The organism is Parasphingopyxis sp. (assembly GCF_052168275.1).
Classification (GTDB): domain Bacteria; phylum Pseudomonadota; class Alphaproteobacteria; order Sphingomonadales; family Sphingomonadaceae; genus Parasphingopyxis.
Map to the genome: position 1 here is coordinate 1 of NZ_JBQLZM010000139.1, position 55,236 is coordinate 55,236.

Genomic DNA, 55,236 nt, shown 5'->3' on the forward strand with positions numbered 1-55,236 from the left:
TCGAGGTGATCGACGAGGCGCCGTGGGCGGAGAGCGTCGCGGCGGCGGGATGAGGAAGGTTGCTGCCATCTCCGCCGTCATTCCCGCTTTCGCGGGAATGACGGGATGGGACGAAACCCCGGACGACAGAATATCCTGTCCTACAGCCCTGGGGTTATGGCCATCATGACGAATGCGCCATGCCGATCAGCCGAGGTCGATCGCTGTCCGCGCACTGTCTTTTTGCGGTCGGGAACGATCCGGGGTTACCCCCGGCGTGTGTCAACCAGTGTCAACCGATGCCGCGTCGAACCAGCGCATCACGCTGAAGCTGAACGGCGTCCAGGCGCCGACGCGCACGCCCGCTTCGCGGAGGATGGACCCGGTCCATTCGTTGCAGGTCCGGAACGCGGTGTAGCGGCCATGGGCCTCGTAGAAGATGTCGGCGGGGCCGTAGCCGGGCACCGGCTGGGACGCGCCGGCGTCGTCGAGCGCGAACTGGGCGCGGATGGCCGACGCGATCCGGTCGTACTGCGCCGGCGTGACCCGGACGGGGCGCAGATCGTCGGCCGCCTCGGGCGCGGCGACATGGTCGACATGGACGAGGCTCGCCTCGCTGCCGAACAGGGCGGCGACGGCGGTCGACGGGCGCAGGTCGCCCCAGGTCGGCGTTTCGAGATAGAAGGTCCGGTCGCCCCAGCCGAACAGCAGATGGTCGCTCGCATAGCGCGGGTCGGTCAGATGGTCGGGGCGGACGAGGTCGCTCCAGTCGGCGAGCGCGTTGCGGCGCGGCAGCACGATGCCGGTATGGACGCCATTGTCGTGGATATAGATCGTGATGCCGGTATCGGGTTCGCGCCAGTCGGCATTGGCCGGGACCAGCGATCCACCGATGCCGGCCAGAATATAGCCGATAACGAGGAGGAGGATGCCGGCAAGGACGTAACGGACGCCGCGGAACAGCGTTTTCATCGATTGTCCCCGATAAGTTTGACCTCGATCATTCGTTCTTTACGCCCTTTCCTGCTATATCACGCCACATGACTGAAGATACGCATGTTCTGGACCGCCCGCCGGAGGGCGCGGCGGCGGATTGGACGATACCGCAGGACTGGGACCGCTATTCGGCCGAGGACCATGAAACCTGGGATATCCTGTTCAGGCGCCAGCTCGAACAGCTGCCGGGCCGGGCGAGCCAGGCCTTTCTCGACGGGATCGACGTGCTCAAGCTCTCCAAGCCGGGCATTCCCGATTTCGAGGAGCTGTCCGAAAACCTGATGAAGGAGACCGGCTGGCAGGTCGTCGCCGTGCCCGGACTCGTGCCCGACGACGTGTTTTTCGACCATCTCGCCAATCGCCGGTTCGTCGCGGGCAATTTCATCCGGCGGCGCGAGCAGCTCGATTATCTGCAGGAGCCCGATGTGTTTCACGACGTGTTCGGCCATGTGCCGATGCTCGCGAACCCGGTCTTCGCCGACTATATGGAGGCCTATGGCCGGGGCGGGCTCAGGGCGCTCGAATATGACAGCCTCGATCATCTTGCGCGGCTCTACTGGTACACGGTCGAGTTCGGGCTGATCGACGAACCGGAAGGACTGCGCATCTACGGGTCGGGGATCGTCTCGAGCCATGGCGAAAGCGTGTTCGCGCTCGACGATCCGAGCCCGAACCGGATCGCCTTCGACATGAAACGGGTGATGCGGACCAACTACCGGATCGACGATTTCCAGCAGGTCTATTTCGTGATTCCGAGCTTCGAGGAATTGCTCCGCCAGACCGTGGAAACCGATTTCGCGCCGTTATACGCGGAGCTCGAAAATACGAGCGACTATGCGCCCGAAGATATCGCCGAGGGGGATCGGGTGATCACGCGCGGGACGCAGGCCTATGCCCGCGAACGCGCCGCCGCTTCTCCATCCTGAGGATCGCCCATTCGCCGCGGTTCCGCCGCTCGGCGAGGCGGAAGCGCTGGCGGCGATAGGCCGCGATGACGGCCTCCGCCTGCCGGTCGAGCAGGCCCGCGAGGATGAGCGTTCCGTCGGGTGTCACGGCGTTTTCGAAGGGGCGCGCGAGATCGATCAACGGCCCGGCGAGGATGTTCGCGATCAGCAGGTCGTAGGGCGCGCGGGCGCGCAGGCGGCGATGGACGAGGCCGGTCGCGACGGTCGTTTCGAGCTGGCCCGGTCCGGTGCCGGTCCGGATGGCGTTGATCGCCGCATTCCGCTCGGCCACCTCGATCGCCAGCGGATCGTTGTCCGACGCAATTCCCCGGGCGTTCGGCCAGAGTGCGAGCGCGGCAAAGGCGAGGAGCCCGGTGCCGGTCCCGATATCGGCGACGTTCCGGTAGCGCCGGCCTTGCGACTTGAGCCCGTCGAGCACCGCGAGGCAGCCCGCCGTGGTTTCGTGATGGCCGGTTCCGAATGCCTGGCCGGCGTCGATCTCGAAGGTCAGCGCGCCGTCCGGAACCGCATCGCGATGGATCGGCGTATGGACGAAGAACCGGCCCTCATGGATCGGTTCGAGGCCCTCCTGGCTCACCGCCACCCAGTCCCGGTCCTCCACCTTGGCGACCACCGGCTCGGCGCCCGCCGCGCTCGGCACGAGGTGCATCGCCATCGCGATCGTCTGCGGTTCGGGTGCGGATTCGAAATAGATATCGAGCCGCCATTCGTCGGGCCGCGCCGCATCGATCTCGCTCGTCATCAGCACGGGCACGGGGTCCATGAGCGCGAACGGCGCGATGTCCTCCTTGAGGATTTCCGCCTCGGCGCGCGTGCAGGGCAGGGTCAGTTTCCAGCTATCGGACAAAACTGGCGCCGTTGATGTCGAGCACCGCGCCGGTCATCGATGGCGGCGCGTCCAGCGCGCAGAAACGGATGGTCTCCGCGACTTCCTCCGGCGTCGCGACGCGCCCGAGCGGGATGTCGCGCAGCAATTGCGCGCCGCCGCGGCTTTCCAGATAGTCCTCGGCCATGCCGGTCATCGTGAAGCCCGGGCAGATGGCGAAGGCGAGGATCTTCTCCGCCGCATAGCCGCGGGCGATGGTCTTCGTCATCGCGACCATCCCGCCCTTGGACGCCGCATAATGCCAGTGATCGGGGCTGTCGCCGCGATAGGCGGCGCGGCTGGCGATGTTGACGATCCGTCCGCCCCCCCGTTCGCGGAAATGGCGGACGGCGAGCCGGCACAGTTCGGCCGTCGCCGTCAGGTTGATGCGCAGCGTCCGTTCGAAATCGGCGCGCCAGTCCTCGTCGGACCGGTCGATCGGCGAGGCTTCGAAAACACCGGCATTGTTGACGAGGACATCGATCCGGCCGTCGAGCAGGTCCAGCGCCTGGCGCCACGTGTCCTTGGCGGCGCCCGGCTTGTCGAAGTCACGGGCGATCGCGATCCCGTCGTCCTCCTGGGTGGCATGGCAGGCGAGCCGGGCGCCGGATTCGCGCAATCGCGTCGCCGCCGCCTTGCCGATGCCGCGCCGCGCGCCGGTGATCAGGATATGTGTCGGTGTCGTATCGGTCATCCGCCTTCGATAGGCGGGCCGGATGCCGAGCGAAAGCTCTTAACCCTCCGCCATGCGGCGCACGAATTCGCCGGTCGCGCCGGTCAATTTCTGGAGATGGCCGTCGACTTCGCGGAATCCGTCGGACACGCGGCTGATGTCGGAGGAGACGCTTTCGCTGTCCTCGCGGATCGCGGCGATCGTTCCCGACATCGAGTCCGCGGCCAGCGCCGTCTCGTCGACCGCGGCGGTAATCGTCGTGACGGTCTGCGCCTGTTGTTCCATCGCCTGGCGAATTCGCGTTGCCGACGCCTGGACGTCGTTAACGGTGGCGCGGATCGACTCGTTCGTCTCGACCGTCTGGGCGGTCGCCGACTGGATGGCGGCGATCTTGTTGGCGATATCGTCCGTCGCCTGCGCCGTCTGGTTGGCGAGTGTCTTCACTTCCTGGGCGACGACGGCGAAGCCACGGCCGGCATCGCCGGCGCGCGCCGCCTCGATCGTCGCGTTGAGCGCCAGCAGGTTCGTCTGGCCGGCGACGTCGCGGATCAGGCCGAGGATGGATTCGATGGAATCGGTGTGTTCGGACAGCGCCTCGCTGACGCGGACGGCCTCCTGCGCCTGTTCGGACGCGCGCGTCGCGACCTCCGCCGAAGTCTCGACCTCGCTACGGGCCTCCTCGATTGCGCGGATCAGGCCCGCCGCCGTCTGGGCGGCTTCGCGCATCGCTATGGCCGACTGTTCGGCCGCGGCCGCGACTTCGGACGCCTTGCCGAGCATGCCCTGCACGGATTGCGAGGCATCGTTGGTATTCTCGATCACGGACAGGCTGTCCTCCGTGGCGTCCTTGACCGTCTGTTCGATCATCTCGCGGAACAGCTGCGTGCTTTCCTGGCGCTTCTCGTCTTCCTGCTTGAAGAGAAATTCGTTGATGAAGGACGCCTTGACCTCGACTTCGAGCGATCCGAACACGACGAGCGCCTTGGTCAACTCGAGCAACCGGTCGGGATCGTCCTCGGTCGCTTCGCGGACCAGCGTCAATATCGACTGGTTGGAATAGGCGAGCGTCGCGAACAGCTGCATCGGCGATATGCCCGATTCCAGGATGCGGGCCGCATTCTTGCGGGCGATTTCGACCCAGCGTTCCTGGTCCGGATTGTGAAGCTTCTCGGTCGTGTACTCGGTGGCGAAATCGACCGCTTTTTCAAGCTGTTCGGCGGTGAGCGCCTTGAGCGACGGGTTGAGTTCTATGAAGCGCTGCCAGAATTTTTCGGCGAGCAGGCGTTCCTGCCCCTGCAGGATCGCCCCGATTTCCTTGATCTTGGATATCAGCGTTCCGTCATGATCGAATACGGCAATGTGATCCCTGATGCTCATTCCTGTGTCTCGCCCGCTGTAAATTCGCGGTTCGCACCCTTAAATGCGATTGGTTAAGAGCCCGTTAGTCTAGCGGGCCATGCCCGAAAGGGCCGGTTGCATGGAAGTGCGGTTCGTCTAAGAGGAACGCGCAACAGGGAAAGCCATAGAGACCACCATGTCACGCAATCAATCTCGGCCGTTGTCGCCTCATCTCATGCACTGGAAATGGGGACCGCATATGCTGGTCTCGATCCTGCACCGGATCACGGGAGTCGGGTTGGCGATCGTCGGCGGCTTGCTGTTTGCCGGATGGCTTCTGGCCGCGGCGAGCGGCGAGGCGAGCTATGCCGGGTTCATGGATTTGCTGACCGTCGAGAGCGGCGCGATCAACATCGTCGGCGCGATATTCGGTATCGGCCTGACATGGGCCTTCTTCACGCATCTGTTCAACGGCCTGCGGCACTTCGTGCTGGATACCGGTGCCGGCTACGAGCTGCGGACCAACCGCCGCTGGTCGATAACGGTGGTTGCCGGCGCGATCGTCGCGACGCTTCTCCTCTGGGGATGGCTGCTCTGGCCCGCATTGGTCATGCTGTCCGCGGGAGAAGGCTGATGGGTTCCGGTACAGGTCTCGGCCGGGTCCGCGGGCTCGGCTCCGCCAAGCAAGGCGCCCATCACTGGTGGATGCAGCGGCTGACGGCGGCAGGCAACGTCCTGCTCGTCAGCTGGTTCGTCATTTCGCTCGTCCGGCTCCCCGATCTCAGCCATGCCGTGGTCACCGACTGGCTGTCCGCGCCGCTCGTGGCCGTCGCGATGATCCTGTTGGCGGCCAATGTGTTCTGGCATCTGCGTCTCGGGCTGCAGGTCGTGGTCGAGGATTATGTCCACACCGAATCGTCCAAGCTCGGGCTGATCGTGCTGATCAATTTCTTCGCGGTGGGCGCCGGCGCCATCGCCATATTCTCCATCGCCAAAATCGCTTTCGGGGGCGCCGCATAATGGCCGACGCGTACAAGATCATCGATCACATCTACGACACGGTCGTCGTCGGCGCCGGCGGGTCCGGCCTCCGGGCGACGATGGGATCGGCCGAGAAGGGCCTGCGCACCGCCTGCATCACCAAGGTGTTCCCGACCCGCTCGCACACGGTCGCCGCGCAGGGCGGAATCGCCGCCAGTCTCGGCAACAACACGCCCGATCACTGGACCTGGCACATGTACGATACCGTCAAGGGATCGGACTGGCTCGGCGATCAGGACGCGATCGAATATCTGGCGCGCGAGGCGCCGGCCGCGGTCTACGAGCTCGAACATGCCGGCGTGCCGTTCAGCCGCAACGACGACGGGACGATCTACCAGCGTCCCTTCGGCGGCCATATGCAGAATATGGGTGAAGGCCCGCCGGTCCAGCGCACCTGCGCCGCCGCCGACCGCACCGGCCATGCGATGCTCCATGCGCTCTACCAGCAGAGCCTGAAATATGACGCGGATTTCTTCATCGAATATTTCGCGCTCGACCTGATCATGGAAAACGGCGAATGCCGCGGCGTCATCGCCATGTGCATGGAAGACGGCTCGATCCACCGCTTCAGTTCGCAGGCAGTCGTTCTGGCGACGGGCGGCTATGGCCGCACGTTCTTCTCCGCGACATCCGCGCATACATGCACGGGCGACGGCAACGCCATGGTGCTGCGGGCCGGGCTGCCGCTGCAGGACATGGAGTTCATCCAGTTCCACCCGACCGGCATCTACGGCGCCGGCGTGCTGATCACCGAAGGCGCACGCGGCGAGGGCGGTTATCTGACGAACAGCGAGGGCGAGCGGTTCATGGAGCGCTATGCGCCGTCGGCCAAGGATCTCGCCTCGCGCGACGTGGTGTCACGCTCGATGGCGATGGAAATCCGCGAAGGCCGGGGCGTCGGCAAGGAAAACGACCATATCTGGCTCCATCTCGATCATATCGACCCGAAAATCCTCGCCGAGCGCCTGCCCGGAATCACCGAGACCGGCAAGATTTTCGCCGGCGTCGATCTCACGCGCCAGCCGCTGCCGGTCGTCCCGACCGTTCATTACAATATGGGCGGCATCCCGACCAACTATCATGGCGAGGTCGTGACCCTGAAGGACGGCGATCCGGATGCGGTCGTGCCCGGCCTCTTCGCGGTCGGCGAGGCGGCATGCGTCTCGGTGCACGGCGCCAACCGGCTCGGCTCGAACAGCCTGATCGACCTCGTTGTGTTCGGTCGGGCCGCGGGCCACCGTCTGGCCGAGGTCGTGGAACCGAACGGCAAGGGGCGGCCCTTGCCGGGGGGCAGCGAAGAGATGGCGCTCGCGCGGCTCGATCATTTCCGCCACGCGGACGGCGGCTCGCCGACCGCGCAAATCCGTCTCGACATGCAAAAGGCGATGCAGGCGCATTGCGCGGTGTTCCGCACCGAGGAACTGATGGCCGAAGGCATCGAGAAGATCGACGCGATCTACAGGAATTTGGAAGATGTCGCGGTCGCCGATCGCTCGCTGATCTGGAACACCGACCTGATCGAAACGCTCGAGCTCGACAATCTGATCACCCAGGCCGAGGTGTCGATCCGCTCCGCGCACAACCGCAAGGAAAGCCGCGGCGCGCACATGCACGAAGACCATCCGGATCGCGACGACGCGAACTGGATGAAGCATACGATCGCCTGGTTCGAGGGCTGGGGCGGCAAGGACGGTACCGTCACGATCGACTATCGCCCGGTCCATGATTTCACGCTGACGGACGACGTCAAATATATCGAACCCAAGGCTCGGGTGTACTGAGATGGCCTGGCCGGCCTGGATCATTTCCGCGCTGGCCCATCCGCAAGTCCGGCGCGCGGGTATCGAAGCGGCGACCAAGGCGGGCACCCTGCTCGCCGACCGGCTGGCCAAGCGCAAGGGCGAGGACGGTACAGAAATCCTTCCGCCCGAGGGGCAGCCATCGGATGCGGACCTGCTCCGCGAGGCGATGCAGAGCCTGCCGACCAAACAGGAGCTGGCCGAGGCGATCGCCGCGCTCGACGCGCAGAGCGAGGCCCGGATCAACCGTTTGCGCGGTACGATCATCCTGATCGCGATCGCGCAGTTCGCCGCACTCGCTATTTTGCTGGCCGTCCTGATCTGAGCGCCGGCCGCATGTTTTCCACGGAGAAGATCATGAAAAGTTTCGCGTTTTCGGTTGTCGCGGCGGCCTGTCTGTCGATGCTGTCGGTTCCGGTTCACGCCCAGCTCTCCCAGGCCGAACAGCAGATGACCGAAACCGTCGAAGCCGAATATGAGCGGTCGGTATCGCTGCTCGAGCGGCTGACCAACCAGAACAGCGGAACGCGCAACATGGCGGGCAATCGGGCGGTGATGGACATGCTGCGGCCGGAATTCGAGGCGCTGGGCTTTGCCGTCGACTATATCGCGCAGGACGCGGTGGAGCGCGGCGGCCATCTCTTCGCCCGGCACGAGGGCGATCCGGACCGCATGCGCATTCTGCTGATCGCCCACACCGATACGGTGTTCGAGGCCGATTCCGACTTCCAGACCTTCGTCCGCGACGGCGATCGGGCGACGGGCCCGGGCGTCTATGACGACAAGGGCGGGATCGTCATCATCCTGGCCGCGCTGCGCGCGATGCATGCCGCCGGGACGCTGGACGGCGCCAATATCACGGTCGCGCTGACCGGCGACGAGGAGGATTTCGGCGAACCGGTCGAGCTGTCGCGCCGCGACCTGATCGCCGCCGGGCAATGGGCCGATGTCGCGCTCGGCTTCGAAAGCCTGTCGATCCAGGACGGCCGCGACATGGGCGTGATCGCGCGCCGGTCGTCCAATGCCTGGACGCTGGTGACGCGCGGCAATGAAGGGCACAGCTCAGGCATTTTCAGCGAACAGATGGGCGACGGCGCGATCTTCGAGATGGCGCGCATCCTGGCCCGCTTCCGCAGCGAACTTCCCGAACCCAGCCTCACCTTCAATGTCGGCCTGCTGACCGGCGGCACGACGGCGGAACTGAGCGCCGACCAGCTGCGGGCCGAAGCCGCGGGCAAGACGAATATCGTCCCCCCGATCGCGATGGCGCGCGGCGATTTCCGCACCCTGACCCAGGAGCAGACCGACCGCGTGCGCGCCCGGATGGAGTCCATCGTCGCCGATCATGCACCCGGCACATCGGCGAGCATCACGTTCGACCAGGGCTATCCGCCGATGGCGCCGACCGAGGGCAACCGGGCGCTGCTCGACCGGCTCAACGCCGTCAATCGCGATCTGGGCCTTGCCGAGCAGCCGGTCCTCGATCCGCAGCGGCGCGGCGCGGCCGACATCTCCTTCGTCGCGCCCTATGCGGATGCCCTGGCCGGCATGGGCCCGTCGGGCGAGCGCGCCCATGCCCCGGGCGAAACGATCCATCTCGACAGCATCCGACGCCAGGCCCAGCGCGCGGCGATCCTGATGTCGCGGCTGGCGGTCGAAGAAAGGTAAGGGCCGGGCCGGGCCCGGTCCGTGCCAAGAGTTCCGCACCGCACCGCGCCACGCCAAGCTGATTGCGTTTCGATATTCTGCTAAAGGATAGCGCATGCCGATCATCCGCCTGAGCCAGCAGCCCGATCAGCGCAGCGCCTGGGCGTACTGGATCCGCGGATTGCGCCGGAACATCTATTCGCAGGGCGGTGAGGATCAGATCATCGCCGAACTGTTCGAGATCATGGGAATCGAGAACAGATGGTGCGTGGAATTCGGGGCATGGGACGGCTCTATCTCAGCAACACCTGCCGCCTGATACGCGAGGAGGGCTGGCGGGCCGTGCTTATCGAGGGCCACGAGGACCGCTGCCGCGAAATTCGCGAGAACCATCCCGATCCCGATCAAGTAATTGCCGCGCATCGCTGGGTCGGATTCGAAGCTGGGGTGAACACGATCGACGACATCCTCCGCGATACGCCGATTCCGCGCGATTTCGATCTGATCCGCATCGATGTCGACGGTATCGACTGGTATGTCTGGGAATCGATTGTCGAATACCGGCCGCGAATGGTGGTGATCGAGCATAATGCGATGGTGCCGAACAATATCGTGTTCGTGCAGGATCGCGATCCGGCGATCAATGAGGGCTGCTCGCTCGCCGCGCTGATCGAACTCGGCAGGGAGAAGGGGTATGAGCTCGTGGCCGCCCGGGGCGCCAACGCCTTTTTCGTGGTCGCCGAAGAATTCGGGAAATTCCATCTCGACGACAACTCGATCGACGCGATGAAGGTCGATAGCGGCAATTATCTCTGGTGCTGCTATAATGGGAAAATCTACAACACGATGTCGCGGATGGCGTGGTGGGGCCGGAACGCGAAGATCGATTCCGAAAGCCTCCAGCTGCTCAGCGAATTCCGCTTTCACGGTACGGTGCAGGGGCGCGCCGACGACTGGCTGACGAAAACGGCGACCGGCGAGGAGGACCTGACGACGGCCGATGGTATCGTTCGCGAAATGCAGTATCTGCGGGAAAATCGAGCGGCGATGGACCCGGACAGATGGGCGGTGCGCAATCGGAACCTCTGGGTGGCGGTAAAGGCCTGGTCTGGTAGAAACCGGAACTGGGTCGACGGCTCGAGCGAGCCCGAAAAAGCCCCCTGACCCCGCGCTATCCGATACAAGCGCAGATCGGGCGGGATCCGGGCGATCACATCCCGGGCCCGGTTTCCGGTCATTTTCGGGGAACGATCGCGGCGTTCGGTTCGGATCGGCCGCTTGACTCTTCCCGGGCCCGGAAACACAATTTTACCCAATCGATTACCGGAGCGCGCCACTGCAGGTCTTGTTTCGCCAGATTGTCACGACATCCTTCGCCATGCTGTTGGCGTTCGCTTTCGCTGGTGCAGTGGCGCCGGCTTTCGCGCAATCGGGTACGGACGGCGTTGTCAGCCATACGCGCCCGCTGCCGTCCTTCCTGTCACGGGTCCAGCCGCATGAGGCGGTGCTCGGCGCCAATGCGGGAACCGAGATCGAATATGATATCGGCGCGCGTGCCGCGCTGGACGATCATCTTCGCCTGTCCCGCGCGCTGGATGGTATCGCCGCGAACCGCCCCGGCACCGTCGACGCCTATGTCCTTTCGATCGCGCTCGACAGCGATCCGGTGTTCGGGCGCGAGGCGCGCGAGGCGGCGCGCGTCCTTGCGCGGCGCTATGATGCCGAAGGCCGGACGATCGTCCTGGGCGCGCCTGACGGCAATGGCGATGACAGCCTGCCGCGCGGGTCCTTCACATCGCTGTCGGTCGCGCTTGCGCGGATCGCAGAGGTCATGGACCCGGCGGAGGACGTGCTGATCCTCTACGCGACGAGCCACGGCCTCCCGGCCGGCATCGTCTATTATTATGGCGATCAGGGCTATGGCACGATGTCGGGTCTGCGCCTGTCGACCTTGCTGGGCGAACTGAGGATCGCCAACCGGCTGGTAATCGTGAATGCCTGTTTCTCGGGCACGTTCGTCCCGGCGCTGTCTTCGCCGACCAGTGTGGTTGTCGCGGCCGCCGCTCCGGATCGCACGTCCTTTGGCTGCGCCGCGACCAACGACTGGACCTATTTCGGCGACGCTTTCGTCAACCGGGCGCTGCGGCGGCCGCAACCGCTCGCCGATGCTTTCCAACAAGCGCAGGTCAAGATTGCGCAATGGGAGGGCGAGATCGGCATGACGTCGTCCGAGCCGCAAATTTGGGTCGGCACGCAGGCCGGAATGTGGCTCGACGCGCTCGAGAACAGGATGCCGCAGATCGCGACCCGCCCCGTCGGACGGCCGGCGAATGGCGACGTTCCGGCACGCCCCAGACGCTGAAGCCTCTGCGTTTCTTTTTCCACCGGCCTTATTCCAGGAGTTCCCATTCAATGCCGAACGAAGACCAACGCGAATACTGGAATGAACAGGCCGGCCCGAAATGGGTGGCGCATCAGGCGCGCCTTGACGCGATGCTGGCTCCGGCCGATCCGATCCTGATCGATGCCGTCGCACCGCGTTCGGGAGAGAGGATATTGGATATCGGCTGCGGAACGGGCGCGGTGTCCGAACTGCTTGCTCTGGAAGGCGCGGCGGTGACGGGCATCGACCTTTCGGAGACGATGATCGCAGGCGCACAGTTTCGCGCGCGCGAGAATCTATCCTTCCAGGTTGCCGACGCGGCCCAGTTTCTCGGCGATGCGCCTTTTGCAGCCGTGGCGTCCCGGTTCGGCGTCATGTTTTTCGACGACCCCCATGCGGCGTTCGCCAATATTCGCGCGAATCTGGTGCCGGACGGCCGACTCGTTTTCCTGTGCTGGCAGGCGCCGGATCGCAATCCATGGGCGATGGTTCCGGCAAAAGCGGTCGTGCCCTTGCTTGCCGAACCGATGCCCACCGATCCCGACGCGCCCGGCCCGTTCGCTTTGGCCGATAGCGATCGGATCATGACCATTCTGGACGCTGCGGGATTTCGGGATGCCGTGATCGAGGGCCATGATGTTCCGATTGTGCTGAGCCGCGATGGTCTCGACGATGCGACGGATTTTGCGTGCCAGATCGGTCCGGGTTCGCGAGCCTTGACCGAGCTCGATGAAACCGGTCGGGCCAAGGCGCGTATCGCCATCCGGGAAGCGCTGTCAGGCCATGTCGGCCCGACTGGGTCGCTGACAATGGCAGGCGCTGTCTGGCTGGTGACGGCGCGGGCCTAGTCCGGCGCCGAAGCCGCCTAGCGCCAGCGCAGATTGTCGCGGTCGAGCTGGGCGACCGAGGTCACGCCCATCAGCTTCATGTCGCGCTCGATTTCCGCGCGCAGGTTGCCGAGCGCCCGCTCCACGCCGGCCTGTCCGGCCGCCGCCAGCGCATAGAGATAGAAGCGTCCGCCCGAACAGGCCTTGGCGCCGACGCTCAGCGCTTTCAGCACATGGCTGCCCCGCCGGATACCGCCGTCGCAGATCACGTCGAGCCGGTCGCCGACCGCGTCGACGATTTCGGCGAGCTGGTCGAACGGTGCGCGGCTGCCGTCCAGCTGCCGCCCGCCATGGTTGGACACCATGATTGCCGTCGCACCGATATCGGCGGCGCGCCGGGCATCCTCGACCGACATGATCCCCTTGAGGCAGAACTCTCCGCCCCAATCGGCGCGGATCTGCTCGGCCGTCGCCCAGTCGAGCGACTGATCGAGCATCGTCGAGAAATAGTCGCCGATCGACAGCGCGATATTGCTGCCCTCGCCGATATGGTCCTTGAGATTCGGGAGTTCGAACCTCTCCCGCAGCAGATAGTTGAGTCCCCAGGCGGGTTTGGCCGCGTAGCTGAGGAAGGAGCGCGGCGTGATGCGGGGCGGCGACGTGAAGCCGGTGCGCAGGCAGCGTTCGCGATTGCCGCCGACGATCGTGTCGACGGTCAGGGTCAACGCGTCGAACTGCGCGGTCCTGCACGCCTCGACCATCGCCCGGTTCAGACCCTTGTCCTTGTGGATGTAGAGCTGGAACATCTTGGGGCAGTCATAGTCCGCGCCGATTTCCGCTATCCCGACCGTCGCAAGCGACGAGATGCCGAAATAGGTGCCGAACTTCTCGGCGGCCCGCGCCACCGCGCGTTCGCCCTGCCAGTGGAACAGCCGCTGGAGCGCGGTCGGCGAGAGGAAGAGCGGCATCGAAATCGTGCGCCCCATGACGGTCGTCGTCATGTCCACATCCTGCACCCCGGCGAGCACGCTGGGCACCAGGTCGCACTCCTCGAATGCAGCCGTGTTGCGGCGAAGCGTCGCCTCGTCGTCCGCGCCGCCATCGATATAGTGGAAGACCGGGCCGGGCAGCCGCTGTCTCGCCAGTCGCCGGAAATCTTCGCTGTTATGGCAGTCCGTCAAACGCATCGCCCGCCCCTCTAAACCAGCCACCGGGCCTTGCACAGCAGCTATTGGCGAACCACCCTTATCGCGGCTAAAAGCCCGCCTGAGGGCCGCAATTTTCCAGGATCACGCCGTGTACGAAACGATAGAAGCGCTCGCAATTCCGCAAGAGGCGAAAGAGCGGCTGCGGATCATGTTCATCGCCAAGCACGCGCTGTGGGACGGCGGGCTGCATCCCGAGGACGGCAATCACGCGCTCTATCATCACGAAACGCGCATGATCCTCGAGGAGATCGGTCTCAATCTGACGCTCGCCAACAGTTTCGACGCCTTGCTGACGCGTCCGGACGTCGATTTCGTGTTTCCGCTGCTGAACCGCGCCGGCTTCGTCAATTCGGAGATGCTGGCACCTCTGCTCTGCAACATGCACCGCGTCCCCTATCTCGGTGCGAGCCCGATCATCCGCGGCCTTTCCGACGACAAGCATTTGTCCAAGCTCGTCGCCGTGCGGGCCGGCGTGCCGACGTCGCCCTGGGCCATCTATCGCCGCGGCGCGCCGGTGGATGAGGCCGATTGCCCCAAGGGCGACCGGCTGGTGATCAAGCCCAACGCGTCCTCGGCGTCGTGGGGCGTGCAGGACGCGACCGACTGGAGCGGGGTCGCCCATGCGATCGCCGACATCCACAACCAGGGCCATGACGCGATCGTCGAGCCGTTCCTCAACGGCAGCGATGTCGAGGTGCCGGTGATCACGATCGGCGATCCGGTCGTGCTGCCGATGCTGATTTTCCAGCAGGCGGATCCGACGCATCTGCGCACCTATTACGAGAAGCGCGACCTGGTCGGCCGCGCGCACAAATATTCGCTCGACCCGTTTGACGACCCCGAATGGACGCCCAAGATTGCCGAGCTGACGACGCGGCTGTTTCGGGAATTCCGGCCGTTCGACTATGGACGGTTCGAGTTCCGGCTGGATCGCGAAAGCGGCGAGGTGCAGTTCCTCGAGGTCAATCTCAACTGCAATCTCTGGTCCGAAAAAGTGTTCGGGCGGGCGGCCAAGCTTGCGGGTCTGACCCAGGCAGAGCTGATCGAAACGATCCTCGCGGACAGCCTCCGCCGCAACGGACTGATCGGTTACTGACACATTAAGCTGCAGTTCACGCACTCCCTCCCAAGACTGGCGACGAAGCGTTTGATTTCATCGACGAGTTGAGTGGAGAATGTGATGAGCGAGACTTCGACGGACCGGTCGCCGGGATTCAAGCTGGCCCTGGTCCTGCTGGCGGCGTTCCTGCTGTCGATCCCGCTCTTCACCATCTGGCTGCTCGTCTATGATCGCGAGCAGCAATCGCAAACGGCGCTGGCGTCGATCGCCGAGGGCTGGGGCGGTCCGCAAATCCTGTCCGGGCCGCAACTGGTCATTCCCTATCGTGCGCAGACGACCGAGACGACCCAGGAAAACGGCCGCACCGTTACGCGAACCCGCACGGTCTCGCGCGAACTCGTGCTGGCGCCGCAGACCCTGGCGCTGGAAACGGAACTGGCGCCCGAGCGGCGCGCGCGCTCGATCTACGAGGCCGTCGTCTATCGCGCGACGACATCCGGACGGGCATCGTTCGCGCTGCCCGACGATCTGTCGCGGCTGGGTGTCGAGCGATCCGCGCTCGCGCTCGATCGCGCCGAACTGCGGTTCGGCCTGTCCGACATGCGCGGCATCCAGGCGGCCGATATCCGGTTCGACGGCCGCGACGTCGCGCTGCAGTCGGGGGGCGGCGCCAACGGCCCCGGTTTCTCGGCACTGGTCGACGCCGCTTCCCTGTCCGAGTCCGGGATCGATGCGACCTTCGCCGTCGCGTTTCGCGGCAATCAGCGGCTATCGCTGCAACCGCTTGCGGGCGAAACCGAATGGACCGTCCGGTCGAGCTGGCCGCACCCGTCCTTTCAGGGCGGTTTCCTGCCCGACGCATCGGAGGTGTCCGCCGAAGGCTTTTCGGCGACATACCGGATCACCAACCTCGCTCTCGGCCGCTCGCTCGTATCCACCGGCGCGCCGTCCGGCGAAGGCGACGGGATCGGGCCGATGCCGGCGCACCGCTACGCATATGACGTGCCGCCGGGCGAATATGAAACCCGGGTCAGCCTGATCCAGCCGGTCGACCTCTATTCACAGGTCGATCGCTCGGTGAAATACGGGTTCCTGATCATCGGCTTCACCTTCCTCGCCTATCTGATGTTCGATGTGATTGCGGGCGTGCGGGTGTCGACGGTCGAATATCTGCTCGTCGGCGCGGCGCTCGTCCTGTTCTTCGTGCTGCTGCTCGCCTTTGCCGAACTGATCGGTTTCGGCTGGGCCTTCATCGTGGCCGCGGCCGCCATTGTCGGGCTCAATACCAGCTATTCGGCGGCGGTGCTCCGGAGCTGGCGCCGCGCCGCCTATATCGGCGGATTGCTGGCCGGGCTCTATGCGGTGATGTTCATTCTGCTCAGCCTCGAGACCTTCTCGCTGCTGATCGGTTCGCTGCTGCTGTTCGTCGCCCTGGCGGCGATCATGTACGCGACGCGCAATATCGACTGGGGCAGATCCGGCGCGTCGCAGACCTGACGACGGAGGGTTTCCGGAGCCTCCTCGCAAAAATGAAGTGCGCTACCCCTTCCGCAGTGCGGCATGACGCGCTATCTCGCTGCCAAACGGGAAGGAAACCGCAGAGCAATGGCCGAATTCACGCTTCCGAAGAACAGCAAGGTCCGCAAGAACGGCAAGGTCCACAAATCGGACGGCGCCCGGACCAAGACCTTCAAAGTCTATCGCTATGATCCGGATAGCGGCGAAAATCCGCGCTATGACCGGTTCGAGATCGATCTCGACGACTGCGGCCCGATGGTGCTCGACGCGCTGATCAAGATGAAGGGCGAGCAGGACAGTTCGCTGACCTTCCGCCGGTCCTGCCGCGAAGGCATTTGCGGATCCTGCTCGATGAATATCGACGGTTCCAACGGCTTGGCCTGTACGACCGCGATCGAGGATTGCGACAAGAAGGAGATCACGATCACGCCGCTGCCGCATATGGACGTGATCAAGGATCTGGTTCCCGATTTCACGCATTTCTACGCGCAATATGCATCGATCCAGCCCTGGCTGAAGACCGAGACTCCCGAGCCTTCGGGCAAGGAACGGCTGCAGTCGCCCGAGGATCGCGCCAAGCTCGACGGCCTGTACGAGTGCATCCTGTGCGCCTGCTGCTCGACAAGCTGCCCGAGCTACTGGTGGAACAGCGACAAGTTTCTCGGCCCCGCGATCCTGCTCCAGGCCTATCGCTGGCTGGCCGACAGCCGGGACGAGCATACCGGCGAGCGGCTCGATCAGCTCGAGGACCCGTTCCGCCTCTATCGCTGCCACACGATCATGAACTGCGCCAATGTCTGCCCCAAGGGGCTCTCGCCGGCGCGCGCGATCGCGGAAACCAAGAAGATGATGCTCGAACGCTCGGTCTGAGCGGGGCCGCTTCCTTGTCCGATTCCCAATTCCGCCACGAGCCCGATCCCGACGATCCGGACTGGATGATCTGGGAGATCAAGGATCCGGAGCGTTTCAACGCGCTGCTCGGCAAGTTCCGCGTGCGCCGCGAGACCGAGCAGATGGCACGCTGCCGGATGTGGCCGCAGCCGATCCACAGCAACCTGTCGGACGTCGTCCATGGCGGCGTCGTCATGAGCTTCATCGACATTTCGATGTTCGCCGGATCGCGCATGCTCGGGATCGAGCATGCCGGGCGGTCGGTGACGCTCGATCTGACCTGCCAGTTCATGGCGCCCGGCGCGATGGACAAACCGCTCGACGCCGAGGTCGAGATTTTGCGCGAAACCGGTCGCCTCGTCTTCCTGCGCGGCCTGGTCGTGCAGGATGCGGTCAAGGTCGCAGCCTTTTCGGGCACGATCCGCAAGGCCAGCCCGCCCCGATGACGGCGCTCGCCGCGCGCTACGAGGCGCTGGTCGAAGCCGGAGAGCTTCGGCCCGATGGCGACCAGAAGCAGGCCGTCGACCGGCTGGTGCGGCTCAGCGAGGAACTGGAAGCGGCCCCCCGCCGCGGCAGCGTGATCTGGCGGGCGCTGGGCAAGAAGCCGGAGGCGGTGCGCGGCGTCTATCTGTGGGGCGGGGTCGGGCGCGGCAAATCCATGCTGATGGACCTGTTCTTCGCCTGTCTCGATACGCCGTCGAAACGCCGCGTCCATTTCCACGAGTTCATGCTCGATATCCACGACCGGCTGCGGGCCGAACGGGCGAAGGAGAAGGGCGATCCCGTCCTCCCCGTCGCCGATGCCATTCGCGACGAGGCCCGGCTGCTCGCGCTCGACGAGATGGTGGTGAACAATACCGCCGACGCGGCGATCCTTTCGCGGCTGTTCACCGCGCTGCTCGCCAAGGGGGTGACGGTCGTGACGACGTCGAACCGTCCGCCCGTCGATCTCTACAAGGATGGGCAGAACCGCGAGCTGTTCCTGCCGTTCATCGACCTGATCGAGGAGCGTCTCGAGGTCGTCCCGCTCAACGGGCCGACCGATTACCGGCTCGAACGGCTGGGCGGGATGCCGACCTGGTATGTACCCAATGGCGAAGAGGCGACGGCCAGGTTGCGCGAGGCTTTTTTCCGCCTCACCGACTATTCGCCGGACGATGCCGAGCATGTCCCGAGCGAGGATATCGCGGTTGCCGGCGGTCGCTCTCTGTACGTTCCCAAGTCGCTGAAGGGCGTCGCAGTATTCTCGTTCAAGCGGCTGTGCGGCGAAGCCCGGGGCGCGGCCGACTATCTCGCCATCGCCCGCAGATATCACACGGTGATCATCGTCGGCATTCCGCAAATGGGGCCGGAAAAGCGCAACGAGGCGACGCGCTTCAAGGTCCTGATCGACGCGCTCTACGAATATAAGGTGAAGCTGCTCGCCGCGGCCGATGCCGATCCCGCCGCGCTGTACGAGGCCGGCGACGGCGCGTTCGAGTTCGAGCGGACCGCTTCGCGGCTCATCGAGATGCAGTCGGACGAGTATCTCTCCGCCGGGCATGGCGTGGGGGCGAACGGGGGCTAGATCGCCTGTGCCAATTCCTGTCCGCGCGCGGTCAGGCCGTAGATCGGCGCGGGCGGAAAATCCTCGACGATCGCGCGCGAAACCAGCTCCTGTCCCATCATCTGTTTCAGCGTCAGCGACAGCGCGCGCGGCGTGGCCGGCGCCAGCTCGGTCTTCAACTGGGTGAAGCGGCGCGCCGATCCGCGCAGTTCGTAGGCCAGCGGCAGCGTCCAGCGCTGGAACGATTGCGGGCCGAGCCCGAGCGTCGTCGAAACCGCCTCGATCCGCCCGGCGCGTTCGGCGACGGCCGCGCCGCTGGCGGTCAGCAGATATTCGGGGCGCAGCGGATGGCCGTGGCCGGTATTGCGTTCGATCCAGCCCGCCGCCGTCAGATGGTCCAGCGCGCTCGCGAGCGCCGAACGCGCGCAACCGAGCCGGTTGAGCAGCACGACGAAGCGCGCGCCGCCGCCTTCCGCCGCCAGCGCGGCAAGCAGCGGCAACGCCCAGCGGCGTTCCCCCAAAGTCCGGACTTCCTCGATCGCAAGCATTGCCAGTTCCTATGGTCGATTGACAGCTTCTATATATAGTATAAAAACAAGACTATCAAATCGGGACTCGGGAGGTAAGCGATGGCGATAGATTTTGACGGCGGACTGACCTGCAGCATGGGCGTCAGCGATCTCGGCAAGGCGATCGACTGGTATGAGGAGGTACTCGGCTTTTCCCTGCTTTACCGGGTCGACGATATCGCCTGGGCCGAACTGTCGACCTCGGTCGAAAAGGTCAATCTGGGGTTGTCGCAGGTCGAGGAGGTCAAGCAGGGCGGCGGCGTGACGCCGACCTTCGGAACGCGGGATATCGAGGCCGCCAAGGCCGACCTCGATTCGAAAAACGTGCGGCAGGACGGCCCGATCCAGACGATTCCCGAAATGGTGAAGCTGCTGACCTTTTTCGATCCGGACGGCAATGCGCTGATGTTCTACGAGGACATCGCCGAAACCGCCTGACCGGCGCAAGGAGGGTATCATGTGGCAATTCAAAAGTGCGGCATTCGCCTGTGCGCTGACGATGGCGCCCGCTCCGGTTCTTGCCCAGCAGGCCGAGAATGATTTCGCGCATTGGTTTGCCGGTGAATGGCGGGGCGCCGGCACCGTCTCCGGGAATGCGAGCCGCGCCGCGCTCGATGTGGCGCCCACGCTCGGCGGCCGGTTCCTCGAACTCGATTACCGGTTTACCGCGTTCGCGGCGGACGGCACTGCCACGCGCTTCGCGGGGCGCGGGTTCTACCGGATGGACGGCGATGACGCCTGGACCGGCCACTGGTTCGACAGCAGCGGCGCCGTTCATGCGCTTTCGGCCGCGGTCGATGGCGAAGCTCTCGTTGCGCGGTGGGGCGAGAATGGCCGTTCGGAATATCGGAGAATCGATGCGGACCGGCTCGAGGTCGTCGACAGCTACCGCGCGGCGGACGGCGACTGGACCGAATTCGCGCGCATCTCCTATACGCGCGACGAGAATTGAGAGCCCTTTAGCGCCCGGCCGCGGCGCCGGACTCCCACCTTCGCGGCAATGCTGGTAAGCGCGGTGCTCCATTTGCGATCAGGGAGTCCGCATTATGGGTATGTCCGCCGCACTCCGTTTCACGATTTCCGCGACCATTGCCGTCTGCGCGGTGCTGGCCCCGCCTGCCGCGGCGCAGGACCGGGATACCGAACGCGCGCTGCTGGAGCGGATCGTCGAAATCCCGACCGTGGCCGGGCGCGGCGAAATGCCGCGGCTGATCGCGCTGCTCCGGACCGAACTGACCGGCGCCGGGTTCGACGCGTTTCATGTGCGGCCGCACGGCGATACCGAGACGCTGATCGCCCGCCGCAATGCGGACCGCCCGTCGGGCGAGGGCGCGATCCTGCTGATGGCGCATATGGACGTGGTCGATGCCGATCCGGACGACTGGCAGAACCCGCCGTTCGAGTTTCGCGAGGAGGACGGTTACTATCTCGGACGCGGCGTCGTCGACAACAAGGCCGGGCTCACCGGGCTGGTGCTGGCGCTGCAACGGCTCGAAGCATCGGATTTCGCGGCGGATCGCGACTTGATCGTGCTGTTTACGGGGGACGAGGAGACGCTGCAGAACGGGGCCCGGCTGGCGGCCAGCGAATGGCGCGAGCTGATCGATGCCGAGATCGCGCTCAACAGCGACGGCGGCGGGGGAAGCGTCTTTCGCGACGGCCGGGTCGAGGGCTTCTTCGTCCAGCTTGCCGAGAAGACCTATGCCGATTTCCGTTTTCGCGCGACCAACCGGGGCGGTCACAGTTCCCGGCCCCGCGCCGACAATGCGATATACCAGCTCGCCCATGCGCTCGGCGCCGTGGAGCGGCACCGCTTTCCCCACCAGCTCAACGATGCGACGCGGGCGTCCTACGAAGCGCTCGCCGAAAATGACGGCGGCTATTACGGCCAGCTGGTCCGCGCCTGGCTCGACGATCCCGACAATGACGAGAGGGCCGACCTGATCGAAGCCCTTGAGCCGGGGCAGACGCGCACGCGCTGCGTCGCCACGCAGATCAGCGGCGGTCATGCGCCCAACGCGCTGCCCCAGAGCGCGGAAGCGACCGTCAACTGCCGGATCTTCCCCGGCACGCCGACCGAGGAGATTCTCGAGACGCTGCAGCGCCTCGCCGGGCAACATGTAGAGGTGACGATGATGGAAGGGAGCGGCGCCTGGTCCGACCCTTCGCCGATCGACGACGAGCTGTTCGCCGCCTATCGCGAGGCGGTGGCCATCCATTTCCCCGACGCGCCGATCATCCCCTTCATGTCCGCCGGCGCGACCGACGCGATATTCACGCGCGGCGCCGGCATTCCGACATACGGCATCGGCGGAACATGGACGATTGCCGGCGAACCGGTGGGCGCGCACGGCCTCGACGAGCGGATCCTCGCCGATGCCTTTCACGGCAGCATCGACATCTGGGAGTCGCTGTTGCGCACCGTTGCCGGGGCCCGGTGAAGGGCGGCCGCCCGCGCCGATCGGTGCCGGCCCGGCTATAGCGCCATGAGCGTCAGAGCTCCGAGGACCCGCGCGATCGGACGGATCGATCGGTCGAGTGCCGGCGGCTCGGCGCGCGGAACCCGGATCGGCGGCACACGTCCGCTCGACGTCGACAGCAAAATGGCATGCGCCTCGAAAGTGATCCGCCGGATGATCGGCTGTCCGTTGAGCATGACGATGTAAACGCTGCCGTCGATCAGTTCGGACTCGCGCGGTTCGATATCCCTGCAGATCAGGATATCGCCTTCGCCCGCGATATCCCCGAGCAGGTCGTCGGGCATTTCGGTCAGCCAGAGATCGTCGGCGGCGCGGAGTTTGCGTTCGATCCAGTCGCGGCGGATCGGCATCGTATCGATGGCCGTTCCCTTTTCGCTGCCGGTGATCCCAGCGAGATCGTGGACCGGCAAGGTTGCCCAGTCCATATCCGGCGCATCGACAAGGTTGCGCGAATTGCCGCCGTACAGCAGCCAGCGCGGCGATACCTGCAGCAGGTCCGAAAGCGGGAAGAGCGCGGCCGAATCCGGCAGATTCTCACCCTTCCATATGCGGCCCATCGTCGTTTTGGGAATGCCGATCGCCGACGCGATGTCGCTCTGTTTCAGGCCCAGCTCGCGGGCGCGGGAGGCTATGCGCTCGGCGACAAACTGTTTGTCGAGAGGGGGTTGACTGTCCCGAATTCGGATTTTATCGTGCCGATATTGGTCTTTTTGGAGCCGAAATTCAGACATGCCGCTCCATCCCATAGACGTCAAGGCCAGGCTCAAAAAGCTTCATGGAAGCGTTCTCGCCTTCGAGCGGGCGCGCGGATTGCCGCCGGAATCGGTGCGCGACGTCCTGCGCGGGCGGAGCAATCGCCGGGTGGCGAAAGCCATAGCGAGCGAACTCGGTCTGGAAATCCATTCTCTGCTTCCCGGTCATCAATCCCGAAAACGGGACGATAGCGCCGAAAGCGGGGTTGCGCATCATCAAAATGCGGAACGCCGCCGGTGATGATCGGCAAGGCGACAAGATGGGCGACGGCATGTGGCGCGATCGCGGACGGCGAGGTGCTGCTCGTGCCGGTCGACGCCATCGGCATGGGCCGTCGACTGCGTCCGCTCGATGCCGGCTGGGCGGTGGCGCTCGGACATACGATGCTCGCCGAAGGGCAGCGCGCTCCGATCGTGCTGCGGCGCGGGCACGGGCGGGGCGGTTTCCGCCTGGTGAGCGGCGCACACAGGCTGGCCGCGGCGCGCGCTTTTGCCGGTCTGTCGCCGGTCAAGGGGACCGTTGTCGATCCGCAACGCGCCGAAACTCTTCTGGAAAAGATCGCCACTGAATTCCGGCGCATGGAAGTACCGCCAATCGATCGCGCGGCGCTGATCGCCGACATGCGGGATCTTCTCGATACCGGGGATTGCGCCGGGGATGGCGCTGGTCTTTCCGAAGACCGGTTACCGCGTCTCCATGCGGACAGGATTGCGGAGATGATCGGCCTGTCCGTGTCCGAGGTTGAACGGTTTCTAATGCTTCATCGCCGATTGGCGGCGAGAGTGGCGGAAATGCTGCGCGAACACGGCGCCGCGCAAAGCGAAGCGCAGTTGCACGATCTGTCACGATTGGCTTGGTCGATACAGGAGCAGATAGCGTATCTGCTGCTCGACGGTGCGCGCAGCGTTTCCGAGGCCAGGGCGACGTTGCAGGACCGCGCGATAGCGATTTCGCCGGTCCAGCAGATGGACGAATTTCTGGCCGCATTCGAGCGCATGGACGCCGACGACAAACGGCGCGCGCTGTTCCAGCTCGCCCGCCGTTTGCCGGAAGGAATGGCCATTACCGGCATCTGATAATCGTCGCGCATTCCATTTCTTGCCGGTTCGCTCTTGTTGCTGTTGCCGACTCATGCCTCACCGTCTAAGCCCAGCCCGTTTTCAGGGCTTTGCCCGTTGCCAGACAGAAGAGGACAGACATGGCTCGCAACAAGATTGCGCTTATCGGCGCCGGCATGATCGGCGGCACGCTTGCCCATCTCGCCGCGATGAAGGAAATGGGCGATGTCGTTCTGTTCGACATCGCCGAAGGCATGCCGCAGGGCAAGGCGCTCGATCTTTCGCAGGCCGGGCCGGTCGAAGGCTATGACAGCGCGCTGAAGGGCACTCAGGATTACGCCGATATCGCGGGCGCGGACGTCTGCATCGTGACGGCCGGCGTCGCACGCAAGCCCGGGATGAGCCGCGACGATCTGATCGAAATCAACCTCAAGGTGATGAAGTCGGTCGGCGAGGGCATCAAGACCCACGCGCCCGACGCCTTCGTCATCTGCATCACCAACCCGCTCGACGCGATGGTCTGGGCGCTGCGCGAATTTTCGGGGCTTCCGCACGAGAAGGTCTGCGGCATGGCCGGCGTGCTCGACAGCGCGCGCTTCCGCCACTTCCTCGCCGAAGAATTCGGCGTTTCGGTCGAAGACGTCACCGCCTTCGTACTCGGCGGCCATGGCGACACGATGGTGCCGGTTCCCGCCTATTCGACCGTTGCGGGCATCCCGATCCCCGATCTCATCAAGATGGGCTGGTCGACGCAGGACAAGATCGACGCGATCGTCGATCGCACCCGCAAGGGCGGCGGCGAGATCGTCGGGCTGCTCGGCAACGGCAGCGCCTATTACGCGCCGGCGACGAGCGCGATCATGATGGCCGAGAGCTATCTCAAGGACAAGAAACGCGTTCTCCCCGCCGCCGCGCATCTGACCGGCCAGTATGGCGTCGACGATCTCTATGTCGGCGTGCCCGTGATCATCGGCAAGGACGGCGTCGAGCGGATCGTCGAGATCGAACTCGGCGACGAGGCGCGCGAAAACTTCAACGTGTCGGTCGATGCCGTGAAGGAACTGCTGGAAGCCTGTAAGGGACTCGACAGCTCGCTCGCATAGATACTTCCCAAAAAAGCGACAGGACAGCGATCAGGATGAGCATACTCGTCGACAGCAATACCAAGGTCATCACCCAGGGCATGACCGGCGATACCGGCACCTTCCACACCCGGCAGGGCCTGGATTACGGCACCAAGATGGTCGCCGGCGTTACCCCTGGGAAAGGCGGGACCGAGCATCTGGGCCTCCCCGTGTTCGATACGGTCGCCGAGGCGCGCGATGCGACGGGGGCCGATGCGAGCGTCGTCTATGTCCCGCCGAAATTCGCCGCCGCCTCGATCATCGAGGCGATCGAGGCCGAGATTCCGCTGATCGTCGCGATTACCGAGGGCATTCCGGTGCTCGACATGGTGACGGTGAAAGGCCATCTCGAAGGCTCCAAGTCGCGGCTGATCGGGCCGAACTGCCCCGGCGTGCTGACGCCGGACGAGTGCAAGATCGGCATCATGCCGGGCAGCATCTTCTCGAAAGGGTCGGTCGGCGTGGTCAGCCGGTCCGGCACGCTGACCTATGAAGCGGTGCACCAGACCACGGCCGTCGGGCTCGGCCAATCGACCGCGGTCGGCATCGGCGGCGATCCGGTCAACGGCACCAACTTCATCGACGTGCTCGAGATGTTCCTCGCCGACGACGAAACCGAATCGATCGTGATGATCGGCGAGATCGGCGGCAGCGCCGAGGAAGAGGCCGCGCAGTTCCTGGCCGACGAAGCCAAGGCGGGCCGGTCCAAGCCGGTCGTCGGCTTCATCGCCGGGCGCACCGCGCCTCCCGGCCGCCGGATGGGCCATGCCGGTGCGATCGTCTCCGGCGGCAAGGGCGGCGCGGACGACAAGATCGCGGCGATGGAAGCCGCGGGCATCACTGTCTCTCCGAGCCCGTCCGAACTCGGCACGACGCTCGCGGAACTGCTCAAGGGTTGATAGAGGTGGCTCCCGACGCCAGATCGACGGCGTGGGACAGCTAGGGATCACAAAATATGGGCTATGAGGGCATCGACTTCTCGGAGCTGGAAGGCGTCAGCCCCTCTTTCGTGGAAGCCCTGTATCGGCGCTATCGCGGCAATCCCGACGCCGTCGACGCGAGCTGGCGGGTCTTTTTCGACGGGCTGGAGGAAACGGCGAGCGGCCCGAGCTGGCAGCGTCCGAACTGGCCGGTCGCGAGCACCGACGCGCTGACCGCGGGCCTCGACCCGACGCAGATGACGATCGCCGATCCGAACTGCGCGCCCGCCGCCCCCTCCTATTCGCGCAAGCCGCTTTCCTCCGACGAGATCGAGCGCGCGGCCGGCAATTCGATCCGCGCCATGATGCTGATCCGCACCTATCGCGTGCGCGGGCATCTCGCGGCAAATCTCGATCCGCTCAAGCTCCACGAACGCGAGCTGCCCGCCGATCTGACGCCCGAATTTCACGGCTTTGCGGCCGACGAACTCGACAAGCCCGTCTATCTCGGCGGCGCGCTGGGGATGGACAGCGCGACGGTCAACGAGATCGTCGCGATCCTGCGCGACAATTATTGCGGGCCGGTCGGCCTCGAATATATGCATATCAATGACCTGGAGGAGCGCCGCTTCCTCCAGGAGCGGATGGAGGGCAAGGAGGCCGCCATCCAGTTCACGCCCGAGGGCAAGCAGGCGATCCTCCGCAAGGTCATCGAGGCCGAGCAGTGGGAAAGTTTTCTCGGGAAGAAATATGTCGGCACCAAGCGGTTCGGTCTCGACGGCGGCGAATCCATGGTTCCGGCGCTCGAGGCGATCATCAAATATGGCGGTGCGGACGGCGTCCGGGAGATGGTGATCGGCATGGCGCATCGCGGGCGTCTGAACGTGCTCGCCAACGTCATGGGCAAGCCCTATCGCGCGATCTTCCACGAATTTGCCGGCGGTGCGGCCAATCCGGAAGATGTCGGCGGGTCGGGCGACGTCAAATATCATCTCGGCACCTCGACCGATCGCGAGTTCGACGGGATCAGCGTCCATATGTCGCTCGTTCCCAATCCCTCGCATCTCGAGGCGGTGAACCCGGTCGTCCTCGGGAAAACGCGCGCGACCCAGGTCACCCGGGAGGATCTGGAAGAGCATAAGGAAGTGCTGCCCGTGCTCCTTCATGGCGACGCGGCGTTCGCCGGCCAGGGTATCGTCATGGAATGCTTCGGGTTTTCCGGCATTCGCGGATACAATACCGGCGGCTGCATCCACTTCGTCATCAACAACCAGATCGGCTTCACGACGAGCCCGCAATTCGCCCGGTCCTCGCCCTATCCCTCGGACGTCGCCAAGATGGTTCAGGCGCCGATCCTCCATGTGAACGGCGACGATCCGGAGGCGGTGACCTTCGCCTGCAAGCTCGCCATCGAATTCCGCCAGACCTTCCACCGCGACGTCGTGATCGACATGTGGTGCTATCGCCGCTTCGGCCATAACGAAGGCGACGAACCGAGCTTCACCCAGCCGGTCATGTACCGCGCGATCCGCTCGCATCCGAAGGTGTCGAAAATCTACGGGGAGCGGCTGGTGACCGAGGGCGTGGTCGACGAAGACTGGGCCGATGCCGCTATCGACGAGTTCAACGCGCTGCTCGACGACGAGTTCGAGGCCGGCAAGAGCTATCTTCCGAACAAGGCCGACTGGTTCGGCGGGCGCTGGGAAGGGCTGGGCATGCCGGCCGATCCCGAGACCGCGCGGCGCGGCGTCGTGTCGGGCGTCGAGGAGGAAACGCTGCGTTCGATCGGCGACATCCTGACCACGGTTCCCGACGATGTGACGATCCACAAGACGCTGGGCCGGATCCTCGATGCGAAGCGCCAGATGTTCGAAAGCGGCGAGGGCTTCGACTGGGCGACCGCCGAGGCGCTGGCCTTCGGCACGCTGATCCACGAGGATTATCATGTCCGCCTGTCGGGCCAGGATTCGGGACGCGGCACGTTCAGCCAGCGTCATGCCGAATGGGTCGATCAGGAGACGGCCGAACGCTATACGCCGCTCGCCCATATTCCGGGCGGCCGGTTCGAAGTGCTCAACAGCCCGCTGTCCGAATATGGCGTGCTCGGCTTCGAATATGGCTATGCCTTGGCCGATCCGCAGACGCTCGTGCTTTGGGAAGCCCAGTTCGGGGATTTCGCCAACGGCGCGCAGATCATGATCGACCAGTTCATCGCATCGGGAGAGGCGAAATGGCTGCGCGCCAACGGTCTCGTGATGCTGTTGCCGCACGGTTACGAGGGGCAGGGGCCGGAACACAGCTCCGCGCGGCTCGAACGCTTCCTCCAGCTGTGCGCCGGCGACAATATGCAGGTCGCCAACATCACCGAACCGGCCAACTATTTCCACGTGCTGCGCCGCCAGATGCAGCGGCCGTTCCGCAAGCCGCTCGTCATCATGACGCCGAAATCGCTGCTGCGGCACAAGGCCGCGGTCTCGAACATCGGGGATTTTCTCGGCGACAGCCATTTCATGCGGATCAAGTCGGATCCCGGCGCACCCGCCGACAAGAGCGTCAAGCGGCTGGTCCTGTGCTCGGGCAAGGTCGCCTATGACCTGATCGAGGCGCGCGACGCGGCGAAGGACAAGAATACGTCGATCGTCCGGATCGAGCAGCTCTATCCGTTTCCGGGCGAACCGCTGGTCGTCCGCCTCAAGCGCATGACCAATCTGGAAACCGTCATCTGGGCGCAGGAAGAACCGAAAAACCAGGGTGCATGGATGTTCGCGCGCCACTATATCGAGGAATGTCTCGCGGAAGCGGGGGTCGGACCGGACCGTCCCGAATATGCGGGACGCGAACCCAGCGCTTCACCGGCCACCGGACTCGCCAAGCGCCACAAGGAACAGCAGGAGGCGCTCGTCGCCGCCGCTCTGGGCCACAGCCAAGGAAAGAAATAGCATGGCAACCGATGTTGAAGTTCCCGCGCTGGGGGAATCGATTACCGAAGCGACGCTTGGCGAGTGGCTGAAGCAGCCGGGCGACGCGGTCGGCCGCGACGAGCCGATCGCGAGCCTCGAGACCGACAAGGTGGCCGTCGAGGTGCCGTCGCCGGTCGCCGGAACGCTCGAAGAGCATCTCGTCGCCGTCGGCGACACGATCGAGGTCGGCGCCGTCATCGCGCGGATCGGCGAAGGCAAGGGCGCGGCGCCCGAAAAGGCCGGGACAAAAGCGGCGCCGGCCAAACAGGAATCGGCGCCCGCCGCAACGAAATCGCAGGACGCCGATGCCGACGGCCCGCCGCTGACCCTGTCGCCGGCGGTGCGCCGTCTGGTGCTCGAACATGGTGTCGATCCGTCGAAGATCAAAGGCTCGGGCAAGGACGGCCGGCTGACGAAGGACGATGTGCTCGCCGCCGCCAAGGCCGACAAGGCCGAAGCGCGCGAGCCGAGCCTGGAGCGGACCGAACCCGCGCCCGCCACGGCGAAAGCCGCGCCGGCTGCACCGGGCGAACGGAACGAGGAGCGGGTGCGGATGACCCGCCTGCGCCAGACGATCGCCAAGCGCCTGAAGGACGCGCAGGATACCGCCGCGCTGCTCACGACGTTCAACGATGTCGACATGACGGCGGTGATGGAGGCCCGGAAACAGTACAAGGACCTGTTCGAGAAGAAGCACGGCATCCGGCTCGGCTTCATGGGCTTCTTCGTGAAGGCGGCCTGTCTCGCGCTGCGCGACGTGCCCTCGGTCAACGCGCAGATCGACGGCGACGAGATCGTCTATCACGACTATGTCGACGTCTCGGTGGCCGTGTCCGCGCCGAACGGCCTCGTCGTCCCGGTGATCCGCAACGCCGAGAGCATGAGCTTCGCCGAGATCGAGACGACGATCGCCGATTTCGGCCAGCGCGCGAAGGACGGCACGCTCTCGATGGACGAGATGCGCGGCGGCACCTTCACGATTTCGAACGGCGGGGTGTTCGGCTCGCTGCTCTCGACCCCGATCATCAACCCGCCGCAATCCGCCGTGCTCGGCATGCACCGGATCGAGCAGCGTCCGGTCGTCCTGCCCGACGGCTCGATCGCCGCGCGCCCGATGATGTATCTGGCGCTCTCCTACGACCACCGCCTGATCGACGGCCGCGAGGCGGTGACCGCGCTCGTCCGGATGAAGGAAGCGCTCGAAGACCCGATGCGGCTGCTGATCGACCTTTAGAAATCCCGCTCCCCGCGCCTGAGGAAAAATAATGGCTGAGAAGACTTACGACTATGACGTGCTGGTGATCGGTGCCGGGCCGGGCGGCTATGTCGCCGCGATCCGGGCGGCGCAGCTCGGCCTGAAGACGGCTTGCGCGGAAAGCCGCGAGACGCTCGGCGGTACCTGCCTCAATGTCGGCTGCATCCCGTCCAAGGCGATGCTGCATGCCTCGGAGCTTTACGAAGAAGCGCATGAGGGCGCGCTCGAGAAATTCGGCATCAAGCTGACGGGCGCGAAACTCGATCTCGATCAGATGCTCGCGGAAAAGTCGAAAGCGGTCGGCGAGCTGACCGGCGGCATCGAGTTCCTGTTCAAGAAGAACAAGATCGACTGGCTCAAGGGCCATGCGAAATTCACCGGCGAACACACGGTCGAGGTCGACGGCAAGAGCGTCACGGCGAAGGATATCGTGATCGCGACCGGCTCGTCGGTCACGCCGCTACCGGGCGTCGAGGTCGACAACGCCCAGCACCGGATCGTCGATTCGACCGGCGCGCTGGAACTGCCCAAGGTACCGAAGAAGATGGTCGTCATCGGCGGCGGGGTGATCGGGCTGGAGCTCGGTTCGGTCTGGCGGCGGCTCGGCGCCGAAGTCGTCGTCGTCGAATTTCTCGACCAGATCCTGCCCGGCATGGACGGCGACATCCGCAAGGAAGCGGCCAAGATCTTCAAGAAACAGGGTTTCGATATACGCACCGGCACCAAGGTGACCGGCGCCGAAACGCTGAAGACGAAGGTCAAGCTGACCGTCGAGCCCGCCAAGGGCGGCGACGAAGAGATCATCGAGGCGGATTGCGTGCTCGTCTCGATCGGGCGGCGGCCGAACACCGAGGGGCTGGGCCTCGATGCGATCGGGCTGCAGGTCAACAATCGCGGCCAGATCGACATCGATCACGAGTTCCGCACGAGCGTGCCCGGCGTCTGGGCGATCGGCGATGTCGTGCCCGGGCTGATGCTCGCGCACAAGGCCGAGGACGAGGGGATCGCGGTCGCCGAAAATATCGCGGGCCAGATCGGCATCGTGAACCATGACGTGATCCCGTCGGTCGTCTACACGATGCCGGAGATCGCCGGGGTCGGGCTGACCGCCGAGGAAGCCAAGGAGAAGGGCTATACCGTCAAGGCCGGCAAGTTCCCGATGATGGCGAACAGCCGCGCGAAGACCAACCGCGATACCGACGGCTTCGTGAAGGTGATCGCCGATGCCGAGACCGACCGGGTGCTCGGCGTCCACATCATCGCCTCGCTTGCCGGCACGATGATCGCCCAGGCCGCCCAGGCCATGGAATTCGGCGCGACGAGCGAGGATATCGCCTATACCTGCCACGCGCATCCGACCCATGCCGAAGCGCTGAAGGAGGCGGCGATGGCGGTGCAGGGCAAGCCGATACATATTTGACGATTCCCGTTCGCCGCGCGAAAGCGGCGGCCGAAGGGGAATATCGATGCGTCTGACGCTCACCAAATGGCATATCTGGCTCGGCTGGCTGGCCGGCGTGCCGCTGCTGCTCTGGACGATATCCGGCCTGTTCATGGTCGCGCGTCCGATCGAGGAGGTGCGCGGCACCCATCTGCGCGCCGAAGCGCCGGTTATCGCGACGCCCGCGAACCCGCCCGTCTTCCCGCGCATCGACAGCAGCGTCCGCGCGGTCCGCAGCGTCGAACTCGCCCAGCGTCCGTCCGGTACGCAGTGGATCGTCCGCTATGCCGATGGCGGCGGGCGGCGCGCCTCGATCGAAACCGGGGCCTATCTCGCGCCGCAGCTCACCAGCGATGAGGCGGCCGGTATCGCCGAGGCCGCCTATGCCGGCGACGCGCCGCTCGCGCAGATGCAGCGTTTCGATGCCGACGCCAACCCGATGGACCTGCGCCGGGGCCGGCCGGCCTGGCAGGCGCGGTTCGGCGACAGCCACCATGTCTATGTCGACGCGGAGACCGGCGATGTCCTCGCCGTCCGCACCCGCTTCTGGCGCGCCTTCGATTTCATGTGGGGGCTGCACATCATGGATCTGCAGCAGCGCGAGGATACCAGCCATCCGATCCTGATCGTCTCGGCGATACTCGCCCTGCTGATGACGCTCTTCGGGGCGATCATTCTGCCCTGGCGCTATCTGAAGAAGCAGCGGGCCAGGAATAAGGCCGCATGACGCCGATCGATTTCCCCATCGGCCCGGTACTCTCCGCGCTCGACCTCGCCGGGATCGGCCTGTTCGCGGCGACCGGCGCGGTGGCGGCGGCGCGGGCGAAGCAGACGCTCGTCACCTTCGCCTTTTTCGCGCTGGCGACCGGCGTCGGCGGCGGCACGGTGCGCGATCTGCTGATCGGCGCGCCGGTTTTCTGGATCGAGGATACGCGCCCGCTCACCGCCTGCCTCGTCATCGCGCTCGTCATCTGGATCACGCCGGCAAAGCTGTGGCGCGGCAAGGCGCTGGACTGGCTCGATGCGGTGGGCATGGCCGCCTATGCCGTGTTCGGCGCGGCCAAGGCGCTGAGTTTCGGCGTCCCGCCCGTCGCCGCCGTGATGATGGGCATCTTCACCGCCTGTCTCGGCGGTATCATCCGCGACGTGCTGGCCGGCGAACCCTCGATCATCCTACGGCCGGAGCTGTATGTGACGGCGGCGGCGCTGGCCGCGGCGCTGTTCGTGGGCCTCAGCGCGGCGGGCGTCATGCTCCCGGTCGCGGCGGGCCTATCCGCGCTGGCGGGTTTCGCCCTGCGGGCGCTGGCGATCTGGAAGGGCTTGGCGCTACCCGTGTATCGGGGCGGATAGCGCCTTACCTTAGGCCTTGGGCAGGCATATCGCCGCGCCGACCGGGTCACGCAAAAAAGCATAGCGGCCTGACGGCTTATCCTGTCCCAAGGCAGTTGCGCCCAACGTTCTGGCATCGTCCAGTGCAGCCTGCGGTTCGGCCACTTTCAGGCTCGGTATCCATATCGCCTGCATGTCCGCCGGGGGTTGACCGACCAGATGCATCGCAACCTCATCACCCGAAGGACCGGCGATGGAATTGCCATCCTGCTCTCCATCGGAAGGCGATCCGGCCGTCCAGCCGAACAGTTGTGCATAGAAATCCGTCGGAAATGCCGGGCTGTCCGACAGATAGATTTCCGCGCCGAACTGTCGTTGCGGCACGGGAAAATCATGGCGCGACAGCGAGATTCCGACGAGCGCGCCCAGCGGGTCGCGCAGCAGCGCATTGCGCCCGACGCCGGGAACCTCGAAGGGTTCGCGCACGATCGTCCCGCCGAGCCTTTCCGCCGCGGCGGCCGCAGCGTCCACATCGGCGACCTCGACATAGGCGATCCAGCTATCGGGCAGTATCGGCGGCGTTTCGGCAAAGCCGGCCCCAGCCTCATTCTCCAGGAGCGCGAGAACGAAGTCTTTCTCGCCGCCGCCCCAGGCGAAATCCGTCGCATGTTCGGTTTCGTAGTGCCAGCCCGCGACGCGCTCGTAAAATGCCATCGAACGCGGCCGGTCGCTGGTGAACAGATCGTGCCAGACGATCTGCCCCGTCTTGTCGATTGTCATCGTATCGCCTGTCATCGTCCCTTTCCTTCCTGCTTTTTCGCCTTTTTCACCTGCCGGACCATCTTTCCGAACGCCTTGTCCCGGATTCTGCGTTCGGCGAGGCTGGCCGAATTGAACGCCTCTTCGGCCTTGAGCTTGCGCCATCGGCCGAGCCGTGCCTCTTCGATGTCGCCACGCGCGATGGCTTCGAGCACGGCGCATCCCGGTTCCGTCTCATGCCGGCAATCGTTGAACCGGCATCGGGCCGAAAGCGCGCGCAGGTCCGCGAATACATCGTCGATCCCGCCCGCAGCGTCGGTCAGCTGGAGCTCCCGCATTCCCGGCGTATCGAGCATCAGGCAGCCGCCCGGCACGCGGTGCAGTTCCCGTCTCGTGGTCGTATGACGGCCCTTGGCGTCGTCCTCGCGGATAGGTTGCGTCGCGATCGACTGCGTACCCGCCAAGGCGTTGGTCAGCGTCGACTTGCCGACGCCCGATGACCCGAGAAACGCAACGGTTTTACCCGGTTTGCACCATTCCGCCAGCTTTTCGGCCGGCTCCTCGCCGCGCGCGTCGAGCGTGACGATGGGCACCAGCTCCGAAATCGCGCGGGCGCGGTCGACATAGCTTTGGGCGTCGGACACCAGATCGGCCTTCGTCAATATGATCACCGGCGTAACGTCCGCCTCGAACGCCAAAGCCAGATAGCGTTCGATCCGGGCGATATTGAAATCCTGGTTGCAGGACGAAACGATGAAGACCGTGTCGATATTGGCCGCGATCAGCTGCTCCTGCCGATCCGTTCCCGGTGCGCGGCGCTTGAAGAGGCTCTTGCGTTCCAGAAGCCGGCTCGATTGGGGGCGTTCGCGATCGAGCAATATCCAGTCGCCCACCGTCGCATCCGGCAGGGGCGGGATCGTTTCGTCGATCGCATCGCCGATGACGTGCAGCGCGCCGCGATGCACTTCGACGACGCGGACGGGCGGCGTTTCCGCCAGCGCGTCCGCGCCGATCTGCGATGCGAAAAAGGGGTGCCAGCCAAGCGTTTCGAGGGGCGATAATTGTCGTTCTGATCCGCCGCCCGTGATCCTGGGCGGAAGGAATGCGGAATAGTCCCGTGCCATTGTCGGTCAACTTTCATGTCTGGGCCGCGAGCGATGCTCGGGCCTGAAGTGTCAGCGTTTTCTGAGGCTGCAAATCGACAGGCCGGCCAAGGCGGTCCTGGCGGCGCTCTCAACAGTCGAATTTTGCATCGGGAGGACCATTGGCCCTCCCCACTTCACCGGGACATGAAATCTCCAAATCAGACGCGCATACATAACCCGTTTCCCGGATTATCGCAACGCGCCTGACGGCGCGCCGTCCGCCGCTACATCAGCCCGTACACGAATACCGTCGCGATGCCGAGCGGCGCGACATAGCGCAGCAGCCCGCGCAGCACGGCATAGCCGCGCGGCCCGATTCCGGCCAGCTCGGCCCGCACCGCGCGCTCCGGCAGCACATAGCCGACATAGAGCGCGATCAGCAGGCCGCCCAGCGGCAGGAGGATCGCCGAGGTCAGGAAGTCCAGCAGGTCGAACAGGTTGTGGTCCCACAAGCGGATATCGCCGGCGACATTGAAGGAGAGCGCGCAGCCGATGCCGAGCAGCCATATCGCGCCGCCCGATGCCAGGGCGGCGCCCCTGCGCGTCAGCGGGGTCCGTTCCTCGAGATATTCGACGACCGGTTCGAGCACCGAGATGGTCGAGGACAGCGCCGCCACGGCGAGGAACAGGAAGAAGAGCGTCGCGACGATCGTGCCGCCCGGGATGTCCGCAAAGGCGATCGGCAGCGTCACGAAGACGAGGCCCGGCCCGGCGGCGGGTTCCAGCCCGGCGGCGAACACGATCGGGAATATCGCGAGCCCGGCCATCAGCGCGACCAGGGTGTCGAGGCCGGCAATCGCGACCGCGGACGAGCCGAGCGCCGCGTCCTTCTGCAGATGCGCGCCATAGGCCATCATGGCGGTCATGCCGATGCTCAGCGTGAAGAAGGCATGGCCCAGCGCGACCAGCACCGCATCCCAGTTCAGGGCGGAGAAATCCGGCGCGAACATGAAATGCGCGGCGCGGCCGAACTCGCCGCTTGCCGTTGCCGCATAGAGCACGAGGCCGGCCAGAATGGCGAAGATGCCGGGCACCATCCAGCGGATCGCCTTTTCCAGGCCGCCGCGTACGCCCGACGCCACGATGAGGATCGTGATCGCCATCACGATCGTATGGCCGCCGACGAGCGCCGCCGGACTGGCCAGCAGCGTTTCGAACAGCGTGCCCATCGCCTGGCCGACATCGTCCGCGCCACCGGCAGCGGAGAGATCGCCGCCCACCGCATAGCCGAGATAGGCGAGCGCCCAGCCGGCGACCACGCTGTAGAAGGAGAGGATCAGGAAGGCGCACAGGCCGCCGAGCCAGCCGATTGCCTGCCAGTTGCGCGAATGGCCGTCGCGCTCCGCCATGATCCCGAAGCTGCGGATCGGGCTCGCGCCGCCGCGCCGTCCGGCGAGGATCTCGGCGGTCAGCACGGGTATGCCGATCAACGCGATGCAGAGCAGATAGACGAGGACGAAGGCACCGCCGCCATTCTCGCCGACGATATAGGGAAACTTCCAGACGTTGCCGAGCCCGACCGCCGATCCCACCGCGGCGAGGATGAAAGTCAGCCGGGACGACCATTGATTGTCCGGCGCGGGCGCGCCGGCATCGGCGGCGGCGGAAAGGGTGCGGCTGTTGCTGGCCATCGGCATGTCCTTGGATTGAACGCAGGCGCGTCATCCGTACCGGGGACGGATGCGGCGGCATGGATATGAACGGGAAGGGCGGTCAGGCGGTCGCGCGCTCCGCTTCGGGCGGCGCGGCTATGCTGCGCGGGCCGGCGCCGAGCGGCTTGCGCATGATCAGCGCGTCGAGCGTATGGCCTTCGCCGACCGGATAGCGGACCGGCCGGACGCCGGCATAGCCGTTGCGCCGGTAAAGCGGTTCGCCGGCCGGCGTCGCGGCGAGCTCGAGCGCGTTGAAGCCGGCGAGAAACGCGGCCCGTTCGCAGCAGCGGAGCAGCAGCGAGGCGAGCCCGCAGCCGGCATAGTCGGGATGGGTGTAGAAACCGCGGATCTTGGCGGGCTCGCTCGCGGGATCGAGCAGGCGCGGCGCCGGCGTTCCATCGGGCCTGTTGTGCAGTTCGTCGCGGAAGCTCCATCCGCCGCAGGCCGCGAGCGCCCCGTCGACAAGGACGACATAATAGCAGCCGTCCGCGATCAGCTGCGGATCGAGCGCCCAGGCGCCGCTGCGCAGCGCCGCCTCGACCGCGTCGGGCGGATAGTCGCCGGCCGTGAGCAGCCGCGCCGAGAGCGCGGCGAGCTGCTCGATATCGTTACGGTCGTTCCGGCGGGCGGGACGAAGGGCGAGGCAGGGCGGATACATGGTACGGCTCCCGTGATGGCGAGCCGCGCCTATGGCCGCCGGTCGTTGGAACCAGCGTTGGAATGAGCGTGGAAATTTGTCCGGACCGGTTGCGCGGCGTCAGCCGCGCAGCCACTCCATCGCCAGCGCGCGCAGCCCGGCGTCTTCCGCGCCGCTCGTCCGGCCCGGGAGTACCTCGACCGGGCATTCGAGGCATCTCAGCTGCATCGCCGGACCGTCCAGCAGCAGCTGCATCTCGGCCGTCACCGTCGCGATGATGGCGCGCGGGTCGGGAGCGAGCATCATCCAGATGTCGCGCGGGGCGGCGCCCTGTTCGGCGTCTTCCTCGCGGGTCCAGTTGCGGAGGAATTCGGCGAACGGATTGGGCGGCTGTTCGATCCAGAGGATGCGGACATCCTCGGCGTCCACCTCGGCGCGGCGGGCGGCCTCGAGAACCGCCTCGTCGAGCGTGCCGAACTGGTCGACCAGGCCGAGCTGGCGCGCGGTCGCGCCGGCCCAGACGCGGCCCTCGGCGATTTCGGCGACGCGGGCGACCGGCATGTCGCGATTCTCGCTGACCAGCGTCAGGAAGCGGCGATAGATGTCCTCGACACCGGCCTGGAACAGGCGCTGCGCCTCGGGCGACAGGCCGCCGAAGATGTCGGGTTCGCCGGACAGCGGCGTGGTGGTCACGCCGTCGGCGCCGATATCGAGCTGCTCGAGCGTCCCCTCGAAGCTCGGGACGATGCCGAACACGCCGATCGAGCCGGTGATCGTGCCGGGTTCGGCCATGATATGGTCGCCCGCCGTCGCCACCCAATAGCCGCCGGACGCGGCGAGATCGCCCATCGAGACGACGACCGGAATATCGCCTTCCTCTTCGGCGAAGGCGAGTACCGCACGGCGGATGCGTTCGGACGCCAGCGCCGAGCCGCCCGGGGAATCGACGCGCAGGACGAGCGCGGAGAAATCGTGGTTCTGCGAGGCTTCGCGGAGCAGTTCGGCGATCGTCTCGCCGCCCGCCGTGCCCGGAGGCGCTTCGCCGTCGACGATCGTGCCGGCGACCGTCACGACGCCGATATTGGTGCCGCCGCCGCGCCGCGGATTGGCGGCGATCCAGCTGGAGAGGCGGATGGCTTCGAAGCCGGTCTTTTCGTCCTCGCCGGCGATTTCGGCGATGCGCGCCTGCCAGTCTAGCCGGGTGCCGATCCGGTCGACCATCCCGGCGTCGCGCGCGGCGGTGGCGAGATCGTTGTTCGCCGCTTCGACGAGATCGGCGGGTGTCGCGATGATCGCCTCGAGATCGGCCTGCGGCCGCGCCCGGGCGACGTCCTCGCGCCACGCCTCGAACAGGGTGTCGGCCAGCGCCTGGCTGGCCTCGCGCGCTTCGGGCGACTGGTCGGAACGGCTGAATGGCTCGACCGCCGACTTGAATGCGCCGACGCGGAAGATGTTCACGTTGACGCCGATATTCTCGAGCATGTCGCCGAAATAGAGGCGGCTGCCGCCCGGGCCTACGATCAGCGCTCCGCCCATCGGATGGACCCAGATCTCGCTCGCATGGGCGGCGAGCGCATAGGCGTCGTCGCTGTACCCGGTCGCGTAGGCGATCACCGGCTTCTCGGCGTCGCGGACGGTCTGGATCGCGTCGGCGACGCGGGCGGTGGCGGTCTGGCCGCCGCCGAGGAACCCGTCAAGGTCGAGCGCGACGGCGGTGACGCGGTCGTCGGTCGCGGCGGTTTCGAGCGCCTGGACGATATCGCGCAGGCGGTGCTGGCGGACCGGTTCGCCGCTGGTCAGCAACGCCAGCGGACTGACTTCTTCCGGCTGCTCGACAAGCACGCCTTCGAGATCGAGATGGAGCGCGCCCTCGCCGGGGACGACCGGGTTGGGGCTCGCCGTGAGCAGCGCGTAGAGCAGCCCGAAAAAGAGCAAGAGGAGCAGCAGGACGAGCGCGTCCTTGATCCCCACCAAAACCTTCCAGGCACCGCGCAACAGCCGCATTCCGAGCTCCTTCAAAAGCGATAGGCGCTATTTAGGGATGCGGGGGTCTGGAAACAAATCGCGTTCGCCCGAAGCGCCGCGCATTTCTACCAGCGGACGAGCCGCGGAACGATGAGCCGCCCCGCGATCGTCGTCGCGCCGATCGCCAAAGTGTACCACAGCCCGATATAGACGATGTCGTTGTGCGGGCAGTGCATCGAATAGGCGAGCGCGCCGAGGCTGCCGGCCGCGAGACCGGTGACGGTGCCGGCGCGTTCCGGCGAAGTCGGCGCGCCGCGCCTGAGCCACCAGGTCAGCACCGCGCCGAGGACGAGCCCGATGCCGATCGAATAGGTCAGGCACTCGATGCCGTTGGCCGGATAGAGCCGCTCGGCGACCGGCGTGCGGCTGACCAGCGCCGCGATCGCGGCGGAGATGGGGACGATCAGCGCCGCCGCGGCGGCCCAGCGCCAGCCGCTGCGGCTCGTGCCGACCGCGGGCCGCGCCATGCTCGTCGCGGCGCTGAGGCTGGCCGCGCCGAGCAGGACCAGCAGGCCGGAGCGGATCAGGAACATCGTGTCGGTCGCCGACGAGCCGAAATGGCTGCGGAAACCGAGCGTCGAGACGACGAACACGCCGCCGAGCACCGTGAGAAGGGCCATGCCGCCGATCGCGCCGGCCGCGTTGAGCGGCTTTACCGGCGTCAGCTCCTCGGCAAGGCTGTCAAGATCGAAACCCGTCGACATTATCTCATTCTTCCTCGATCGCCGCGGCCATGCGTTTCATGCCGCGATGAATATTCACTTTGACCAGCGATTCCGACTGGCCCGTTTTCTGCGACGCCTCGGCGATCGTCAGCCCCTCGATCTTGACGAGCCTGATCGCCAGCGCCTGTTTTTCGGGGATCAGCCCCATCAGCCGCTCGAGACCGATTTTCGCCGCGACCGCCGGGTCCGACGGATCTGCGGCCAGTTCCTCGTTCAGCTCCACCTCCTTCGCGCGATAGCTTTTGCGCAGATGATCGATCCAGCGATAGCGCGCGATCGCCGCCAGCCAAGGCAGGAAAGCGCGGGACGGATCATAGGATGCGCGTTTGCGGTGGAGGGAGATCAGCGTGTCCTGCACGAGATCGTCCAGGACGTGCGGCCCGATCTTGCGGGCATAATAGCGTTTGAGCCAGGTTTCGCATTCGCCGAGCAGGGTGCGATAGGCGCTTTTGTCGCCGGTCTGGGCGAGCGCCATGAGGCGGGACAATGTCTCGTCGTCTGCAACCACGGCATCGATCTAGCACGCAAATCGGCCCTGTGCAGCCCGGTCGTGGCCCTCCGGCCGGAAAGGGGTGGGGAACCGCCCGACACAAGGCGACCCTTGGACTGCGGCCGCCGGACGGTTCCCCGGCCCTCGATCGCCCGTCCGCGCGGGGAGGCATCGTTCGCGCGCACGGTTCCTGAGCGCTTGTCCGGGGGCAACGTGCAAGCTTTTCGGAATTGTGCCGATCGAGGGGTGAGCGAGATATTCATGACAGGAACCCGGCTGTTCATCGGCCGGTTCGCGCGGAGCGCCGGGCCGGTTACACCCGGCATCCGGAAAATTTCCGGATTTTGCGTATTTTTCCTTGAAAGCCGGGGCCAAAGGCCTAAATGCGCTTCTGTTAGCACTCGCCCCTAGGGAGTGCTAAAACCTGTTTTTTGCACGATCGGGCGATGGGCCGGGCGCTTCATTCGGAAACGTCTCGTCTTCGCCCTTGAATTGGGAATTGAGGAAAGGAATTACAATGGGATTTCGTCCGCTGCACGATCGCGTGCTTGTCCGCCGCGTAGAGGCCGACACCAAGACTGCCGGTGGCATCATCATCCCCGACAGCGCCCAGGAAAAACCGCAGGAAGGCGAAGTCGTCGCCGCCGGTTCGGGCCTCAAGGCCGATGACGGCAAGGTCACTCCGCTGGACGTCAAAAAGGGCGACCGGATCCTGTTCGGCAAATGGTCGGGCACCGAAGTCAAGCTCGACGGCGAAGAGCTGATCATCATGAAGGAAAGCGACATTCTCGGCATCGTTGGCTGAGCGGCCCGCTTTTTTTCCGAACACCAGAAACACAGAGGTAAGCTATCATGGCAGGTAAAGACGTAAAATTCGGCCGCGACGCGCGCGAGCGCATCATGAAGGGCGTGGACATTCTCGCCGACGCGGTGAAGGTCACGCTCGGCCCCAAGGGCCGCAACGTCGTGCTCGACAAGAGCTTCGGCGCCCCGCGCATCACCAAGGACGGCGTCACCGTCGCCAAGGAAATCGAACTCAAGGACAAGTTCGAGAATATGGGCGCGCAGATGGTCCGCGAAGTCGCTTCGAAGACCAACGACATCGCCGGTGACGGCACGACGACCGCGACGGTTCTCGCCCAGGCGATCGTCAAGGAAGGCATGAAGTCGGTTGCCGCCGGCATGAACCCGATGGATCTCAAGCGCGGCATCGATCTCGCCGTCGGCAAGGTCGTCGAAGACATCCAGAAGCGTTCGAAGAACGTCAAGAGCTCGGACGAAGTCGCCCAGGTGGGCGTGATTTCGGCCAATGGCGACCGCGAAGTCGGCGAGAAGATCGCCGAAGCGATGGACAAGGTCGGCAAGGAAGGCGTGATCACCGTGGAAGAGGCCAAGGGTCTCGAATTCGAACTCGATGTCGTCGAAGGCATGCAGTTCGACCGCGGCTATCTGAGCCCCTATTTCGTCACCAATCCGGACAAGATGAATGTCGAGCTCGAAAACCCGTATATCCTGATCCACGAGAAGAAGCTGTCGAGCCTGCAGGACATGCTGCCGATCCTCGAAGCCGTGGTTCAGTCGGGCCGTCCGCTGCTCATCATCGCGGAAGACATCGAAGGCGAAGCGCTCGCGACCCTCGTGGTCAACAAGCTGCGCGGCGGCCTCAAGGTTGCCGCGGTCAAGGCGCCGGGCTTCGGCGATCGCCGCAAGGCGATGCTCGAGGACATCGCGATCCTGACCAAGGGCGAGATGATCTCCGAAGATCTCGGCATCAAGCTGGAATCGGTTACGCTCGGCATGCTCGGCGAAGCCAAGCGCGTCACCATCGACAAGGACAACACGACCATCGTCGACGGCGCCGGCCAGAAAAAGGCCATCCAGGGCCGCGTCGAAGCGATCCGCCAGCAGATCGAAACCACGACCAGCGACTATGACCGCGAAAAGCTCCAGGAGCGTCTCGCGAAGCTCGCCGGCGGCGTGGCCGTGATCAAGGTCGGCGGCGCTACCGAAGTCGAGGTGAAGGAACGCAAGGACCGTGTCGACGACGCGCTCCACGCCACCCGCGCCGCGGTCGAGGAAGGCATCGTCCCGGGCGGCGGCACCGCGCTGCTCTACGCCACCAAGGCGCTGAACGGCCTGGAAGGCGAGAATGACGACCAGACCCGCGGCATCGATATCATCCGCAAGGCGCTTTACGCGCCGGTCCGTCAGATCGCCGAGAATGCCGGCCATGACGGCGCGGTGGTGTCGGGCAAGCTGCTCGACGGCAACGACGCCAAGCTCGGCTTCAACGCCCAGACCGACGTCTATGAGGATCTGGTCAAGGCCGGTGTGATCGACCCGACCAAGGTCGTGCGCACCGCGCTGCAGGACGCGGCATCGGTCGCCGGTCTGCTCATCACCACCGAAGCGACGGTGGCCGAGCTTCCGGAAGACAAGTCCGCGGCCCCGGCCATGCCCGACATGGGCGGCATGGGCGGCGGCATGGGCTTCTAGGCCCGGGCTTCAGCCAAAAGAAAAGAAGGGCCGGAGGGGAAACTCTCCGGCCCTTTTTTGTCCGTAACGGACAGATAATATTGCGCGTACTGGATTTTTTCAAAATAATGAGGCTGTGAGACAGAGGGGGCGCATATGCGACCGTTAGCGTTCGCGATCACGGTTGGCGTGATGCTTGCTGGGTGTACGGGCAATCCGACGACGACCATCACTACCTTCCGCCCTCTCGATCCGACCGGGATTCCGGCATCCGATCGCGGTCAGCAACGGACCATCGCGATCTTTCTCGACGGCACGGGCGACGATCAGCTGCAACGGTCTAATCTGGCCCAGCTCTACCAGCTGACGGTGAATCGCAACCGGCAGGATCTGCTGACCTTCTATACCGAGGGCGTCGGCACGCGGAGCGCGCGTCTCGGCGGCTTGGGACTTGGCATGGGTATCGGCCGGGACGTCCGCGAAGCTTATGAGTTTCTCGCCGCGAACTATCGATCCGGCGACCGCGTCTATCTGTTCGGCTGGAGCAGGGGTGCCTATGCTGCGCGCATACTGGCCGGAATGGTCCATGCGGCCGGCTTGCCGGCGAATGATGGGATGCCGAACGGCCACCGGCTCCGCCTGCTGATCCGCGATCTTTATTACGCCAACAGGGTGGATCGGGGCGAAGTCTATCAGGGCGGCAGCCAACGTTGGCATGAAGCGCGGATGGCGCGGCGGCTGGCCGATATCGATGAGGTGTATGCGCGCTGGGGCATCGGCCGGCGGTCCGGCGACGATGTCCGCTTTGCCGTAATGGGCCTGTGGGATACCGTCGAGGCGCTGGGAGCTCCCGACTACGAACAGGACGTGCACGATGCCAACCGCCGCTATCTCGATCAACTGTGCAATATCGATCGCGCCTATCATGCGCTCGCGCTCGACGACAATCGGGCGCGTATCTACACGCCGATCCTGTTGACCGGCGGGCATCTCGTCCGGGAATGCCCGGAGGTGGATATCGATGCGGTCGTGGAGGAAGTCTGGTTTTCGGGTTCGCATGCCGATGTTGGCGGCGGCAACCGCGACGGGTATCTTCCCGGACTTTCGATGAACTGGATGATCAGCCGGATAGCCCGCGAAGGCGCGGCAGCGGACGGCGATGCGCCGCCGCCCCTGTTGCCGCCCGATGCCGGCGCCTATGCGGCGCCGTTCGACCCTATCCATGACGCCGAGGACAGCAGCCCGTTTTTCTCAGGCCTCTTCAAGCGCGAATGGAGACAGCCGCGGCTCTACATGGGGGGAATGTCCTACAATGACGGTCGGCCGAAGGTGCATTCGAGCGTGGAGACCCGCCTGAGGTGGATACTCTCGGTGGAGACTGCTGCGGGTCACCCTTGTGCCGAGGGCGATCCCGGCAATCTCCTGTGCATGTCCGAACTGATTGAAGCGCCTTTCTACCAGTCGTTGCTGCCCGGATGTCTCACTCTGGAGACCGGGGTTGGCTATGAGCTGGACCCCGCCTGCGTGGACATAGTGTACGATCATCCGCCCGGATCCGGACATTAGTCTGTCCGGTTCGGCGTGGGTGCTGGAAGGTGGCTCGGAGCACGTTGGCGCGCGACAGACGGCGCCTTTCCCTGTCTATGCTTCCTGCCAATGTCGTGCCCGCCGTCAGCCGAGCGAATTGCGGCACGGCTCCACCGGTCCGCGCCTGGAGCTCTGAGGCGCCGCTCCGTAACGTGGCCGCAACGTCGGCACTGTGCCCTGCCGGTCAGTCGCCCGGCCGGTCTCCTTCGCGCTTGCTCTCTTCAACCAACGACAGGATATCCGCCGGCCAGCTGACCTGCGTCTGGGTCTGTGGGTTGAACAGGCCGTCTTCATAGATCGCCGCTTCCGCCGCCGCGATTTCGGCGGCCGACAGATGCTCGCCCGGCTCCAGCGCAAAGACGTCGAGTCCGCGGACCATGTCGGTCGCGTAGATCCGGCCATTATACCAATAGGCCGACCAATAGCCGCCGGTCAGGAGCTGGTCGGCATCGACCGGCCCGCGATCGAAATAGGCGATTTCGAACGGGTTGGCGGGGTCGGTGAAGTCGATCACCGATATGCCGCCCTGATACCAGGCCTGGACGAAGATATCGCGGCCCGGCACCGGAATGATCGAGCCGTTATGCGCGACGCAATTCTCGGTCTCTCCCTGCGGGGCGGGCAGCTTGTAGGTACCCCGATATTCGAGCTCGCCGTCGACGATCGCGTAGAAGGCGTTGGCGCCCCAACGGCGCGGGTCCGCGGCCTGGCAGCGCGGACGGCCGCCGCCGCCCCATTCGTCGGTGAAGAGCACCGTGGTGCCGTCATTGTTGAAGGTGGCCGAATGCCAATAGGCGAAGCCTTCATCGACCACCTCGTCGATCCGCTGCGGGTTCATGGGATCGGAAATGTCGAAGATGATCCCGTTGCCCGAACACGCCCCGGCGGCGATATTGAGCGCCGGGAACACCGTGATGTCGTGACACTGGTCGGTCCGGCTCGTCTCCTGCGTGTCGTCGCCATGATCGCCGCCCTGCCACAGGCCGCCCAGGCGCCCGGTCTCCGCATCGGCGAACACGGCCGGGCTGGAAACGATCCGGGCCGCGGCCGGATCGGCCAGCGGAATTTCGATGACATCGATGCGGAACAGCGCGGTGCGCGCATCGCCCGGGACGTCGCCGACGCAGCCGGCCAGCTCTTCCTCGTCGCGCACCGAGGAGGTGCCGGAATTGTAGACGATCAGGCTCTCCTCCGTTTGCGCGACCAGCGAATGGGTGTGCGAGCCACGGCAGGTCTGCACCTGGCCGACCTGGCGCGGGCGCGTGACGTCCGAAATGTCGAAGATGCGCAGCCCGCGAAAACGCTCGTCGCTGATCTGCGCGTTCACCCCCTGCCGGCCGCAATCGACGCGCGCCCGCATGTCCTGCACGCTCATCAGGAGAAGGTTGCCGGCGATGGACACGTCGCCCTGGCCGCCCGGGCAGACGGTGGCGCTCAGCAATTCGGGCACGCCGTCCTCGCCCAGCCGATAGGCTTGGAATCCGTGATAATTGCCGACGATCATCAGATCGCCGGAAAAGGCGATGTCGGTATTGACGAAGGACAGCAGACTGCCGCGCTCGGCAAATTCGGGTTCCTCTTCTTCGCTTGCATCGCCTTCACCATTCTCTGCCGGACTGGCGGCCTCGTCTTCGTCCTCGGGTATCTCCGGGCGCAGGCCGGCGGGATTGGCCGGATCGAAAAAGCCGTCCGGCTTGCGCAGAAAGGCGACATGGCGCAGGCCGCTGATCGCCTCGCCGGCGTCGAACAGGCCCGCGGACAGCTCCGCGCGGGGGTCCTCGGACAGGCTGGCGAGCAATGCGTTCATGCGATCGATTTCGGCCTGCTGGTCCGTCACGATGTCGGTCGTGAAGCGATGCATGACCGGGTCGGCGGCGGTGCCCGGCAGTTCGAGCAGTTCCTCGACCATGGTCAGCGCGCCCTGATGATGCAGCGTCATCAGCTCGAGGAACAGCCGGTCGAACCCGGTGCCGCGCAGGGTTTCGAGCCGTTCCATCTGTTCGGGCGTCGCCATGCCGGCCATGCCCGCATGATGCATATGGCCCATGCCCGCCATTTCGGCCGGTTCGCCGCGTTCGCGCAGCCAGGTGCGCATGAAGCTGATCTCGTCCGCCTGCGAGGCGTCGATGCGGCCGGCCAGCGCGATAATCGCTTCATTGTTGGTGCGGTCCGCCACCAGTGCGGACATTTCGACCGCCTGGCGGTGATGGACGATCATGTTCTGCATGAAGGCCGCATCGGCCGGGGCGAAATCGTTGCGCGCCAGCGTGCGCGCTTCTTCGGCCGTCAAGGTGCGGGAGGGCTCGCCGGGCGCGCCGGGTTGCACGATCGTCGGACTTTGCGCCGCGACGGCGGCGGTGCCGCACAGCAATATCGACAGAAGCGAGGCGCGCATGGTTCGCTCGATGGTCACGACGATCTCCCTGTATCCGGATGGAAAGACCGAGAAACACATGCCGAGGCGGCGCCGTCAAGTGGCCGCTTTCGCGCGCCGGCGACGGGTCCCTTTCATTGCGCCCGGGCTCTGATAGTCTCGCTTGCGGATTGCGGGGGGATCGGCGGTGGCGAAACGGGGGACATGGTTGGCGGCGCTGGCCCTCGCGGCCGGGCTGGCAGTCGGGGGCGCCTGGCTGTTCCAGGCGCAGATCGGCGCCTGGATGTTCGGTCGCGGCGTTGCCGCGGCGGTGGAACGTGACGAGATCGCCGCGCTGCCCGACGGCCTGCATGTCGCGATGTGCGGCACCGGCTCGCCGCTGCCCGACCCGAGCCGGGCCGGGCCCTGCACGGCCGTGATCGCCGGAGACCGGCTGTTCATCGTCGATATCGGTGCGGGCGCGGTCCGCAATTTCGGGCCGATGGGCCTGCCGGTCGGCGATGTGGCGGGCGTCTTCCTCACCCATTTCCATTCCGACCATATCGACGGCCTGGGAGAGCTGCTGCTTTTGCGCTGGACGGGCGGCGGTCACGATAGACCGCTGCCCGTGATCGGGCCCGAAGGGGTCGAGGACGTGCTTGCCGGGCTGGCGACGGCCTATGCCGCCGATAGCCGGCACCGGGTCGATCATCATGGCGAGACGGTCGTGCCGCCGTCCGGCCGGGGCGGGCGGCCGTTCGCATTCGCGGTGCCGCCGCCCGGCGCGATGCGGACCGTATATGACGAAGGCGGCCTGCGCGTGCAGGCGTTCCGCGTCGATCACGGCCCGGTCCGCCCGGCGGTCGGCTATCGCTTCGATTATGCGGGGCGTTCCGTCGTCATCAGCGGCGATACGGCGCGCGAGGAGACGGTGGCCGCGGCGTGCGACGGCTGCGACCTGATGATCCATGAGGCGCTCAACGCCGAGATGGTCCAGCGCATGCGGGGCTCGGTCGCAGATTCCGGCAACGCCCGCCTGGCGCGGATCCTGGAAGACATCCTCGACTATCACGCGACGCCGTTCGAAGCGGAGGAGATCGCCGCGCGCGGCGAGGCCGGGATGCTCGTGCTGACCCATATCGTTCCGGCAGTGCCCGACCGCTTCATGGAAGCCGCTTTCCTGAGCGGGACCGGCGATCGCTACGCCGGCGATATTGTCCTCGCGCGCGACGGCATGCTGTTCAGCCTGCCGGCGGACGACGAGGCGATCGGGCGGTCGATGCTGATGTAGGCCTGCGGTTCCGCCGGCCCGTCCGTCGGGCCATTGCTCCAGGGCCGGTTCGCCCTATGCTGCCGGGATCATGCCCGGTCCGTCCGCCGATCCCGCTCCCATAGCCCTCCGGCGCAGCGTCACCGGTCCGTTGCTCGTCCTGTACGGCGTCGGGACGATGATCGGTGCGGGGGTCTATGCGCTGATCGGGGAGGTCGCAGCGGCGGCGGGCATGTTCGCGCCGCTCTCCTTCGTGCAGGCTTCGCTGATCGCGGCGCTGACCGCGACCAGCTTCGCCGAACTCGCCGCGCGCTATCCGCAATCGGCGGGCGAGGCAGCCTATGTTTCGGCCGCCTTTGCCGACCGGCGGATCGCGCTGCTGGTCGGCCTGCTGATCATCGCGTCGGGGATCGTCTCGTCGGGGGTGATGTTCCGCGGGTTCGCCGGCTATGCCGGCGGGCTTGCGAGTTTCGAACCCTGGCACGCCTATCTCGGCCTCGCCCTCCTGATCGGCGGGCTGGCAAGCTGGGGAATCGGGCAATCGGTTTTCGCGATCGCCGCGATCACGATCGTCGAGGTCGGCGCGATCCTGTTCGTCATCGCGCTGGGCGCGGTCCGGGGCCTCGATCTGCCGGACGCCGTACCGGCGTTCGGCCCGGCCGGGGCGGCGGGCGTCGTCGCCGGGGCGGTGCTCGCCTTCTACGCGTTCATCGGCTTCGAAGACATGGTCAACATCGCCGAGGAGGTGAAGCGCCCGCGCCGGACGCTTCCGGCGGCGATCCTGCTGGCGCTGCTGCTGACGGCGCTGATCTATATCGCGCTGGCGGTCGTCGCGATCGGCAGCGTATCGGTCTCGGAACTCGGTGCCAGCACCGAGCCGATGACCCTGATCCTCTCGCGGCTGACCGACGCGCCGAGCGGGTGGATGAGCTATGTCGCGATGCTGGCGGTGCTGAACGGCGCGCTGGTCCAGGTCGTGATGGCGTCCCGCGTGCTGTTCGGCCTGTCGCGCCAGCGGCTGATCGCGCCATGGTTCGGCCGCGTGCATCCGCGGACCCGGACGCCGATCGCCGCCACGCTGCTCGTGATCGCCGGCGTCTTCGCGGCCGCCATGCTGTTGCCGCTCGCCACGCTCGCGCAGTTCACCGCGATGTTCCTGCTGATCGTCTTCGCCCTTGTGAACGTGGCGCTCATTCGCGTGCGCCGGACGGACGCGGAGCCGCCCGGCCATTTCACGGCGCCGCGGATCGTGCCGTATCTCGGCGCGGCGACGGCCGCCCTGTTCGCGCTGACCAGCGGTTACCAGATCGTGAGCTGAGGCGGGCGCCGCGCCCCGGCCTAGAATCGCGGTAGAAAGGCCGGAACGCGCCGCCGATAGTCGCGATAGGCGTCGCCCAGTTCCTCGATCAGATCGGCTTCCTCGAACGGCGTCGCGATCAGGACGTAGACGAGCGCCGCGAGCGAGAAAAGGAGATGGCCGGCGGTCAGGTGCGGCACGAGGAGCGGCGCCGCGATCCAGCCCAGGCTGATCGGGTGGCGGACGATGGCGTAGAGATAGCGCGCGCTGAAGCGGCCGCCGGGCGGCGGCGCGTTGCGGAAACGCTCCCAGGCCTGGGCGATGCCGAGAAAGCGGAAATGGCCGAAATGGAAGGTTGCGGCGACCATCATTCCCCAGCAGCCGAGATAGAGCGCCCAGATCGCGATCTGCCCCGGGAGCCACCGGACGTCCCAGATGGTGGTCGGGATCGGTTGCCACAGCAGCACGAGCAGCGCGATCAGGCCGGCGGTCATATAGACATAGGTGGCCCGCTCGACCGCGGCGGGAACGAATTTCGTCCACCAGCGCTTGAACGAGGCGCGGGCCGTGATCGAGTGATGCAGGCCGAACAGCCAGAGCAGTCCCGCATCGGTCAGCGCGGCGGTCCAGGGCGATCCGGCCGCGCCGTCGCCGATCGCCTTGGGAACGCCGATATTGGCGATAAAGCCGGCCATATAGGCGACCGACGCCATCCCGATCAGATAGCCGATCGCCGCATAGAGAAGGATCAGGGTCTTTTTCATCGCGCTACGCCTCCTGGAATGATCGATAAGGGACGACTAGCCGGCGGGCGTTTGAACGAGCGTTGGAAGGCGCGTTGAATCGGGGGCGGGACACAAAGAAAGAGCCGGACGCCTTGCCGCGCCCGGCTCTTCAGTGATGCTCGCACAGGACGGGGAGAGGGGGCTAGGCCGTGCCGAGCATGTAGAGCAGATAACCGCCGAGGCCGATGCCGGAGAAACCGGTTCCGACGGCGCCGGCAACGCGGGCGGCGATGAAGAATTTGCTGCCCTCGTCGCCGTGCGAACCGGTCAGCGAACCAAAGGCCAGAATGTGGAAAAACCGTGCCGCAAGGAAGACCCCGGCAAAGGCCCATAGCAGCGTCGGCGGTGCGCCGACCAGCTCGGCAAGCGCGAGCGTAACGATGAACAGCGCTCCGTTCTCGGCCAGATTGCCGTGACGGCGGACTTTGCGTTCGAGGTCGCGATCGTTTCCGATACCGAGATTGACCCCATGTTTTCCGCGATGGGCGCCGACGGTCACCATGAGTATCAGCTGGACGATGAGGACGATCGCGGCGACGGTTGCGGAGATGACGGGAAGCGGCATGGTCGTCCTTTCGGAGCAAAGTTGACGGGCTGTATTCTGAGCCCTAGTGGTGCAAATATTCGACGTCCAAGACTAATTATGCACCTTGATGGCGCGTTTATTAGCCAAGAGAATGGAGAGCGATCGTCCGATGGCCCGCGCCGCAGATCCCGACTGGGACGATATCAAGACGTTCAGCGCGGTGATGGCGGCCGGCACGGTCCGCAACGCCGCCCGGGAGCTCGGCGTCCACCATTCGACCGTGAGCCGGCGGATCGAGGCGCTCGAACACTGCCTGAAGGTGCGGCTCTTCGATCGCCGCCCCGAAGGCTATGCGCCGACCCAGGCCGGCGAGGAGCTGGCGGCGATCGCGGACGGTTTCGGAAACGAGCTGAACGCCATCACCCGGCGGATCGCGGGCCGCGACGACATGCTGCCCGGCAAGCTGACCGTGACAATGGCCGAACCGCTGGCGACCGGCATCTTCGCCCCGCGCCTCACCGAATTCAGCGACCGCTATCCGGGGCTCGAGCTCGACATCATCGTCACTTATGAACAGCTCGACGTGTCGCGCCGGGAGGCCGATATCGCGGTGCGGATGAACAACAACCCGCCCGAAACGCTCGTCGGAAAGCGCTATTTTCCCTATTATACGAGCATCTACGCCGCCCCGGCCTATCTCGAGAAACACGATTTCGCGGCCGCCCCGGACAAGGCGCGCTGGCTCGGCTGGGGCGATACCGACGACCGCTATCCCGATTGGACGCAGCGGACCGAGTTCGCGAAAGTGCCGGTATGGGGCGCGTTCGACCGGCCGTCGCTGCAGATTGCGGCCGCCGAGGCGGGGATGGGCCTCGCCATGCTGCCCTGCATGATGGGCGACCTGGCGCCGGGGCTCGTGCGCGCGACCGACCGCAAGCCCGAACCGGCGCGCGACATCTGGGTGCTGACGCACAACGACCTGCGCCGCACGGCCCGGGTCCGCGCCTTCATGGATTTCGCCGAGGAGGTGATCCGCGACAACAAGCCGCTGCTGACCGGCGAACGGGGCGGCTAGCGCGGGGCGGCCCGTTAATGTTCCTCCTCGCCGGCGTCGGCGGGTTCCGGGTCGGCGGTCCGGATGGCCGTCTCATATTCTGCCTGCGCTTCGTCCAGCGCCGCGGCGGCCTCGTCCAGCTGGCGCTCTTCGGCGCTGGTGGTGCCCGATTCGTCCTGCGCTCCGCCGCACGCGGCCAGCGGCCCGGCGAGCATCGCCGATATCAGGATATGGCTTTTCTGCATCCGACATCCTCCCCCCAAAAAGAAAAGGCCGCGTTCCGATGCCGGACGCGGCCTCTTCCGTGTCTGGTAAGACCCGAGCCTTATTCGGCTTCCGCGTCTTCCGTGCCGGTTGCATCTTCGGCGGCGGCTTCGACATCGCCGGCCATCTCGTCCATTTCGGCCATCGCGTCGTCGGCGGCGGCTTCCATGTCGGCGGCGGCTTCGTCGGCAGCGGCTTCTACGTCCGCAGCAGCTTCTTCGGCATCCGCTTCAACAGCTTCCTGCTCGGCTTCGGCGCAAGCCGCCAGTCCAAGCGAAGCCGCAAGGGCCAAAGGCAATGCAAAAGTCTTAGTCATGGGTCACTCTCCCAGTGGTTGACAAATTAACGTAAAACGACTTGAGCCCCCGAGGGGGTATCCCCCGAAACCAGTCGCGGATTTTTACCCCCGCTGGGGCGGTAAAGCAATATATTGCTGATCAACCGCTTATTCGGGCTCCACGGGCGCCGGTTCGCCGCTGTCCTCCATGTCCTCGATATCCTCGAGCGCGGCTTCGAAAGCCGCGTCCTCGCCCTCGCTCAGATCGTCCCCGTCGCCCGCGAAGCCGGCGGTATCGTAATTGAGGATATCGTTCTCGCGGCGCTGGAAAAAGGCCGAGCGGGCGGCCGCATAGGGATCGGCGCTGCTTTCGAGGAAATCGTCGATCCCGGCGTCGATCAGCTCGGAGCGCGTGCTGATGATGCTGCCGGCGCGGATTCCCCATTGCTCCTGCGCCGTCAGGTTCAGGCCGCGATCGAAGAAGATCGAGACCGGGTTGGCGACGAAGTCGACGATCGTGCCGAACGTGTCGCGCTGCGTGGACGGGCCGAGAAAGGGATTCATGACATAGCCGCCGTCGCCGACGCCCCAGGCCGCAAGCGTCTGGCCGAAATCCTCGGGCGCCGGTTCGATGCCGAGGTCCGTGGCGTGATCCGCCAGGCCGCCGACCCCGATCGTCGAATTGATGATGAAGCGGCCGAGATTGCGCAGCGCCCGGCCCGGCTTGCCCTGCAGCAGGTTGTTGATGAACGACCAGGGCTCGGTGAGATTGCGGAAGACGTTGGCGATGCCGCGGCGCGCGGGCTGCGGGGCGATCGTCCGGTAGACTTCGGTCACGGGCCGGATCGCGACGGTGTCGATTCCCTGATTGACCGCCCACATGTCGCGGTTGAACTCTTCGTGCGGATCGCGGTCGGCCATGCCGTTCGGCCCGGCCTGCGTCGTCGCGCAGGCGCCGAGAAACAGCATCAACAGCAATGAAGTCAGGAGTTTACGCAAGGGACCATTCTCCACGGACCGACGGGATTGGCCGCCCGAAATGCCTTCGCAAGCCGGCGCTGTCGAGTCCTTTGACGATTAACGATTTGTGCCCCTCCCGCGCCCGACGGCGATCAACGCGCTGCAACAGAACGGAAAATCCGCAGGTCCGCGATGCTTGACCGCATATAAAGATATCTTTATGTCTTTATACATGCGTGCCGAACTCGAGATATTCCGGGCCCTTGCCGATCCGACCCGGCTGCGAATCGTGGCGCTGCTGCGCGCGATGGAGCTGTCGGTCGGCGAACTGGCTCAGGTGCTGGGACAGAGCCAGCCCCGGGTCTCCCGGCACGTCAAGATACTGGTCGACGCCGGGCTTGCCGAGCGCCGCAAGGAGGGCAGCTGGGTGTTCCTGGGACTGGGCGATCCCGTTCGCGTCCGCCCGTTGCTCGATGCGATCGACGGCTGGTCGGAAGAGGGCGAGGATCACTGGATGCGCGCGGATATCGCGCGGCTGGCCGCGGTCCGCGCCGACCGGCAGGCCGCCGCCGAAGCCTATTTCGCCGCCCATGCCGATCAATGGGATGCGATCCGCTCGCTGCACGTCGCCGAGAGCGAGGTCGAGGCCGCCATGCGCCGCGCCCTGGCCGAGGAAGGTATCGGCCGGCTCGTCGATATCGGCACCGGAACCGGGCGCATGCTCGAACTGTTCGGCGGCGAGGCGACGAGCGCGATCGGGATCGACCGCAGCCCCGAAATGCTGCGTCTCGCCCGGGCGAAACTGGCCGAGGCCGGCCTCGAACGGACGGAAATCCGGCAGGGCGACATGTATGCGCTGGAGCTGCCGAGCGATGCCGCGGACACGGTCATCCTCCACCAGGTGCTGCATTACGCGCAGCAGCCCGCCGCGGCGATCGCCGAGGCGGCGCGCCTGCTCGACACCGGCGGGCGGCTCCTCATCGCCGATTTCGCCGCGCACCAGCGCGAGGAGCTGCGCAGCCGGGACGCCCATGCGCGGCTCGGCTTCTCCGACGACCAGATCGCCAAATGGTTCGACGCCGCGCGGCTCGATGGCGGACTGGTCGACGAGCTTCGGGGCGGCGAACTGACGGTGAAACTCTGGCTCGGCCGCCGCAAGGCGGGCCGCAGGCTCAAGGTGGTGGCGGCATGAACCTGACGATGGACCAGCTGCACGAGGCGCGCCGCGCCACGGACGATCCGCTGTTCGCCGATCTGGCCGGCGACGCGCAGGTCTCGTTCGAATTCTTCCCGCCCAAGACCGAGAAGATGGAGGCGACGCTCTGGGAGTCGGTGAAGACGCTCGAGCCGCTCGGCCCGCGTTTCGTTTCCGTCACCTATGGCGCGGGCGGATCCACCCGCGAACGCACCCATGCGACGGTCCGCCGGATCACGCAGGAAACGCCGCTCAAGGCCGCGGCGCACCTGACCTGCGTCGATGCGAGCAAGGCCGAGATCGAAGAGGTGATCGGCGACTATTGGGACGCGGGCGTGCGTCACATCGTCGCGCTGCGCGGCGATCCGCCGCGCAAGGGCGATGCGTTCGAACCGTTCCGGCCGCATCCCGAGGGCTATGCGAACGCGGCGGAACTCGTCGCCGGCATCAAGGCGTTCAAGCCGTTCGAGGTATCGGTGGCTGCCTATCCCGAGGTCCATCCCGAAGCCGATTGCCCGCAGGCCGATCTCGACAATCTCAAACGCAAGCTGGACGCCGGCGCGACGCGCGCGATCACGCAATTCTTCTTTTCGGCCGACAGTTTCTTCCGCTTCCGCGACGAGGCGGCGGCGGCGGGGATCGATGCGGAGATCGTGCCCGGCATCCTGCCGGTGTCCAACGTCGCGACGACGCAGCGGATCGCGGGCATGTGCGGGGCGACGATTCCCGACTGGATGAACCGCCTGTTCGAAGGGCTCGACGCGCTGCCCGCCGCGCGCCAGCTGATCGCGGCGACCGTCGCCGCCGAACTCTGCCGCAAGCTCTATGCGGGCGGCGTGCGCGAATTCCATTTCTACACGTTGAACCGCGCCGAGCTCAGCTATGCGATCTGCCATCTGCTCGGCATGCGGCCTCACCCGCAGGACGACAGCCGATGACCGATACTGCCGACCGGATCCGCGCGATCGCCGCCGAGCGCATCCTCGTTTTCGACGGGGCATGGGGGACGGCGATCCAGGATTACGATCTCGACGAAGCCGGCTATCGGGGTGGCCGCGATTTCCGGCTCGACCAGAAGGGCAATAACGACCTGCTCTGCCTGACCCGGCCCGAGATCGTCGAGGACATCACCGCC

Annotated in this window: 56 protein-coding genes (1 of these 56 only partly in view); 36 read left to right on the forward strand and 20 right to left on the reverse strand. The window is 65.7% G+C overall.

Annotation, left to right across the window (positions count from 1 at the left end):
- Positions 1 to 261: 261 nt before the first annotated feature.
- On the reverse strand, positions 262 to 951 hold the full coding sequence (locus ACTS1X_RS12470) for a TIGR02117 family protein (RefSeq protein ID WP_442614724.1): 690 nt from the start codon (positions 949 to 951) through the stop codon (positions 262 to 264).
- A 68-nt stretch (positions 952 to 1,019) separates the two neighbouring features.
- Here ACTS1X_RS12470 and phhA point away from each other — a divergent pair, with 68 nt between their 5' ends.
- Complete coding sequence (gene phhA / locus ACTS1X_RS12475; protein WP_442614725.1) at positions 1,020 to 1,901, forward strand: phenylalanine 4-monooxygenase; 882 nt, start codon at positions 1,020 to 1,022, stop codon at positions 1,899 to 1,901.
- On the opposite strand, the gene ACTS1X_RS12480 is transcribed toward phhA, so the two are convergent.
- The 3 genes from ACTS1X_RS12480 to ACTS1X_RS12490 are packed head-to-tail and all read right to left on the reverse strand — an operon-like array spanning position 1,846 to position 4,855.
- Positions 1,846 to 2,787 (reverse strand): 50S ribosomal protein L11 methyltransferase, encoded by a 942-nt coding sequence (locus tag ACTS1X_RS12480; protein ID WP_442614726.1) that lies wholly within the window; start codon positions 2,785 to 2,787, stop codon positions 1,846 to 1,848. The genes phhA and ACTS1X_RS12480 overlap by 56 nt on opposite strands.
- Positions 2,777 to 3,499 (reverse strand): SDR family NAD(P)-dependent oxidoreductase, encoded by a 723-nt coding sequence (locus ACTS1X_RS12485; protein ID WP_442614727.1) that lies wholly within the window; start codon positions 3,497 to 3,499, stop codon positions 2,777 to 2,779. Before ACTS1X_RS12485 ends, ACTS1X_RS12480 begins: the two co-directional genes overlap by 11 nt.
- 39 nt (positions 3,500 to 3,538) lie before the next feature.
- Positions 3,539 to 4,855, reverse strand: a complete 1,317-nt coding sequence (locus tag ACTS1X_RS12490) for a methyl-accepting chemotaxis protein (protein WP_442614728.1) — start codon at positions 4,853 to 4,855, stop codon at positions 3,539 to 3,541.
- 157 nt (positions 4,856 to 5,012) lie between these two features.
- Here ACTS1X_RS12490 and sdhC point away from each other — a divergent pair, with 157 nt between their 5' ends.
- From sdhC to ACTS1X_RS12535, 9 genes are all read left to right on the forward strand, one after another.
- Positions 5,013 to 5,450, forward strand: coding sequence for a succinate dehydrogenase, cytochrome b556 subunit (gene sdhC / locus ACTS1X_RS12495; RefSeq protein ID WP_442614729.1), 438 nt, complete (start codon positions 5,013 to 5,015; stop codon positions 5,448 to 5,450).
- A complete protein-coding gene (gene sdhD / locus ACTS1X_RS12500; protein WP_442614730.1) occupies positions 5,450 to 5,836 on the forward strand; it encodes a succinate dehydrogenase, hydrophobic membrane anchor protein in 387 nt (128 codons plus the stop codon). Before sdhC ends, sdhD begins: the two co-directional genes overlap by 1 nt.
- The gene (gene sdhA / locus ACTS1X_RS12505; RefSeq protein WP_442614731.1) at positions 5,836 to 7,638 is read left to right on the forward strand and encodes a succinate dehydrogenase flavoprotein subunit; all 1,803 of its coding nucleotides are present in this window, start codon (positions 5,836 to 5,838) and stop codon (positions 7,636 to 7,638) included. Before sdhD ends, sdhA begins: the two co-directional genes overlap by 1 nt.
- Before the next feature lies 1 nt (position 7,639).
- Positions 7,640 to 7,981: a hypothetical protein gene (locus tag ACTS1X_RS12510; RefSeq protein ID WP_442614732.1), complete on the forward strand. Its 342-nt coding sequence runs from the start codon at positions 7,640 to 7,642 to the stop codon at positions 7,979 to 7,981.
- A gap of 32 nt (positions 7,982 to 8,013) precedes the next feature.
- Positions 8,014 to 9,324: a M20/M25/M40 family metallo-hydrolase gene (locus tag ACTS1X_RS12515; protein WP_442614733.1), complete on the forward strand. Its 1,311-nt coding sequence runs from the start codon at positions 8,014 to 8,016 to the stop codon at positions 9,322 to 9,324.
- 94 nt (positions 9,325 to 9,418) lie between these two features.
- Positions 9,419 to 9,622 carry a hypothetical protein gene (locus ACTS1X_RS12520; protein ID WP_442614734.1) on the forward strand — a complete coding sequence of 68 codons (204 nt, stop codon included), beginning with the start codon at positions 9,419 to 9,421 and terminating at the stop codon, positions 9,620 to 9,622.
- Positions 9,586 to 10,467, forward strand: coding sequence for a hypothetical protein (locus ACTS1X_RS12525; protein ID WP_442614735.1), 882 nt, complete (start codon positions 9,586 to 9,588; stop codon positions 10,465 to 10,467). Before ACTS1X_RS12520 ends, ACTS1X_RS12525 begins: the two co-directional genes overlap by 37 nt.
- Positions 10,468 to 10,681: 214 nt before the next feature.
- Positions 10,682 to 11,665: a C13 family peptidase gene (locus ACTS1X_RS12530; protein ID WP_442614736.1), complete on the forward strand. Its 984-nt coding sequence runs from the start codon at positions 10,682 to 10,684 to the stop codon at positions 11,663 to 11,665.
- A 131-nt stretch (positions 11,666 to 11,796) separates the two neighbouring features.
- Entirely contained in the window at positions 11,797 to 12,534 is a 738-nt protein-coding gene (locus ACTS1X_RS12535; protein WP_442614787.1) for a class I SAM-dependent methyltransferase, read from the forward strand.
- 17 nt (positions 12,535 to 12,551) lie between these two features.
- Here the strand turns inward: ACTS1X_RS12535 and ACTS1X_RS12540 are convergent, their stop codons facing one another.
- The gene (locus tag ACTS1X_RS12540) at positions 12,552 to 13,700 is read right to left on the reverse strand and encodes an alpha-hydroxy acid oxidase (RefSeq protein WP_442614737.1); all 1,149 of its coding nucleotides are present in this window, start codon (positions 13,698 to 13,700) and stop codon (positions 12,552 to 12,554) included.
- A 109-nt stretch (positions 13,701 to 13,809) separates the two neighbouring features.
- Here ACTS1X_RS12540 and ACTS1X_RS12545 point away from each other — a divergent pair, with 109 nt between their 5' ends.
- The 5 genes from ACTS1X_RS12545 (at position 13,810) to zapE (ending at position 18,757) form a co-directional block, all read left to right on the forward strand.
- On the forward strand, positions 13,810 to 14,817 hold the full coding sequence (locus ACTS1X_RS12545) for a D-alanine--D-alanine ligase family protein (RefSeq protein ID WP_442614738.1): 1,008 nt from the start codon (positions 13,810 to 13,812) through the stop codon (positions 14,815 to 14,817).
- An 84-nt stretch (positions 14,818 to 14,901) separates the two neighbouring features.
- A complete protein-coding gene (gene creD, locus ACTS1X_RS12550; RefSeq protein ID WP_442614739.1) occupies positions 14,902 to 16,278 on the forward strand; it encodes a cell envelope integrity protein CreD in 1,377 nt (458 codons plus the stop codon).
- Positions 16,279 to 16,386: 108 nt separating this feature from the next.
- A complete protein-coding gene (locus ACTS1X_RS12555; protein ID WP_442614740.1) occupies positions 16,387 to 17,169 on the forward strand; it encodes a succinate dehydrogenase iron-sulfur subunit in 783 nt (260 codons plus the stop codon).
- Positions 17,170 to 17,183: 14 nt separating this feature from the next.
- Positions 17,184 to 17,636, forward strand: a complete 453-nt coding sequence (locus ACTS1X_RS12560) for a PaaI family thioesterase (RefSeq protein WP_442614741.1) — start codon at positions 17,184 to 17,186, stop codon at positions 17,634 to 17,636.
- Entirely contained in the window at positions 17,633 to 18,757 is a 1,125-nt protein-coding gene (gene zapE / locus ACTS1X_RS12565; RefSeq protein ID WP_442614742.1) for a cell division protein ZapE, read from the forward strand. Before ACTS1X_RS12560 ends, zapE begins: the two co-directional genes overlap by 4 nt.
- Here zapE and ACTS1X_RS12570 read toward each other — a convergent pair.
- Complete coding sequence (locus ACTS1X_RS12570) at positions 18,754 to 19,284, reverse strand: winged helix-turn-helix transcriptional regulator (protein WP_442614743.1); 531 nt, start codon at positions 19,282 to 19,284, stop codon at positions 18,754 to 18,756. The genes zapE and ACTS1X_RS12570 overlap by 4 nt on opposite strands.
- Before the next feature lie 81 nt (positions 19,285 to 19,365).
- Between ACTS1X_RS12570 and ACTS1X_RS12575 the strand changes: the two genes are divergently transcribed.
- From ACTS1X_RS12575 to ACTS1X_RS12585, 3 genes are all read left to right on the forward strand, one after another.
- A complete protein-coding gene (locus tag ACTS1X_RS12575) occupies positions 19,366 to 19,743 on the forward strand; it encodes a VOC family protein (protein WP_442614744.1) in 378 nt (125 codons plus the stop codon).
- Positions 19,744 to 19,762: 19 nt separating this feature from the next.
- Positions 19,763 to 20,257 carry a hypothetical protein gene (locus tag ACTS1X_RS12580; protein WP_442614745.1) on the forward strand — a complete coding sequence of 165 codons (495 nt, stop codon included), beginning with the start codon at positions 19,763 to 19,765 and terminating at the stop codon, positions 20,255 to 20,257.
- Positions 20,258 to 20,351: 94 nt separating this feature from the next.
- Positions 20,352 to 21,746, forward strand: coding sequence for a M20/M25/M40 family metallo-hydrolase (locus tag ACTS1X_RS12585; RefSeq protein ID WP_442614746.1), 1,395 nt, complete (start codon positions 20,352 to 20,354; stop codon positions 21,744 to 21,746).
- 35 nt (positions 21,747 to 21,781) lie between these two features.
- On the opposite strand, the gene ACTS1X_RS12590 is transcribed toward ACTS1X_RS12585, so the two are convergent.
- The gene (locus ACTS1X_RS12590; protein WP_442614747.1) at positions 21,782 to 22,531 is read right to left on the reverse strand and encodes a S24 family peptidase; all 750 of its coding nucleotides are present in this window, start codon (positions 22,529 to 22,531) and stop codon (positions 21,782 to 21,784) included.
- Here ACTS1X_RS12590 and ACTS1X_RS12595 point away from each other — a divergent pair.
- From ACTS1X_RS12595 to ACTS1X_RS12635, 9 genes are all read left to right on the forward strand, one after another.
- Entirely contained in the window at positions 22,515 to 22,778 is a 264-nt protein-coding gene (locus ACTS1X_RS12595; RefSeq protein WP_442614748.1) for a helix-turn-helix domain-containing protein, read from the forward strand. The genes ACTS1X_RS12590 and ACTS1X_RS12595 overlap by 17 nt on opposite strands.
- A complete protein-coding gene (locus ACTS1X_RS12600; RefSeq protein WP_442614749.1) occupies positions 22,775 to 23,614 on the forward strand; it encodes a hypothetical protein in 840 nt (279 codons plus the stop codon). Before ACTS1X_RS12595 ends, ACTS1X_RS12600 begins: the two co-directional genes overlap by 4 nt.
- A 122-nt stretch (positions 23,615 to 23,736) precedes the next feature.
- Positions 23,737 to 24,699, forward strand: a complete 963-nt coding sequence (gene mdh / locus ACTS1X_RS12605) for a malate dehydrogenase (RefSeq protein WP_442614750.1) — start codon at positions 23,737 to 23,739, stop codon at positions 24,697 to 24,699.
- Between the two features lie 35 nt (positions 24,700 to 24,734).
- Positions 24,735 to 25,619, forward strand: a complete 885-nt coding sequence (gene sucD, locus ACTS1X_RS12610) for a succinate--CoA ligase subunit alpha (protein WP_442614751.1) — start codon at positions 24,735 to 24,737, stop codon at positions 25,617 to 25,619.
- Between the two features lie 56 nt (positions 25,620 to 25,675).
- Positions 25,676 to 28,579, forward strand: coding sequence for a 2-oxoglutarate dehydrogenase E1 component (locus ACTS1X_RS12615; RefSeq protein WP_442614752.1), 2,904 nt, complete (start codon positions 25,676 to 25,678; stop codon positions 28,577 to 28,579).
- 1 nt (position 28,580) lies between these two features.
- On the forward strand, positions 28,581 to 29,834 hold the full coding sequence (odhB, locus tag ACTS1X_RS12620) for a 2-oxoglutarate dehydrogenase complex dihydrolipoyllysine-residue succinyltransferase (protein ID WP_442614753.1): 1,254 nt from the start codon (positions 28,581 to 28,583) through the stop codon (positions 29,832 to 29,834).
- Between the two features lie 31 nt (positions 29,835 to 29,865).
- Positions 29,866 to 31,275, forward strand: coding sequence for a dihydrolipoyl dehydrogenase (gene lpdA, locus ACTS1X_RS12625; RefSeq protein WP_442614754.1), 1,410 nt, complete (start codon positions 29,866 to 29,868; stop codon positions 31,273 to 31,275).
- A 46-nt stretch (positions 31,276 to 31,321) separates the two neighbouring features.
- Positions 31,322 to 32,023, forward strand: a complete 702-nt coding sequence (locus ACTS1X_RS12630) for a PepSY domain-containing protein (protein WP_442614755.1) — start codon at positions 31,322 to 31,324, stop codon at positions 32,021 to 32,023.
- Positions 32,020 to 32,646 (forward strand): trimeric intracellular cation channel family protein, encoded by a 627-nt coding sequence (locus ACTS1X_RS12635; protein ID WP_442614756.1) that lies wholly within the window; start codon positions 32,020 to 32,022, stop codon positions 32,644 to 32,646. Before ACTS1X_RS12630 ends, ACTS1X_RS12635 begins: the two co-directional genes overlap by 4 nt.
- 9 nt (positions 32,647 to 32,655) lie before the next feature.
- On the opposite strand, the gene ACTS1X_RS12640 is transcribed toward ACTS1X_RS12635, so the two are convergent.
- The 7 genes from ACTS1X_RS12640 to ACTS1X_RS12670 all read right to left on the reverse strand — a co-directional run bounded on the left by ACTS1X_RS12640 (position 32,656) and on the right by ACTS1X_RS12670 (position 40,076).
- The gene (locus tag ACTS1X_RS12640; RefSeq protein ID WP_442614757.1) at positions 32,656 to 33,420 is read right to left on the reverse strand and encodes a VOC family protein; all 765 of its coding nucleotides are present in this window, start codon (positions 33,418 to 33,420) and stop codon (positions 32,656 to 32,658) included.
- On the reverse strand, positions 33,417 to 34,508 hold the full coding sequence (gene rsgA / locus ACTS1X_RS12645; protein WP_442614758.1) for a ribosome small subunit-dependent GTPase A: 1,092 nt from the start codon (positions 34,506 to 34,508) through the stop codon (positions 33,417 to 33,419). The genes ACTS1X_RS12640 and rsgA overlap by 4 nt, the downstream gene beginning before the upstream one ends.
- A 245-nt stretch (positions 34,509 to 34,753) precedes the next feature.
- Entirely contained in the window at positions 34,754 to 36,160 is a 1,407-nt protein-coding gene (locus ACTS1X_RS12650) for a sodium-dependent transporter (protein ID WP_442614759.1), read from the reverse strand.
- Positions 36,161 to 36,242: 82 nt separating this feature from the next.
- A complete protein-coding gene (locus ACTS1X_RS12655) occupies positions 36,243 to 36,839 on the reverse strand; it encodes a GNAT family N-acetyltransferase (RefSeq protein WP_442614760.1) in 597 nt (198 codons plus the stop codon).
- Between the two features lie 99 nt (positions 36,840 to 36,938).
- The gene (sppA, locus tag ACTS1X_RS12660; protein ID WP_442614761.1) at positions 36,939 to 38,822 is read right to left on the reverse strand and encodes a signal peptide peptidase SppA; all 1,884 of its coding nucleotides are present in this window, start codon (positions 38,820 to 38,822) and stop codon (positions 36,939 to 36,941) included.
- 86 nt (positions 38,823 to 38,908) lie between these two features.
- Positions 38,909 to 39,547: an NrsF family protein gene (locus tag ACTS1X_RS12665; protein ID WP_442614762.1), complete on the reverse strand. Its 639-nt coding sequence runs from the start codon at positions 39,545 to 39,547 to the stop codon at positions 38,909 to 38,911.
- Between the two features lie 4 nt (positions 39,548 to 39,551).
- Positions 39,552 to 40,076: a sigma-70 family RNA polymerase sigma factor gene (locus ACTS1X_RS12670; protein WP_442614763.1), complete on the reverse strand. Its 525-nt coding sequence runs from the start codon at positions 40,074 to 40,076 to the stop codon at positions 39,552 to 39,554.
- Between the two features lie 499 nt (positions 40,077 to 40,575).
- On the opposite strand from ACTS1X_RS12670, the gene groES reads away from it, so the two are divergent.
- From groES to ACTS1X_RS12685, 3 genes are all read left to right on the forward strand, one after another.
- On the forward strand, positions 40,576 to 40,863 hold the full coding sequence (gene groES, locus ACTS1X_RS12675; RefSeq protein WP_442614765.1) for a co-chaperone GroES: 288 nt from the start codon (positions 40,576 to 40,578) through the stop codon (positions 40,861 to 40,863).
- Between the two features lie 47 nt (positions 40,864 to 40,910).
- Positions 40,911 to 42,554 carry a chaperonin GroEL gene (gene groL, locus ACTS1X_RS12680; RefSeq protein ID WP_442614766.1) on the forward strand — a complete coding sequence of 548 codons (1,644 nt, stop codon included), beginning with the start codon at positions 40,911 to 40,913 and terminating at the stop codon, positions 42,552 to 42,554.
- A gap of 135 nt (positions 42,555 to 42,689) precedes the next feature.
- Positions 42,690 to 44,099 carry a T6SS phospholipase effector Tle1-like catalytic domain-containing protein gene (locus ACTS1X_RS12685; protein WP_442614767.1) on the forward strand — a complete coding sequence of 470 codons (1,410 nt, stop codon included), beginning with the start codon at positions 42,690 to 42,692 and terminating at the stop codon, positions 44,097 to 44,099.
- A 205-nt stretch (positions 44,100 to 44,304) separates the two neighbouring features.
- On the opposite strand, the gene ACTS1X_RS12690 is transcribed toward ACTS1X_RS12685, so the two are convergent.
- Complete coding sequence (locus ACTS1X_RS12690) at positions 44,305 to 46,533, reverse strand: DUF305 domain-containing protein (RefSeq protein WP_442614768.1); 2,229 nt, start codon at positions 46,531 to 46,533, stop codon at positions 44,305 to 44,307.
- A 169-nt stretch (positions 46,534 to 46,702) separates the two neighbouring features.
- Between ACTS1X_RS12690 and ACTS1X_RS12695 the strand changes: the two genes are divergently transcribed.
- Both ACTS1X_RS12695 and ACTS1X_RS12700 read left to right on the forward strand, forming a co-directional pair.
- Complete coding sequence (locus ACTS1X_RS12695) at positions 46,703 to 47,764, forward strand: MBL fold metallo-hydrolase (RefSeq protein ID WP_442614769.1); 1,062 nt, start codon at positions 46,703 to 46,705, stop codon at positions 47,762 to 47,764.
- A gap of 70 nt (positions 47,765 to 47,834) precedes the next feature.
- Positions 47,835 to 49,061: an APC family permease gene (locus ACTS1X_RS12700; RefSeq protein WP_442614770.1), complete on the forward strand. Its 1,227-nt coding sequence runs from the start codon at positions 47,835 to 47,837 to the stop codon at positions 49,059 to 49,061.
- 20 nt (positions 49,062 to 49,081) lie between these two features.
- On the opposite strand, the gene ACTS1X_RS12705 is transcribed toward ACTS1X_RS12700, so the two are convergent.
- Entirely contained in the window at positions 49,082 to 49,804 is a 723-nt protein-coding gene (locus ACTS1X_RS12705) for a methyltransferase family protein (protein ID WP_442614771.1), read from the reverse strand.
- A gap of 163 nt (positions 49,805 to 49,967) precedes the next feature.
- The gene (locus tag ACTS1X_RS12710) at positions 49,968 to 50,390 is read right to left on the reverse strand and encodes an MAPEG family protein (protein WP_442614772.1); all 423 of its coding nucleotides are present in this window, start codon (positions 50,388 to 50,390) and stop codon (positions 49,968 to 49,970) included.
- A gap of 130 nt (positions 50,391 to 50,520) precedes the next feature.
- Between ACTS1X_RS12710 and ACTS1X_RS12715 the strand changes: the two genes are divergently transcribed.
- Positions 50,521 to 51,426 carry a LysR family transcriptional regulator gene (locus ACTS1X_RS12715; RefSeq protein ID WP_442614773.1) on the forward strand — a complete coding sequence of 302 codons (906 nt, stop codon included), beginning with the start codon at positions 50,521 to 50,523 and terminating at the stop codon, positions 51,424 to 51,426.
- Between the two features lie 14 nt (positions 51,427 to 51,440).
- Here the strand turns inward: ACTS1X_RS12715 and ACTS1X_RS12720 are convergent, their stop codons facing one another.
- The 3 genes from ACTS1X_RS12720 to ACTS1X_RS12730 all read right to left on the reverse strand — a co-directional run bounded on the left by ACTS1X_RS12720 (position 51,441) and on the right by ACTS1X_RS12730 (position 52,945).
- Positions 51,441 to 51,650, reverse strand: coding sequence for a hypothetical protein (locus tag ACTS1X_RS12720; protein ID WP_442614774.1), 210 nt, complete (start codon positions 51,648 to 51,650; stop codon positions 51,441 to 51,443).
- Between the two features lie 80 nt (positions 51,651 to 51,730).
- Positions 51,731 to 51,985 carry a hypothetical protein gene (locus ACTS1X_RS12725; RefSeq protein WP_442614775.1) on the reverse strand — a complete coding sequence of 85 codons (255 nt, stop codon included), beginning with the start codon at positions 51,983 to 51,985 and terminating at the stop codon, positions 51,731 to 51,733.
- Between the two features lie 129 nt (positions 51,986 to 52,114).
- Positions 52,115 to 52,945: an MlaA family lipoprotein gene (locus ACTS1X_RS12730; RefSeq protein ID WP_442614776.1), complete on the reverse strand. Its 831-nt coding sequence runs from the start codon at positions 52,943 to 52,945 to the stop codon at positions 52,115 to 52,117.
- A 193-nt stretch (positions 52,946 to 53,138) separates the two neighbouring features.
- Here ACTS1X_RS12730 and ACTS1X_RS12735 point away from each other — a divergent pair, with 193 nt between their 5' ends.
- The 3 genes in view from ACTS1X_RS12735 to ACTS1X_RS12745 are tightly spaced (each overlapping or abutting the next) and all read left to right on the forward strand, a layout consistent with a single transcriptional unit that may run on beyond the window.
- Positions 53,139 to 54,098: an ArsR/SmtB family transcription factor gene (locus ACTS1X_RS12735; RefSeq protein ID WP_442614777.1), complete on the forward strand. Its 960-nt coding sequence runs from the start codon at positions 53,139 to 53,141 to the stop codon at positions 54,096 to 54,098.
- Positions 54,095 to 55,039: a methylenetetrahydrofolate reductase gene (gene metF, locus ACTS1X_RS12740; RefSeq protein ID WP_442614778.1), complete on the forward strand. Its 945-nt coding sequence runs from the start codon at positions 54,095 to 54,097 to the stop codon at positions 55,037 to 55,039. The genes ACTS1X_RS12735 and metF overlap by 4 nt, the downstream gene beginning before the upstream one ends.
- On the forward strand, positions 55,036 to 55,236 hold the 5' portion of the coding sequence (locus ACTS1X_RS12745; protein WP_442614779.1) for a homocysteine S-methyltransferase family protein. It continues 846 nt past the right edge of the window; only the first 201 of its 1,047 coding nucleotides appear in the window; its start codon is at positions 55,036 to 55,038; its stop codon lies off the right edge, out of view. The genes metF and ACTS1X_RS12745 overlap by 4 nt, the downstream gene beginning before the upstream one ends.

Bases quoted from the DNA above. Each gene is read 5' to 3' on its own strand.
- ACTS1X_RS12470 (WP_442614724.1), bottom strand. From the start codon at position 951: ATGAAAACGCTGTTCCGCGGCGTCCGTTACGTCCTTGCCGGCATCCTC.
- phhA (WP_442614725.1), top strand. From the start codon at position 1,020: ATGACTGAAGATACGCATGTTCTGGACCGCCCGCCGGAGGGCGCGGCG.
- ACTS1X_RS12485 (WP_442614727.1), bottom strand. From the start codon at position 3,499: ATGACCGATACGACACCGACACATATCCTGATCACCGGCGCGCGGCGC.
- ACTS1X_RS12490 (WP_442614728.1), bottom strand. From the start codon at position 4,855: ATGAGCATCAGGGATCACATTGCCGTATTCGATCATGACGGAACGCTG.
- sdhC (WP_442614729.1), top strand. From the start codon at position 5,013: ATGTCACGCAATCAATCTCGGCCGTTGTCGCCTCATCTCATGCACTGG.
- sdhD (WP_442614730.1), top strand. From the start codon at position 5,450: ATGGGTTCCGGTACAGGTCTCGGCCGGGTCCGCGGGCTCGGCTCCGCC.
- sdhA (WP_442614731.1), top strand. From the start codon at position 5,836: ATGGCCGACGCGTACAAGATCATCGATCACATCTACGACACGGTCGTC.
- ACTS1X_RS12510 (WP_442614732.1), top strand. From the start codon at position 7,640: ATGGCCTGGCCGGCCTGGATCATTTCCGCGCTGGCCCATCCGCAAGTC.
- ACTS1X_RS12515 (WP_442614733.1), top strand. From the start codon at position 8,014: ATGAAAAGTTTCGCGTTTTCGGTTGTCGCGGCGGCCTGTCTGTCGATG.
- ACTS1X_RS12520 (WP_442614734.1), top strand. From the start codon at position 9,419: ATGCCGATCATCCGCCTGAGCCAGCAGCCCGATCAGCGCAGCGCCTGG.
- ACTS1X_RS12525 (WP_442614735.1), top strand. From the start codon at position 9,586: ATGGGACGGCTCTATCTCAGCAACACCTGCCGCCTGATACGCGAGGAG.
- ACTS1X_RS12530 (WP_442614736.1), top strand. From the start codon at position 10,682: ATGCTGTTGGCGTTCGCTTTCGCTGGTGCAGTGGCGCCGGCTTTCGCG.
- ACTS1X_RS12535 (WP_442614787.1), top strand. From the start codon at position 11,797: ATGCTGGCTCCGGCCGATCCGATCCTGATCGATGCCGTCGCACCGCGT.
- ACTS1X_RS12540 (WP_442614737.1), bottom strand. From the start codon at position 13,700: ATGCGTTTGACGGACTGCCATAACAGCGAAGATTTCCGGCGACTGGCG.
- creD (WP_442614739.1), top strand. From the start codon at position 14,902: ATGAGCGAGACTTCGACGGACCGGTCGCCGGGATTCAAGCTGGCCCTG.
- ACTS1X_RS12555 (WP_442614740.1), top strand. From the start codon at position 16,387: ATGGCCGAATTCACGCTTCCGAAGAACAGCAAGGTCCGCAAGAACGGC.
- zapE (WP_442614742.1), top strand. From the start codon at position 17,633: ATGACGGCGCTCGCCGCGCGCTACGAGGCGCTGGTCGAAGCCGGAGAG.
- ACTS1X_RS12570 (WP_442614743.1), bottom strand. From the start codon at position 19,284: ATGCTTGCGATCGAGGAAGTCCGGACTTTGGGGGAACGCCGCTGGGCG.
- ACTS1X_RS12575 (WP_442614744.1), top strand. From the start codon at position 19,366: ATGGCGATAGATTTTGACGGCGGACTGACCTGCAGCATGGGCGTCAGC.
- ACTS1X_RS12580 (WP_442614745.1), top strand. From the start codon at position 19,763: ATGTGGCAATTCAAAAGTGCGGCATTCGCCTGTGCGCTGACGATGGCG.
- ACTS1X_RS12585 (WP_442614746.1), top strand. From the start codon at position 20,352: ATGGGTATGTCCGCCGCACTCCGTTTCACGATTTCCGCGACCATTGCC.
- ACTS1X_RS12595 (WP_442614748.1), top strand. From the start codon at position 22,515: ATGCCGCTCCATCCCATAGACGTCAAGGCCAGGCTCAAAAAGCTTCAT.
- ACTS1X_RS12590 (WP_442614747.1), bottom strand. From the start codon at position 22,531: ATGGGATGGAGCGGCATGTCTGAATTTCGGCTCCAAAAAGACCAATAT.
- mdh (WP_442614750.1), top strand. From the start codon at position 23,737: ATGGCTCGCAACAAGATTGCGCTTATCGGCGCCGGCATGATCGGCGGC.
- sucD (WP_442614751.1), top strand. From the start codon at position 24,735: ATGAGCATACTCGTCGACAGCAATACCAAGGTCATCACCCAGGGCATG.
- ACTS1X_RS12615 (WP_442614752.1), top strand. From the start codon at position 25,676: ATGGGCTATGAGGGCATCGACTTCTCGGAGCTGGAAGGCGTCAGCCCC.
- odhB (WP_442614753.1), top strand. From the start codon at position 28,581: ATGGCAACCGATGTTGAAGTTCCCGCGCTGGGGGAATCGATTACCGAA.
- lpdA (WP_442614754.1), top strand. From the start codon at position 29,866: ATGGCTGAGAAGACTTACGACTATGACGTGCTGGTGATCGGTGCCGGG.
- ACTS1X_RS12630 (WP_442614755.1), top strand. From the start codon at position 31,322: ATGCGTCTGACGCTCACCAAATGGCATATCTGGCTCGGCTGGCTGGCC.
- ACTS1X_RS12635 (WP_442614756.1), top strand. From the start codon at position 32,020: ATGACGCCGATCGATTTCCCCATCGGCCCGGTACTCTCCGCGCTCGAC.
- ACTS1X_RS12640 (WP_442614757.1), bottom strand. From the start codon at position 33,420: ATGACAGGCGATACGATGACAATCGACAAGACGGGGCAGATCGTCTGG.
- rsgA (WP_442614758.1), bottom strand. From the start codon at position 34,508: ATGGCACGGGACTATTCCGCATTCCTTCCGCCCAGGATCACGGGCGGC.
- ACTS1X_RS12650 (WP_442614759.1), bottom strand. From the start codon at position 36,160: ATGGCCAGCAACAGCCGCACCCTTTCCGCCGCCGCCGATGCCGGCGCG.
- ACTS1X_RS12655 (WP_442614760.1), bottom strand. From the start codon at position 36,839: ATGTATCCGCCCTGCCTCGCCCTTCGTCCCGCCCGCCGGAACGACCGT.
- sppA (WP_442614761.1), bottom strand. From the start codon at position 38,822: ATGCGGCTGTTGCGCGGTGCCTGGAAGGTTTTGGTGGGGATCAAGGAC.
- ACTS1X_RS12665 (WP_442614762.1), bottom strand. From the start codon at position 39,547: ATGTCGACGGGTTTCGATCTTGACAGCCTTGCCGAGGAGCTGACGCCG.
- groES (WP_442614765.1), top strand. From the start codon at position 40,576: ATGGGATTTCGTCCGCTGCACGATCGCGTGCTTGTCCGCCGCGTAGAG.
- groL (WP_442614766.1), top strand. From the start codon at position 40,911: ATGGCAGGTAAAGACGTAAAATTCGGCCGCGACGCGCGCGAGCGCATC.
- ACTS1X_RS12685 (WP_442614767.1), top strand. From the start codon at position 42,690: ATGCGACCGTTAGCGTTCGCGATCACGGTTGGCGTGATGCTTGCTGGG.
- ACTS1X_RS12700 (WP_442614770.1), top strand. From the start codon at position 47,835: ATGCCCGGTCCGTCCGCCGATCCCGCTCCCATAGCCCTCCGGCGCAGC.
- ACTS1X_RS12705 (WP_442614771.1), bottom strand. From the start codon at position 49,804: ATGAAAAAGACCCTGATCCTTCTCTATGCGGCGATCGGCTATCTGATC.
- ACTS1X_RS12710 (WP_442614772.1), bottom strand. From the start codon at position 50,390: ATGCCGCTTCCCGTCATCTCCGCAACCGTCGCCGCGATCGTCCTCATC.
- ACTS1X_RS12715 (WP_442614773.1), top strand. From the start codon at position 50,521: ATGGCCCGCGCCGCAGATCCCGACTGGGACGATATCAAGACGTTCAGC.
- ACTS1X_RS12720 (WP_442614774.1), bottom strand. From the start codon at position 51,650: ATGCAGAAAAGCCATATCCTGATATCGGCGATGCTCGCCGGGCCGCTG.
- ACTS1X_RS12725 (WP_442614775.1), bottom strand. From the start codon at position 51,985: ATGACTAAGACTTTTGCATTGCCTTTGGCCCTTGCGGCTTCGCTTGGA.
- ACTS1X_RS12735 (WP_442614777.1), top strand. From the start codon at position 53,139: ATGCGTGCCGAACTCGAGATATTCCGGGCCCTTGCCGATCCGACCCGG.
- metF (WP_442614778.1), top strand. From the start codon at position 54,095: ATGAACCTGACGATGGACCAGCTGCACGAGGCGCGCCGCGCCACGGAC.